Origin of the sequence: Loktanella agnita, assembly GCF_046640325.1 — a bacterium.
Lineage (GTDB): Bacteria > Pseudomonadota > Alphaproteobacteria > Rhodobacterales > Rhodobacteraceae > Yoonia > Yoonia agnita.
Map to the genome: position 1 here is coordinate 333,042 of NZ_JBJMBF010000001.1, position 46,729 is coordinate 379,770.

A 46,729-nucleotide genomic window follows, 5' to 3' on the forward strand; every position below is an offset into this window, starting at 1 on the left:
GGCCTCATCTGCCTGCTGCCCCACGGATATGAAGGGCAGGGGCCCGAACACTCCTCTGCCCGGCTGGAACGGTTCCTGACCATGTGCGGCGGCGACAACTGGATCGTGGCCAATTGCACGACACCGGCCAACTATTTCCACCTGTTGCGGCGGCAGTTGCACCGGACCTTCCGCAAACCGCTGATCCTGATGACGCCCAAATCGCTGCTGCGCCACAAGATGGCCGTGTCGAAAAAAGAGGAATTCACCAGCGGCTCGTCCTTCCACCGGGTCTTGTGGGATGATGCCGAACACGGCAATTCCGACACCAAACTGGCCCCGGATGACCAGATCAAACGTGTCGTCATGTGTTCAGGCAAGGTCTACTACGATCTGCTTGAAGAACGCGACAAGCGCGGCATCAATGATGTCTACATCCTGCGCTTCGAACAGTTCTACCCGTTCCCGGCGCAAGCGGCGGTCAACGAACTACAACGGTTCAGCAACGCCGATATGGTCTGGTGTCAGGAAGAGCCTAAAAATCAGGGCGCCTGGTCCTTTATGGAACCCAATCTTGAATGGGTCCTCACCCGGATCAAGGCCAAGCACACCCGCGCCATCTATGCCGGCCGCAGCGCCGCCGCCTCACCCGCGACCGGGCTGGCCAGCAAACATAAAGCAGAACAAGAGGCGCTCGTGAATGATGCGCTGACTATCGAAGGAACACAGCAATGAGCACCGAAGTCCGCGTCCCCACCCTCGGCGAATCCGTGACCGAGGCGACTGTCGCCACATGGTTCAAACAGCCCGGCGATGCGGTCGCCGTTGACGAAATGCTGTGCGAGCTTGAGACAGATAAAGTCACGGTCGAGGTTCCAAGCCCCATCGCAGGCACCCTATCCGAAATCGTGGCACCCGAGGGTGAAACCGTGGGCGTCGACGCGCTGCTGGCCCAAATCAGCGAGGGCAAAAGCGACGCCACCCCCGCCCCAGCCAAGGCTGAAACCGAAGCAAAGCCGGACGCCGACGTCACCCAGACAAATGCAGGCCCGGAAGATACCAAACCCCGCGATCCCGAAGATGCCCCTTCGGCCAAGAAACTGATGGCCGAAAACAACCTGTCCGATGTGCAGGGCAGCGGCAAGGATGGCCGGGTGATGAAAGAGGACGTGTTGAAAGCGCTCTCTGACACCTCCAGCGCTGCCGCCCCGGCCGCAGCCCCCCGCGCGCCGGTCGCCGCCGATCAGGCTGACCGCGAAGAGCGGGTCAAAATGACCCGCCTGCGCCAGACCATCGCCAAGCGTCTGAAAGAAAGCCAGAACACCGCCGCCATGCTGACCACCTACAATGAGGTCGACATGACAGAGGTCATGGCCCTGCGGAACGAATACAAAGATCTGTTCCTGAAGAAACACGGCGTGAAACTCGGCTTCATGTCCTTCTTCACCAAGGCCTGCGTGCACGCCCTGAACGAAGTGCCAGAGGTCAACGCCGAAATCGACGGCACCGATGTGGTCTACAAGAACTACGTCAACATGGGCATCGCCGCAGGCACGCCCACCGGCCTTGTGGTGCCGGTGATCAACGACGCCGACCAAATGTCATTTGCCGCCATCGAAAAAGCGATCGCTGAAAAAGGCGCGAAAGCCCGCGACGGCAAGCTGAGCATGGCCGAAATGCAGGGCGGTACCTTCACCATCTCTAACGGTGGGGTCTATGGCTCGCTCATGTCCTCGCCCATCCTGAACCCGCCGCAATCCGGCATCCTTGGCATGCACAAGATTCAGGACCGGCCGATGGCGATCAACGGCGAAGTCGTGATCCGCCCGATGATGTATCTGGCGCTCAGCTACGACCACCGGATCGTGGACGGCAAAGGTGCGGTGACATTCCTTGTACGCGTCAAAGAAGCGCTTGAGGACCCACGGCGGTTGTTGATGGATTTGTAACAGAGCATTTGGGTTTCTCAGCCGCCAAATAGTTGAGAAACCCATTTATCTTTAGCTTCCAAGCAAACGTCCACTAATTAGACTGAGTGTTCGGCCAAGATGGATCATGATGGTAACGAAATGCCTCGAATTGGGCTCAAGGAACTCATTGGTCAGGTTGTGTTACTTGTCATTTTTCTGAGCTTTCTTTTAACACCTTACATTTCATTCATTTCATCTACGGGAGGAGGATTTGGGTTTAAAACACAAGTCGCCACCGAAGTCGCCGCGATGATCATTGTTGGCGGGTTGACCACTTTACCGATACTCACGTTAATGTTTGCGTTGCATCTGAAAAAATTCCAACTCCTCAATACATATTTTGTAAGGGTCATATTCTTATTCATAGTATTGGCTCCTGTCATCTGGAATTCGTTGCTGAATTTGCCAATAAACCACATCTGGACGATAGCACTTGGCGGCAGCACCCTCTTAATCGTCTGCATCCACGAGACGCTCCAGCGGTTAATAACAACAAGATGATCCGCCTCCTCAAACCCCTCGCCCTCCTGCTCCTCCTCGGCTTCGGCACCGCTGCCTACACCCAAGTCATGCTGCGTGAGGGCTCTGGCACCCCGCCACCCATGGCGCCGGCGGACCAGCAAGCTGACGCAATCCATGTGGACAAAAGCGATAGGGTGCTGACACTGCTACGCGACGAAACCGCATTCAAACGCTACAGCATCGCCCTTGGCGGGGTCCCTGAAGGGCACAAAGCCCAAGAAGGTGACGAACGCACGCCCGAAGGCGCTTATGAAATCGACTGGTCAAACCAAAACTCCATCGCGCATCTCAGCCTGCATATCTCATACCCCAATGCAGCCGATACGGCGCAGGCCACAGCCCGTGGCGTGTCGCCCGGCGGGAACATCATGATCCACGGCACCCTGAACGGCTGGGGCTGGCTGGGCGGAATACAACACTATTGGGATTGGACAAATGGCTGCATCGCCGTCACCAATAAGGACATGCGCGAAATCTGGTCGCTGGTGCCGGTCGGCACGCCGATTACGATTGAAGGCTAGGCAGATGACCGCGCGCAACACCGTCCCGGACCTGATCCGGGACCTCGCACAGGACGCCGCAATATGATGACACCCGAACTCACCGTTCTCGCCCTCGCAGGCCTCCTGCAAGGCCTCCAGATTTGCCTGATGGCGGTGCCCGCCAATCTGGAACTGGGGCCGGGCAAGACCATGTCACCCCGCGATGCCAGCCGGATGGCACAACCGATTGCCGAACAGGTCAGCGACAAAACCGGGCGCCTGATCCGCGCCATGAACAACCATTTCGAGGCGCTGATCCTGTTCACGATCGCGGTTTTGGTCGTCACGCTGGGCGACAAAGGCACCGGGCTAACCGCTGGCTGCGCCTGGGCCTATCTGATCGCGCGTATCGCCTATGTCCCCGCCTATTATTTTGGCCTCGCCCCTTGGCGCTCGCTGATCTGGTTTGTGGGGTTTCTCTCGACCATGCTGATGTTATTGTCAGCCCTGATATGACAAGCACCCAACCTGATGGGGTCCGACACAATTCCGACGCCTATCCGACACCTGTTTTTGAATGGAGACCCGAATGTCCAGCTATGATGTAATCGTTATCGGTGCCGGCCCCGGCGGCTATGTCTGCGCCATCCGCTGTGCCCAATTGGGCATGAAAGTGGCCTGTGTCGAAGGGCGCGAAACCCTTGGCGGGACTTGTCTGAACGTGGGGTGTATCCCCTCCAAGGCGATGCTGCATGCGACCCATATGCTACATGAAGCTGAACATAATTTCACCGACATGGGGCTAAAGGGCAAAGCCCCTTCGGTCGACTGGAAACAGATGCTGGCCTATAAGGAAAAGACGGTTGGCCAGAACACAGGCGGGATCGAATTCCTTTTCAAAAAGAACAAGATAGACTGGATCAAAGGCTGGGCTTCTATCCCAGAGGCAGGCAAGGTCAAAGTCGGCGATGAGGTGCACGAAGCCAAGCATATCGTAATCGCTTCAGGCTCCGCGCCCGCCTCTCTGCCCGGTGTTGAAGTGGATGAAAAGACGGTTGTCACCTCCACCGGCGCGCTGGAACTGAACAAAGTGCCTAAGAAACTGGTGGTTATCGGCGCAGGCGTGATCGGGCTGGAACTTGGATCGGTCTATGCCCGCCTCGGGGCAGAGGTGCAGGTGGTCGAATTCCTTGACCACATCACCCCCGGCATCGACAGCGAAGTCGCGCGCCAGTTTCAAAAGATGTTAACCAAGCAAGGGCTAAAGTTCACCCTGGGCGCGGCTGTGCAGGGCGTCAGCGTCAAAGGCGGCAAAGCCACCGTCAGCTACAAGCTGCGCAAGGATGACAGCGAACACGAAATAACAGCAGATACCGTTCTGGTCGCCACCGGGCGCAAACCCTTCACCGAAGGTCTGGGTCTTGCCGATCTTGGCGTTGAACTATCAGAGCGTGGCCAAATCAAGACCGATGGGCGCTATGCCACCAATGTCTCAGGCGTTTACGCCATTGGCGACGCCATCGATGGCCCGATGCTGGCCCATAAGGCCGAAGACGAAGGCATGGCCGTCGCCGAAGGCATCGCCGGACAGCATCCGCATGTGAACTATGGCGTGATCCCCGGCGTCATCTACACCCACCCCGAGGTCAGCAGCGTCGGCGAGACTGAGGACACCCTGAAAAAGGCAGGCCGCGCCTATAAGGTCGGCAAGTTTCCCTTCATGGGCAACGCGCGGGCCAAGGCGAATTTCGCGGGCGACGGTTTCGTGAAAATCCTCGTGGACAAGGAAACAGATCGGGTTCTGGGCGCGCATATTATCGGCCCGATGGCAGGCGACTTGATCCACGAAATCTGCGTCGCAATGGAATTTGGTGCAGCGGCAGAGGATATCGCCCGCACATGTCACGCCCATCCGACCTATTCCGAAGCCGTCCGCGAGGCCGCATTGGCCTGCGGTGACGGTGCGATCCACGCATAATGCGTATCACCTGGCGCGTCCCACGCGGCGCGTCAGGTCTTGTTTTCGACCTTTAAAGCGTTATGCGAAAAACCTGAATCAGCTAACGCTGCCTGAAATCATAGATTTCAACGCGTTAGCAGGTACGTTATGTCTCAGGTATTTCGTCAAACGCTATAGGCACGAATTTGCGCTGCGTCATATGACATAGCGTAAAAGCCAATGGTCAAAACACAACCCGAAATTGTTCAGACCTAAATTGCCGCAGACATGGTCCCAATCGACCATAAGTGCGCCACAATCATACCGTTCTTTTATCCGGTACAGACTGTAACTATCCGAGAATAAGATGAAAAAACTTGCTTTTGCTACGCTTCTTTTCATTGCGTATGCAATGCCAGCACAGGCATTCACCAGCAATAGCGGCTATTTTCAAAAGCTGGAGTTCGTCAGCGAAACGCTGATTCCCGGCCCCGGCCTTAGCTCACTGTCCCTGTGCTATGTCACGCGGGACCTGTTGATTATGGGGCATACGCTGACAAGCGACATACAGGGTTATGCCCTGTCATCTGACGGTTGTAATCAGCAGCTTGAACGGCATTTTTCACCAGAACAGATCGTGACAGCGCAATCCGACCGGATGAACCTTATCGACCCTGCGATCCCTCCAGTCGCGCGCAACAGCTTGGAACGTAACATCCGCAACTACGGCCTATGGCTGGGTGTCGCGCTTGCGCTGCTTGCGGTGATCCTGCGCCGGATTAAATCGCTCATGGGACTCGACCCGCGCGGCCCCCTGCGACGCAAAGCGGCGCAACGCATCCTGACAACCATGTGCCACGTGGCCAAATGCGACGGTCTCGTTGACGCACGCGAAATGAAGCTGATCGCCCGAACGGCCCGGCGTCTGACTGGCCGCGTTTACCCAACATCGGATGTGATCCGGCTTGCCGACCATCTTGAAATTGAACTGACACCGCATGATTTTATCGGGTTTGGCAAGGGCCTGCGGGATCGCGAGAAAGACACGATGATGCAGGCGGTTCTGTTTATCGCAATTGCCGATGGCAAAATGCTAAAATCAGAATATAACTTTGCAACCGAACTGGCCCATGGGCTTGGTATGCCGGGCGAAGATTTCCGGCGCGTCTTGAACGTGGCACTCGCCGATCTGGACACGCATATAGCCGCTTAACCCTTGAGCATCCGCAACCCCTGCGTTGCATCCATCCGCACTGCCAGACGCAGCCCCGGTTCATCCCCCGCCTTGAGAGAGCTCAGGATCAGCTTGTGGTGGTGGGGCGGCTCCTTGCGGTTCAGCCGCCCATAAAGCGCCCGCATCGTGGGCCCAAGTTGCAGCCAAACGGTTTCGGTAATCGCCAGCATCGCCGGTGCCTGCGCGCGCAAGTATAGCGTGCGGTGAAATTCCAGATTTAGGCGGATGTAGCCAGTGGCGTCATGTCGGGCAATCATCTGGCGCACACCATGGTTGATCCCCTCCAGCCGCTCGATCAGCGCGAAATGCGCGCGTGGCAATGCCCGCGACGCCAGCTCCGGCTCCAACAACGCCCGCAACGTAGCCAACTCCTCAATCCGTTCATTGGATAGCGCCGGGGTGGACACCCGACCAGAGGATGACAACGACAGCGCGCCCTCTGCCACAAGACGGCGCACCGCTTCGCGCGCCGGGGTCATAGAGACATCGTATTCCTTGCCGATCCCGCGCAGGGTCAGCGCCTCACCCGGGGGGATCTCGCCATGCATGATGCGGGTGCGCAGCGCGCGATAGACACGTTCATGCGCGGCGGTCGTGGGGTCAATGGGGCGGGGCTGTATCAACATATGTCAGTTGTGATGAGGATTAAGCGGCGGGTCAATTCTCGAACGTGATCCGATGCAACTGATCCCCTTCTGCGCGCAGCCAGCGGCGATGCTGATCATAGTCCGGACAAAGCCGCCCCACCAGTGCCCAGAAGGCGGGGCCGTGGTTCATCTCGACCAGATGCGCGACCTCATGCGCGGCGACATAATCCAGTACCGCGGACGGGGCCATGATCAGACGCCAAGAATACATGAGCGCCCCGGCACTGGAACACGACCCCCAGCGCGAGCGGGTGTCGCGCAGTGAAATCCTTGTATAGGGGCGGTTCACCTGCGCGGCATAGCGGTCAGACGCATCCGTCAGCACATCCCGCGCCAGCGCCTTCAGCGCCGCTGTCACCTGCGGCCCAACTGGCCGGCCCGCGACCACATGCACGGCATCCTGCGTGATTCGCACATAGCGGCCCGTTGCAGGTATAATCGGCAGCAGCGCGCCCCGGACAGGCACCCCCTGCCCCATTACAACGGTCTGCACGGGCCGCATCTGGTCCAAATGGCCACGCAACCAGGATTCCTTGGCTTGCAGAAAAGCAATCCCCTCACCTTCGCGCGCGCGCTTGGGCAAGGTCAGCGTCACACGCCCGTCCAGCCGGGACACCCGCAACGACAAGCGCTTGGCCCGCGCAGACCGACGCAATGTCACATCAATCGGGGGGTTGCCTTCAAGCCTGTGGCGGCCCATATCCAACTTTCATCTTTTACCGACGCCAAAGCCTTTGACACCTCACGTCGCTTATGGCAGTTGGCAGCGATCACCCGCAAGGGACTGACCAAGATTTTGAAGGGATAGCCTATGCCTAAGGAAGAGTGGGGCACCAAGCGCCTTTGCCCCGAAACCGGCAAACGCTTTTACGACCTGAACGCCAAACCTATCATCAGCCCTTACACCGGTAAGGAAGTTGCTGTCGACACATCGAAGACACGCACAATGGTCGCGGATGCTGAAGACGCGCAGACCAAAAAGATGAAGGAAACGACCGACGAGGACGAATTGGTTCTCGACGACGATGATGACGACGATGTCGATCTTGGCGATGACGTTCTGGAAGATGACGACGATGATGATACGGTTTCGCTCGACGAGCTGGCCGATGTCAGCACCGATGACGACGATTAAAACTATTTGGCCGGGTGCGATTTTCACTTGATCTCGCCCGGTCCGCTGCATAGACAGCACCTCGCAACAGGTTGTTGCATAAGGGGCCTTAGCTCAGTTGGGAGAGCGCTTGCATGGCATGCAAGAGGTCAGGGGTTCGACTCCCCTAGGCTCCACCATCTTTCAAAACTGCCAAGTTTATCAGTAACTTGCTGATTTTGAAGGGTCTTTTCCGGGAAGTGTTACACTGAGACGCTTAGAAAAGATGCCTGGACACACCCGCCTGTACCGTCGCGGAGCCGCCTACTACCACCGCGCAGCCGTCCCCACCGACATCAAAGATTCGTATGGAAAGCGCGAAGAGACCTTCTCGCTAATAATCAAGGACAGGGACGAAGCGCTGCGCCGTGTGCGGATGGATCAGCTCTTTGAGGCACACCGAAAGCAACTGAGGACCGGCGACATTCGGGCACCAGAACCAGAGCTCTCAGAGCTCACCCCGGCTCAGATCGAGACTGTGAAACAGGCCTATCTGCACCACCTGCTCGACGAGGACGAAGAGGTTCGCGAAGATGGCTTCTACGACCCGGAACACACCTCTGAGCCTCAAGCAGAGCTGCCTCAACCCACTTGGGAGGAACGTCGGGATGACAACGCGTTCTTCAACAAGGCCGCTCGCTATGACCTTGCGCGAGGCAAGCGTGATCACATCATTCGCGACGAGGCTGAGGAGGTCCTGACTTGGGACGGACTTGAGCTGCGGTTGGCCCAGGGCTCACCAAGCTGGCACAAGGTTATCCGTGCGCTGCAAGAAGCGCAGGTTCAGGCCTACGAAGGCATCGCCAAGAGAGACGCCGGAGACGTCGTGCCAACGCCGCCCTACCCGGTTGACCTCTCTGACAATTCAGCCACCGCAACCAGACAAGATAGTATCAGCAGCCATGTCAGGCTGCAAAACGCGGTGGACGCATGGACTGCTGAGAAGTCCCGCGCGTGGACCGACAAGGCGAGGAACGACTACCTTGCGTGGATGACTGCCTTTGCTGAGATCGCAGGCAACAAGCCGCTCCATAGATATAACAAGGACGATGCCCGCGCCCTCAAAGCGGTTCTCCTTAAGCTTCCCCCCAACTGGCGGAAAAAGCCCGGCTTGAAGAATCTATCGATCCAAGAGGCCGCTGCGCTTGCAGACCGTTCAGGTATGGCACCCATGAGTACGACGAACCTCAACAAGGCACTGACGCGCGTCGGGGCATTCTGGAGCTGGGCAGAAGCGCATTATGATGAGGTCAAGCCGTCGTTGTTCAAGGGGCTCTCAGTTCGCGCCACAGTGTCGGCACGAGACCAGCGGTCCCCGTTCAGCGTCGCTCACCGTAGCCGAACGCCGCGTTCGCGAAGCTCAGCCGGATAGAGTGCTGATAGACACAATGCCGGAAGGGCAGGACCTGATTGTTCCGTCGTTGACCGGAGGCATACTTACTGCCAACCGAGCGAGCAGTGTTATTCGTGGCGTAAAGGAGCGGCATAATGCCAAAGCAGAGAAGGATGACACGCTCATCCCGATCCGCCACGAACTTCGTCCCTACGATTTGCGGGGGACTGCTGTGACACAGCTGCTTCGTGCCGGTTGCTCTCTCAACCAAATTGCCGTGACCATGGGGTGGGGATTGCAGCATGCTGCATATGTCATCGAGAACTATGCAGCTCTGGTGCCGGAAGTATCTGACGAGGTGCTGGAAAAGCTCACTGTTTTTCGCTCCGAGGCACACAAGTAGAGGACGCTCTCAATTTTTCCGGTCGCTACCTATGACACCGCCATGGCAGGGGAGCGAACGTATAGCGGAGATTCAGAAATGTCGTGAAGGGTCTGATTACTGCGGCAATCAGGCCGGCAGGAAGGGTGCGAAAAAATATCGCTGATGGTGGTGGGCGCCAAGAAGGACTGTGAGGATTACTCCTTGCGGTCCTTTTTGCCGAGATACTGATGGTTTCTCTGCTCGACACATCAGCTGCTAAACCCATGCCGCTGTAAACCAGTGTGTAAACCGGCCAAATTCATGCCCTACCTGAAGGGTGAAATTACTACGAAATGTCCAGTAAAATAAGGTGGAGGCGAGTACCGGAATCGAACCGGTGTACACGGATTTGCAATCCGCTGCGTCACCACTCCGCCAACTCGCCGCCGTCTGTGCGCATATACTACGCGAAACCGGTCCGCAAGATGTGCTGAACTGCGATCAACCGTTGCCGTGCTGCCGCTTCTGTGGCATGAAATACCAAAGATACTGAACGAAAGAGTTTAGCCCGTGACTGACTATGCATCTCGTCGCACAATGATGGTCGATACACAGGTTCGCCCATCTGACGTAACCAGTTTCCCCATCATCGACGCCATGCTTTCTGTTCCGCGCGAACTTTTCGTGCCTGCCAACCTGCGTGAAGCGGCCTATATTGGCGAAAACCTGAACCTCGGCGGCGGTCGCGTCATGCTAGAACCGCGCACCTTGGGTAAAATGCTCACCGCGTTGGATATCGCACCGACGCATGTGGCGCTCGATCTGGGCTGCGGACTGGGATATTCGACAGCGATCCTTGCGCATCTTTGCGAATTTGTCGTCGGGATCGAGGATGATGAGGCGCGCGCCGAAGAGGCACAAAGCCTTTTGTCCAACCAGGGGATCGACAACGCCGCCGTCATGGCGGGCGCATTGACAGAAGGGGCGGAGAAATCCGGTCCTTATGATATCATCATTATCGAAGGCGGCGTGGAAGAGGTTCCCGCGTCCCTGACCGCTCAGTTGAAAGAAGGCGGCCGCATTGCCTGTATCTTTGCCGAAGGCGCCCTTGGCGTCGTCCGCGTCGGGCATAAGCTGGACGACAACATCAATTGGCGGTTCGCGTTCAATGCAAGCGCAGCTGTTTTGCCGGGATTCGAAAGGAAATCGGCATTTGCACTTTAACAATAAGCGCCCCGTCTGAAGCGGGGGCACATAACAAGTGAGAGGCAGATAAAGATGGAACGGAAAGGATTGGGGGCGATTATGCTCTCGCTCGCGTTGGCCGTGGCCCCTGCGGTCAAAGCAGATACGATCGCAGCGGCGCTGACGGACGCTTATAATAATTCAGGTTTGCTGGATCAGAACCGGGCGTTGCTTCGGGCTGCTGATGAAGATCTCGCGCAGGCCGTTGCGACCACACGCCCGATCATCAATTGGTCGATGGGTGCCACCAGCACCCGGTCGCGCACAACAAGCGACGCCTCAACCCTGCATCGCGCGACAGCCGGCATTTCGGGTTCTCTGCCTCTGTACACAGGCGGGTCGAATAGACTGGCCATTGAAGCGCAGAAGGAAACGATCCTTGGCACCCGTCAATCGCTGCGTGCGGTCGAGCAAGACGTGCTTTTCCGCGCGGTCCAAGCCTATATGAATGTGCGCCGTGACACCGAATTCCTGTCCCTACGTCAAAACAATGTGCGGGTAATTACGCAGGAATTCCGCGCGGCACAGGACCGGTTTGATGTGGGCGAAGTAACCCGCACCGATGTATCACTGGCAGAGGCACGGCTTGCCGCGGCCCGCAGCCTGCTGGCTGCCGCACAGGGCAACCTAGCACAATCAGTCGAGGAGTTCCGCACTGCAGTTGGCCGCATGCCCTCTGGGCTGGCCCCGGTCTCCCCCGCGCCAGCATCGCGCAGCGAAGCTGAGGCAAAAGCATTTGCGGTCCGTAATCACCCTGTGATCCTTGAAACACAGCACGCCGTGGCAGCAGCCGAGCTGACAATCCGCCGGGCAGAGGCTGCGCTTGGTCCATCGTTGTCGCTTGAAGGTTCCATTTCAACGTCGAATAGCTGGGGTGACACCGGCCCGGTTGATCTGAGCAGGGATTTCGATGACAGGACCCGGTCACAACAGGCCCAAATTGGCATTTCTGCTGGCGGCCCGATCTATAATGGGGGTCGTCTGTCCAGCCAGATCCGCCAGTTGATGTCTAACCGGGATGCGACCCGCGCCGGTCTTCATGTCGCTGCGCTGGGTATCGAACAGCAGGTGGGCAATGCCTATGCATCCCTTGTCGTTGCCCGTGCATCGCGCGTTGCCTCAAATCAGCAAATCCGCGCAGCGCAGGTTGCCTTTGACGGGGTTCGGGAAGAGGCCACGCTTGGCGCCCGCACCACGCTTGACGTGCTGAACGCTGAACAGGAATTGCTGGACGCCCGCGCCAACAGCATTTCGGCGCAAGCGGATGAGGTCATCGCATCTTACGCGCTTTTGGCGGCTGTCGGGTTATTGACCGTTGATCACCTGAACTTGCCAGTCCAGCAATACGATCCGTCCTCTTACTATAACCTGGCCAAGAATGCGCCTGTCGTGCACTCTTCACAGGGTCAGGCACTTGATCGTGTTCTCCGCGCAATCGGGCACGAATAGTGACAGGTTGTTGTTCCCACTCGGTTAATCAGATAACCTGAACCGGGTGGGCGCGCAGTCGGAAATACAATTATGTCCAACTCGGCAAGAACAGACGAAATAGATGAAGTATTGTCGTCGGTGAGGAAGCTCGTGGCAAACAAAGGCACAGAATCTTCGAAGACAAAATTGGCCAGTGAAAAGTTAGTTTTAACCCCTGAACAACGGGTCGCTCCGCAAGAGTCAGAGCCTGCTGCGCAAGAAATTGCCGATACAGAGACGGATGCCGTCCTTGTGCTCGAACCGGCAAAGCGTGCGGAGCCTGAAGTATCCCCCGTCCCTGAGGGCGCGTTGGATACATCGGCGATAGCAGACGATGCCGCGCCGCTCGTGCTCGCGCCTGCGACGGAACCCGTGACAGAAGAACCTGCTGCGGAACCTCTTTTGATTGAGGGCGGTGAAGAGCCAATCGCGCTCAAAGCACCGGCAGAACCTGCCTTGATCGAGGCACATGCAGTGCCTGAACCAGATGAAACGCAGACAGAGGCTGACGTGATCGCGGTTGCGCCCGATAGCATAGAGGACAGCAATGTTGCAGAAGGTGCCGCAGAGATCCCGGATGCGGTGATACCCTTCACACAAGCGGCCAACACGCAGCCCCCGGCTGAGACCATCACAGAAAACGCCGGCGAAACCTTAGACCCTGTCACAACGGACACAGCAAGGCCGACTGAAAGCGTAAGCGCTGCGATAACCGGTGCTGCATTGTCATCGACAGCAAACGTCAATGCCAAGGCACAGGAAACAGTCACGCCCGAGGACGCGAAGCCCGCCAGCGCTGCTGTCGATCCGATCCCGGCAGAGGTGTTCTTGTCAGATGACCCGCTGCCTGAGGATGATGAGCAAGACGCACCTATTCTTGCGCTTGATACGCCTGCGGACCCGCTCGCAGGGATCGACGAAGAAGCGCTGCGCGATTTGGTGACAGAGATCATCCGGGACGAGCTGAACGGTGAAATAGGTGAACGCATTACCCGCAGTGTCCGCAAACTGGTAAGGCGAGAGCTGACGCGCATGCTCGCCGACACTGACGAGGACTGAGCGTAAGTTACGCTCAGATATCGCCCGCCAATCCGAGCAGCATCTCGATATCCAGATGCTGCTCGAGATGATCCGCAAGCTGATCCAGCGTGGCCAAAACACCTGCCGCATGGTCGTGATGCGCCACTGGTTTACCCAGACGTTCAAAGAACGCTTGGCGGAACGCATCTTCTGCAAATAGCCCATGCAGGTAGCACCCCAGAACCTGACCATTCGCCGTCGCGGCCCCCTCACCCCGCCCATCCAGCGACAACCAAGCGCGCCCCGTGTCAGGGCCTGCCGTATCGCCGATATGAATCTCATAACCGCTCACATCTGCGCCGGTGGGCAGGTAGACCGCCCGTGAAAGGGCCAGCCGTTTTTGCGGCTTCATCACCGTACACACATCCAGCACGCCCAACCCGTCAACGCGTGATGGCGCACCTTCAATGCCCTCGGCATCAATGATCTCTTTACCCAGCATCTGATAGCCACCGCAAATGCCCAGCACATGCCCGCCCCGACGTATATGTGCCGCCAGATCAACATCCCATCCTTGCGCCCGAAAATGCGCCAGATCGGCAATCGTCGACTTAGAGCCGGGAACAATGATCAGGTCCGCATCGCCCGGCAGCGGCTGCCCGTCCGCGATCAGATCAACACTGACTCCCGGCGTGGCGGCGAGGGGATCAAGATCATCGAAATTCGCGATCCGATTCAAACGGGGTACAGCGATCCGGATATCACCACCCCGGCTGGCACGGATATCCATCACGTCTTCGGCTGGCAATCGCCACGCATCGGCGAACCACGGCACGATCCCCAAAGCGGCCCAATCGGTCCGCTCTTTGATAATCTCCATTCCCTCTGCGAACAGCGTCGGATCGCCGCGAAACTTGTTGATGGCAAACCCCCGGATCAACGCCCGGTCGTCCGGTGGCAGCACCGCATGAGTCCCGACGAGTTGCGCAATCACGCCGCCCCGGTCAATATCACCGACCAGTATCACAGGCACCTGCGCAGCGGCGGCAAAGCCCATGTTGGCAATATCACCCGCGCGCAGGTTCACCTCCGCCGGGCTGCCCGCGCCTTCGACGATCAGCAGATCACGGCCCGCCCCTAGCCGGTTAAAGCTTTCCAGCACACGCGGCAGCAACGCAGCTTTCTGGCGGCCGTAATCCCGCGCCTTCAGGGTGGCAAAGCGCTGACCTTGGACAATGACCTGCGCGCCGGTTTCAGACTCTGGCTTGAGCAGAACAGGATTCATATCCACCAGCGGCTCTAATCCGCAGGCCATCGCCTGAAGTGCCTGCGCGCGGCCGATTTCGCCACCGTCTGCCGTCACTGCCGCATTGTTGGACATGTTCTGCGGCTTAAATGGTGCCACCGACAGGCCACGACGCACGCAAGCACGCGCTATCCCCGCAACCAGCATGGACTTGCCGACGTTCGAGCCTGCGCCCTGTATCATAATCGCCTTGGTCATCGCATCTGAGTGGCCCAGCCATCCGCATGACGCAAGGGGCGACGCAGGCGCAAAAAGAAAAAACGCGGCCCCAAGAGGGACCGCGCATTTCAGTTGACGATTTAATCCAGTTCAGGCGGCGCGCGCTTCCTGTTCGGCAGCGTGGCGACGTTCGCTTTCTTCGCGCGACAGCGCGACAGATGTACGTACACCCTTACCGACAAATTCCATCAGCCCTTCAACGACACGTTCGTTGGGGTCAATACCAGCGCAGGAAAGCACTTCACGTCCGTCGCGAGAGCGCGCCCACCGAGCAATCTGCTCGGGGCCGTTACCGTATTTCTTATCGTCAGCAATCGCATCATCCAATGCCGCAAGAACCACCGCCGCAAACAGTTTGCGAGCGCGGTTCCCTTGTTCATTGTTGAACGCTGTACCGTCGACGAAATCTCTCATCATGTTTCCTTTGTTTTTGCTCTTGCAGTTCCGCGTCCGCGCCAATATGCCCATTTCGCTCCGATTCGGGGACCCTCATTTGGAATGGCTGCCATGCACAGGGCGCATGGCTAAACCCGCAAAAACGGCATATTTCGCAAGCTTGTCACAGGCTCGTCACCCAGATATAGCGGGGACAACGATGCTTTCAACCTTTCGACACAATTCTGACACGAAGTGACCCATGCCCAAAATAAACGGTAATGAAATCCGCCCCGGCAACGTCCTTGAACATGATGGTGGCCTTTGGGCCGCAGTCAAGGTCGACCATGTGAAACCCGGCAAAGGCGGTGCCTTTGCGCAGGTGGAACTGAAAAACCTGCGCGACGGGCGCAAACTGAACGAACGCTTCCGCTCTGCCGACAAGGTGGAACGGGTGCGCCTTGACCAGAAAGATCAGCAGTTCTTGTTCGAAGCCGACGACATGTTGACCTTCATGGACAGTGAAACCTACGATCAAATCGCCCTGCCCGCCGACATCCTTGGTGAGCGTCGCCCCTTCCTTCAGGACGGTATGGTCGTGAAGATCGAGTATTACGGCGAAGAAGCGCTCAACGTTAGCCTGCCGCAAAAGGTCGTCTGCAATGTGGTCGAGACAGAGCCGGTCGTCAAAGGCCAGACTGCCGCGAATAGCTTCAAGCCTGCGATCCTCGACAACGGCGTGCGCATTATGATCCCGCCTTTCGTCGCACAGTACGAAGACATCGTGGTGAACACTGAAACGTTCGAATATTCTGAACGCGCCTAAGGCTACGACGCTGAAAAAACAGGGCGCTGGCATGGATCATGCTGGCGCCCTTTGCATGTCAGATCACTCGCAGATCGCGCTAAGCCGCCTTGCCCTCGAATGCGGCAGCCATCAGGGCGCGCGTATATTCCGTCTGAGGCGCGTCAAAGATCGCAGCCGCATCACCCGCCTCCACCACGTCGCCCTGCTTCATCACCATGACTTTGTGTGACAAGGCGCGCACGACCTTCAGGTCATGGCTGATGAACAGATAGGCCAACCCATAGCGCTGCTGCAAATCGCGCAACAGCTGAACGATCTGCACCTGCACTGTCATATCAAGCGCCGATGTCGGCTCGTCCAATATCACTAGCTTGGGGCGCAGGATCATCGCCCGTGCAATCGCGATCCGCTGGCGCTGCCCCCCGGAAAATTCATGCGGATAGCGGTCCATCATGGCAGGTTCCAGACCCACCTCATGCATGATCTCAGCCACCATCTCGCGCCGGTTACGGCCCGGCTCCACCCCATGCACGCCCAGCCCCTCTGCGATGATCTCGGCCACGGTCATACGCGGGCTCAGACTGCCATAAGGGTCCTGAAAGACGATCTGCATATCGCTGCGCAGCGGGCGCATCTGACGCGGGTTCAGATACTGAATATCGGTACCCTGAAACGCAATCCGCCCTTTCGATCCGATGAGGCGCATCACTGCCAATGCAAGCGTCGTTTTCCCTGATCCGCTTTCGCCGACCACACCAAGCGTCTCGCCCGCGCGGACGGTCAGGGTCGCATCATTCACCGCTTTCACATGACCAACAGTCCGCTTCAGCAGCCCGCGATGGATCGGAAACCAGATTTTCGCGTGATCCGTCTCTAGTACAACAGGCGCCCCCGCCGGCACCGGCGCAGGCAGACCCGTGGACTCCGCAGCCAGCAGCATCTGCGTATATGGATGTTGAGGATTGGCAAAAAGGTCTGCAGTCAGACCTTCCTCCACGATTTCGCCGTCCTTCATCACGCAGACACGATCCGCGATCTTGCGCACGATGGTCAGATCATGGGTGATGAACAGCATCGACATGCCTTCATCGCGTTTCAGATCGGCCAGCAAATCCAGGATCTGCGCCTGAATCGTGACATCCAGCGCGGTCGTCGGCTCATCCGCGATCAATAGATCAGGCCCATTCGCCAGCGCCATGGCGATCATCACCCGCTGCCGTTGACCACCAGACAGTTGATGCGGGTACGACGTCAGACGGGTTTCCGCATCGCGAATGCCCACACGGTTCATCAGTTCAATGATCCGGTCGCGCACTGCGGGTCCACGCAGTCCCTGATGTAGTTCGATACTTTCGGCCAATTGCTTTTCGAGCGTGTGCAGCGGGTTGAGCGAGGTCATAGGTTCTTGAAAGATAAAGCTGATGTCATTGCCGCGCACCCGGCGCAACGCCGGTTCATCTGCACCGACCATCTCTTCACCGTTATAGGTGATGGACCCGGCCATAACGGCGCTGTCACCTAACAGCTGCACGGTGGACAGGGCCGTCACAGACTTACCCGACCCGCTTTCGCCGACCAGCGCAACAGTCTCCCCCTTATGCACCTGAAATGACACGCCACGCACCGCATGGGTGGTCGAGCCATCCTGCCGAAAGGCAACCCGCAGGTCGCGCACATCCAAAACCGGGCCACTTACCATTACTTTGTCCCCGTCTTTTCCAGCGTCACATCGGCTGCGAATACTGTGTCGTCGGCCTGAACCTTGCCATCCGCCACGAAGGTCTTGCGTGGATCGAACGCGTCGCGGACGCCCTCAAAGATAAAGACCAGCAGAGATAACATAATGGCAAAAGTAAAGAACGCCGTGAAACCAAGCCACGGCGCCTGCAAGTTCTGCTTCGCTTGCAATGTCAGCTCGCCCAGCGACGGGGCCGATGATGGCAGACCAAAGCCCAAAAAGTCGAGCGACGCCAGCGTTGCAATCGCCCCTGTCACCAGAAACGGAAGCATCGTGACCGTGGCCACCATCGCGTTTGGCAACATATGACGGAACATGATGGTGCGGTCGCGCACACCCAGCGCCTTTGCCGCACGGACATATTCAAGGTTGCGCGCGCGCAGGAACTCGGCCCGGACCACACCCACAAGCGCAGGCCAGCCAAACAACACCGTCAGGAACACAAGCAGCCAGAAACTGCGCCCCAATATGGCAAAGACGATGATGATCACATAGAGCGATGGAATCCCCGTCCAAATCTCGATGAAGCGTTGAAAGATCAGATCGGTCCAACCGCCGAAATACCCCTGCACTGCGCCTGCGACAATGCCGATAAGCGAGGACGCGACTGTCACGATCAGCGCGAACATGACGGACAGGCGGAAGCCATAAATCACCCGCGCGACCACATCGCGTTTCGTGTCATCGGTGCCCAACCAATTATCCGCGCTCGGCGGCGATGGGGCCACACCACGCACGTCGACGATTGTATTATAGGAATATGGGATTACCGGCCAGATCACCCAGCCAGGCTCAAAGCCTTCAATATCCAGCGTCTCTCCTGCGTCAACAGCAGCGATCAACGCGTCCGGCTCATCGAAACATTCGATCAGCCCGCCGGTGACGATCAGGCATTCGACCTCAACATCCTTATACCCCGCCTCTGTCGGGAAATCCCCGCCGAAATCCTGTTCGGAATAGAAGCTGAACACCGGCATCCGCAGCTCATCGCGATAGCTGACAAGGATCGGTTTATCGTTGGCAATGAACTCCGCCATCAATGACAGCCCAAACAGCACACCAAAGATGATCAGCGACCACACCGCGCGGCGGTTGCGTTTGAAATTGCGCCAGCGGCGCTGGTTCAGGGGGGACAGCAGCTTCATCCGCGGGCCTCGAAATCAATCCGCGGGTCAATCAGCACATAGGTCAAATCCGTCAAAATACCGACCACCAACCCAATGAGAGAGAACGCAAAGAGCGTGCCAAAGACCACCGGATAGTCGCGCGCCACAGCCGCTTCGAACCCCAAACGGCCCAAACCATCCAGCGAAAACAGCGTTTCAATGATCAGCGAGCCGCCAAAGAACACACCAATGAACAGCGCCGGAAAACCCGAAATCACAATCAGCATCGCGTTACGAAAGACATGACCATAAAGCACCTTGCGTTCAGACAGGCCCTTGGCCTTGGCGGTGATGACATATTGCTTTTTGATCTCGTCGAGAAAGCTATTCTTGGTCAGCAAGGTCAGGGTCGCAAAGGCCGATATGGTCGAGGCCAGCACCGGCAAAGTAATATGCCAGAAATAATCCAGCACCTTGCCGATCAGCGACAGATCCTCGAAATTGCCCGATGTCAGCCCGCGCAGCGGGAAGATACGCCAGTAAGAGCCGCCCGCGAACAGCACGATCAACAAAATCGCGAACAAAAACCCGGGGATCGCATAGCCCACAATAATCGCGCCGGATGTCCATGTGTCAAAGGGCGATCCATCCCTGATAGCCTTTTTGATGCCTAGCGGGATCGAGACCAGATAGGCGATCAAAGTGGACCACAGGCCCAGCGTGATCGAGACCGGCATCTTTTCCATGACCAGATCAAACACGCTGATCGACCGGAAATAGCTCTCTCCGAAATCAAAGCGCATATAGTTCCACATCATATTCAGGAACCGCTCAAGCGGGGGCTTGTCGAACCCAAACTCGCGCTCAAGTTCTTCAATAAATGCAGGTGGCAAACCGCGCCCACCGATGTAGTCACTGTCGCTGTCTGATCCGATAGACGCATCACCGCCACCGCCGGAAATGCTTTCGAACACATCACCGCCACCTTCAAGCTGGGCCAGTATCTGTTCAATCGGCCCGCCGGGCACAAATTGGATCAAAGCAAAGTTCAAGATCATGATCCCCAGCAAGGTAGGGATCACAAGCAACAAACGTCTGAGGATATATGCGCCCATTATCGCGACTTAATTGAATGCGCCAGCAGCACGCAGCACATCCGCCTTTTCCTGATTAAACCACCAGTAATCCAGATGCCCCAAGCCAAACTCCGGAAGGTTTTCTGGATACTCATACATATCGTAATAGGCCAGCCAGTTCTTGCCAAGATACCAAATCGGAACGATAAAATACTCGTGGCGCATAATACGGTCAGCAGCTCTCACCAGCGTTGCCATTTCGTCATATGTTTCCGCCTTTGGGATCAACTCACCCAGTGTATCAATCGCTTCTGAACAATAGGCCGCCGGATTGAACACATCGTCCTTGTCTTCACAGCCAAAACGCTGCGAGAATCCGGTGCCTTCCTGTAACCCGCTGCCATACGCGCCAACAATCATGTCATAATTTTTGGCCTGCCGCCGCGCCTGATACTGCGAAGGATCTACGCGATTATAGGTAACATTCACCCCTAACCGGCGCAGGTTTTCGATATAAGGGGTTATGACCCGGTCAAAGGATTGTCGGGTTTCCAAAAACTCAAGATCGAAACTCTCCCCAGCGTCATTACGCAAGATACCATCATCATCGGGGAGCCACCCCGCCTCTGCCATCAAGCCCAGCGCACGGCGCAAATTACCACGATCAAGCGGGCGCTCCCCGGAGCTATGCGGCAACAACGCCTCTTCAGTGAAGATTTCGTCTGAAATTGTGCCGCGCAGCGATTCCAGCACCTCCAACTCGGCCCCTTCAGGCAGGCCGACCGCTTTCAAGCGTTCATTTTCCCAAAAGCTCTCGCGCTGCTGAAACAAGCCGAATTGCAAGTTTTCGTTCGTCCACGTAAAATTATACATCAGGCCAATCGCCAGTCGCACGCGACGGTCCGCAAACTTTTCACGATTCATGTTAAACGCAAATCCCGTCGCGAACGGTAACGTACCATCGTCCAGCTCTTCCTTGACCACCCAATCTTTATCCAGTGCCGGAAAGTCGTAAGATGTCGCCCAGTTGATCGAGCTGGTTTCGCGGCGAAATGTGAATTCACCCGCTTTGAAGGCTTCGAAGGCTGCGGACGTATCCGCAAAATACTCGATGCGTATCCGGTCAAAGTTGCCACGCCCCACGTTGATCGGCAGATCGCGGCCCCAGTAATCAGGGTTGCGCTCGTAGATAATCGAACGACCAACATCGACGTCACTTGTCACGTATTCAGCCGTACCCGGTGAAACCTCGAGGCTGGACTCATCCAGTCTCGCGCCGGTTCTTTCGAACCATGCTTTGGACAAGACTGGGAAGCCCCCAATTTGGCCGATACGCCCACGCAGAGGGTAATCATCCGAGAATGTTACCTTCACCGCATTGTCGCCAACAATCTCCATATCTTCGATCAAGACTTTCAGACTCGCGGCCAATGACGGTGTGCCCTGTTCGACGAATAGCTCGATCGTATAAATCACATCCTCGGCAGTCATTGGTGTACCGTCCGAAAAAACGACATCGTCGCGCATGTGGAAAATAACCCAAGATTTGTCCTCAGGATATTCCAGCGAGGTGCACAGCAAACAATAAGATGAACCGACCTCATCGGATGTCGCTGTCAGAATCGTCTCCCAGATAGAACTGGACAGCGCACCTGGCGTACCGGACAGCGTCGCATAGGGATTCATGCTATCGAACGTACCGGTGGTGGAAATCGAAATTTCGCCCCCTACCGGGGCATCGGGATTGATATAATCCAGATGTTGAAAGTCGCTTGGATATTTCAGCTCACCATATTCATTGAACCCGTGACTCTGAATAATCGTCCCATGGCTTTCCGCCTGTAACTGACCTGCCGCAATCACGGCCCCCACGCCAATCACCGCCCCCAGCAACCAATGCTTCAACACATGCTGTCGTCGGTCTGCTGCCTTGGCAATAGCACGGGCTTGGGGATGATGGCGCATCATACTCTCCGGTTGGGGCGTCACAATATTACTTACGGGCAAGGCTACGGGACAGTCTGGCAAAGATTCAAGGCGAGAATGCGTGATCAGCAAGTGATGACGCAGCGAAGCATAAAAAAAAAGCCGCCCGAAAACGGACGGCCCTCAATATTCACATGAAGTCAAAGATCAATCGTCAAGGCTATCAAGATAGGCGATCAAGTTCGCGCGATCTTCGATCTTGCGCATCCCGTTGTATCCCATCGCGGTGCCCGGTGCGTAACCTTTGGGGTTTTCCAGAAAATGGTTCAGGTTGTCGGGCGTCCAAACATCGGCGACCGCGACCAGCGCACCGGAATAGCCAAACCCGTCAACAGCGGCGACATCGCGCCCCACCACACCATAAAGCGTCGGGCCAGTGCCATTTACGCCCGGCTCAAGCGCGTGGCAGGACCGGCAGCTGCGCCACAGCCCCTCACCATCCGCTGCGCTGGCAGAGGCCAGCACCACAGCAAAGTCGACTTCCTCAACAGCTTCATCGCTGCCGGTTTCTTCCTCGGCCTCAATGACGTAGGCCATCGCATGGTCATCACCATGGCCACCGCCAGAGTGATAGATGGTTTCAGCCACCCATCCCCCCAGCAAATACACCAGAAGTGTCCCGCAAAGAGCACCAACAGTCTTGGTCATCGTCATTGTGTCGAACATGTCGCGTTCCATTCCGTTCACAGTTTTGCGGGTATCTACCCGCTTCCACTCCCCTGTTGCAAGGTATACTGGCGCGACGAAACGCCCAATTTTATCGGTTCGCGGGGGGAAGGGACGTCCATGTCACAAAAAATCGCCTTTCAGGGGGAACTTGGGGCCTATGGGCACGAGGCTTGCGCCACCGCCCGCCCCGATCACACGCCCCTGCCCTGCGCGACCTTCGACGATGCCATCGTCGCCGTGCGTGACGGCGCAGCGGAACTCGGCATGATCGCTGTGGAAAACTCCACCTACGGCAGGGTCGCCGATGTGCATTCTCTCTTGCCGAGCAGCAAGTTGCATATCGTCGATGAAACCTTCGTCCGTGTGCATATCAATCTTCTGGCACCACGCGGGGCGCAGCTGGATCAGATCACCCAGGCCTTCGGGCATCCGGTGATTCTGCCGCAATGCGCCGGTTTCCTGCGCGAACATGGAATCAAGGGGCACACCAGTTCCGACAACGCCCGCGCCGCGCGCGAGGTCGCCAGCAGCGGCGATCCGACCGTTGCCGCGCTCGCCTCGGAATTGGCAGCAGACATCTACGGACTTGATATCGTAGCGAAACACATCGAAGACCACGCCCGGAACACGACACGTTTTCTGATTATGGCGCGCGAGCCTGATTACAGTCGGCGCGGCGATGTAGGCATGATGACCAGCTTCGTCTTTCGGGTGCGCAACATTCCTGCGGCGCTTTACAAGGCTATGGGCGGCTTTGCGACCAACGGGATCAATATGACCAAGCTGGAAAGCTACATGGTGGACGGCCATTTTACCGCCACGCAGTTCTACGCCGAAATCGAAGGACACCCCGACGATCACAACGTGCAGCGTGCGATGGAAGAACTTTCCTATTTCACCGATCACCTGCACGTCATGGGGGTCTACCCGGCGGCGCGGCGGCGGCACGAAGAATAGCCCAACAGGACAGACGACGCTGAAACGTGATGATTCTCGCCCTGCGGCAGCGCCCTGTGCGCCCCGCATCCAAGGCCGATGATCGTTGACTAAGCGCCAGAGGATTTACGGTAACCGTCTTCGATATCTTCAGCAAACTCCAACACCCGTGCCTTAAAGCGTTTGGTCAGTTTGCCTTTCACCAGCTTCATCGACTGCAACAAAAGACGGGCCGCCAGCGACTTTGCGCGCAGATCAAACGCCACCGAAAGCCTTGTGCGGCCGGGCGCCAACGCGACCAATTCGACCTGTGCCGTCACAATCATCCCGTCTGAAACTGTTTCCACACGATAGCTATTGGGCGGATCAAAATCAGTCACAGTCGCCACCATCCGCCGGTCGCGACCACGGAACTGAAATGCAATGTCCCAGGCCGACCCAACCTGAAGCGCACCATCATCCTGCCGTTTGACATCGGCCCCGTGACGTAACGCACGACGCTCGAAATTCGCAATATCGCTAGCGGCCTCAAAGACATAGGCAATAGGCGCTTCGATATCTTCGCGCGTGCTGAACTTCATTGGATCGGTCTCCTATACCGCATGATCAACGACCACATGTTAATCAAGCCTGTCGGCCAGCCAGTTTTCCAGCAAAAACCGAGCAATCGCGCCTTTTCGGGCCGGAAGAATGCGCGGATGTTGCCCGGCAAACGCCTGCGCCAACTCCTCACGGCTGACCCACATCGCCTCTTCGATCTCTACTGGATCAATCGTCAGCTCCGTATCCAGCGCTTGCCCGGCGCAGCCAAACATAAGTGATGCAGGAAACGGCCAAGGCTGGCTTGCAAGATAACCCACCGGACCGACCCGCACGCCAACCTCTTCAAACACCTCGCGGCGCACGGCGGCCTCTAGCGTCTCACCCGGTTCCACAAAGCCGGCCAGCAAGGAATACATTCCCTCTGGCCAACCCGGTGAACGTCCCAGTAAAACAGAATTTCCATGGGTGATTAGCATGATAACAACCGGATCTGTCCGTGGAAAATGATGCCCGCCGCAGGCCGCACAATCCCTCTGCCAGCCCGCCATCGCCATCGCGCTTTCTGCACCGCAACGCGCACAGAATCGGTGTGACACATGCCACCCAAGCACAGCTTTGGCCGTGGCCGCCAGTTCTGCATCCATCGGGGTCAGCCGGGTCATGATCGCGCGCAGCTCTGCAAATACTGCGCCTTCGGGCATCGCCGGGTGCTGTTGTTCTGACGGGTCCAGAAATGTATCAAGATGGGCCGTATCCAGATCGGGCGGCATCCAGCCCGAAATATCCGCCGCAAAAACCGGCTTCCCCTGATCGCGGCCCAGAAAAACAAGACCGTTTTCCACATCAGCCATCGCCGGATGATCCAACGGCAGCCGGACCAGCGCGTCCGCCTGCACCAACGCCTTGCCGCGCCACAAGAATATGGTACGCGCCTCAGGTTGCGCCTGCACGGCCACGATATCGCGTCGCAACTCAGCGGCACGATCCAACCCCACACCACCAAAGGTCACCGTCTCTGCAATCTTCATCGTGGCGAAAATACACGTCGTCCGAAAGAGTTCAATTCATTCTGTAGGATACAGGTGGCGTTAGGCAAGTTGCGCCCTATAGTTGAATCATGACTATAAGACGACCTGATCCCCGCTCGATCAACACGTGCCGGGATCTCCCCACGGCGCGACTCCGCGTGTTGGAGACAACCGATCTGCATATGCAGCTTCTGGACTACAATTATTTTACCGATCAGCATGACAGACACAGCGGTCTGATCCAGCTCGCAGACATAATCGACGCGCGCCGGAATGAAGCTGGCGTCACAACCCTGTTGTTCGACAATGGCGACTTTTTGCAAGGCAACCCGCTGGCTGATTTCGTCGCGAATGGTGCGTTTTGCGAAAATACGCATCCCATGATCGCAGCCTTCAACACGCTCAACTACGACGCTGTCACGCTGGGCAATCATGAATTCAACTATGGGCTGGATTTCTTGCGCGCAACGCTTGCAGGTGCGGCGTTCCCAGTGATTTGTTCCAATTTGCAGCACAAATCGCAACCGCCGCTGGCAGAACCCTTTATTATCCTTTATCGCACGATAGCCTGCGATGACGGAACGACGCGCGACCTCCGCGTCGGCGTCTGCGGGTTTGTTCCCCCGCAAATCACCGACTGGGATCACCAGCTTTTACAAGACGACATCGCAACCGATGACATCGTCGCAGCCGCAACGCAGGTTGTGCCCCGTATCAAAGCCGCCGGGGCAGATATCATTGTCGCGCTGTGTCATGCGGGGATCAGCCCGACAGAGCATCACAGCCGGATGGAAAATGCGGCCGTGCCGCTTGCCGCCGTGCCTGGTATCGACGTCATCCTCACCGGGCACACCCACGAAAAATTTCCCGATGAAACGCAGCAGCACACGGCTGCGATTGATCCGGCCAAAGGAACATTACATGGCAAGCCCGCCATCATGGCCGGGTGTTACGGCAAGCATCTTGGCGTGATTGACCTGCAATTGGGGTGGAACACGGATCACTGGACAATCCTTGACCACGCCTGCCATTTGACACCCGCAGCGGACACAGGCGAAAACCCCAGTGCGCTGCGCCAACAACTCACCGAACAGGTCATGGGCGCACATCAGGCCACCCTGCGACACATCCGGCAACCTATTGCCCGCACCGCCGTTCCCATCCACAGCTACTTTGCCGCCGTCATGCCAGACATGGCGCAGCAGATGCTGGCTGAGGCACAACAGAATTTCATCGCAAGCGCGCTGAGCGACACAGCATGGCGCGACCTTCCGGTCTTGTCGGCAACAGCCCCATTCCGGGCGGGCGGGCCGACCGGGGCCGATCAATATATCAATATTGCCCCCGGGCTGCTGACACTGCGCGACGCCGCCGCGATCTACCCGTTTCCCAACACGCTCTGCGCTGCGCGCCGCACCGGGGCGCAGATCCGGCGCTGGCTGGAACGGGCCGCCTCGCATTTCATGCAGATCACGCCGGGGCTCAGCAAGCAGCCCCTGATTGACCCGCACCATGCGCCCTATAATCTCGATACGCTGCATGGGCTCAGCTACGATTTCGACCTGACAGTGCCTGCCATGTACGACGCCGGGGGGGCACTGCGCTGCCCCACACATAAGCGTTTGCGCAACCTGCGCTTTCAGGGACAGCCCGTGCAGGATGAAGATATCTTCGTCATCGCCACCAACAGTTACCGGGTCAATGGCGGCGGCAGTTTTCAATCGGTCGGACAGGGGGATCTGCTGTTCACCTCCCGCGAGATGACACGCGATATCTTGATCCGTCATCTGCAATCCCGCGCAGAGATCAGCGGCAGTCCCACCAAGAACTGGGATTTCACCCCTATTCCCGACACCAGCGCGCAGCTCTTATCCGCGCCGAATGCACGCCACCACATGTCAGACAGGATGGACCACATGGGGCCGGGGCCGGACGGCTTTGATTGCTTCAGCTATCATTTCTGATGACTTGCACCGCGACGTGACCCACCTTATATAAGAGGTGAGAGGTTGGCGCGGGCGAGCGCCTCGCCAACCTGGTCAGGTCCGGAAGGAAGCAGCCATAACGAGCCCCGCTTGGGTCGTTGTCAGCCTCTCACCACCGCGAAATCGCAGCGCGATTTTGCGGATCGGGACAAAGCGAAACGGCAAAGCCGTTTGGCGGAGTCCCTCTGATTTATGGTCAACAGCCCAGCAAAAGGAGGGTATTCATGATTGTCGCCAACATCCTCCCGGTCCGGGTGCGCTGAGCCTATTTCCGTATCCTTGTCCGGTCTTCGCTGATGCACGCGCATCGGCTATTCCTTCTCCTTTGACGAGGACACTTCATTGACAGACCTTACCCGCGACGCCCTTGGCTGGTCGCCCTTTTACATGTCGCAGCTTGATATTGAAGAGCTGGACACCCTCACCCCTGCCCGTGTCAACGCGGTCCACCGCGACCGGGTGAACGCGCTCAGCGAAATCGGCCCGCTTGAGCTGACCCTTGATCCCGGCATCACCACCGCAGCTGTTGCCGTCGGCGACTGGGTGCTTGCCGCGCCCACGCAACACCGGCTGACCCGCGTGCTTGATCGCAAAACAGAACTCAGCCGGGGCACCGAATATCACACCGGCGAAAAGCAACTGATCGCCGCCAATCTTGATACGCTTTTTATCACCAGTTCCTGTAACGCAGATTTCAACCCGGCCCGGCTGGAACGCTATCTGGCCATGGCGCATGACGCGCTGATCACCCCCGTGATCCTGCTGACAAAAGCCGATCAATGTGACGATCCGGACCATTATGGCGATCAGGCGCGCAAGCTGGGCCGCGATCTAGAGGTGCACACGCTGAACGCCAAAGCTGATGATATCGGGGCGATGATCGCGCCTTGGTGCGGCAAAGGGCAAACTGTGGCCCTTGCGGGCACGTCAGGCGTGGGCAAAACAACCATCGCCAATGCGCTGACCGGCGGCGCAGCAGCCACGCAAGATATCCGCGAAGATGACGCGCGCGGGCGGCACACCACCACGGGCCGCTCGCTGCACCGGATTGCAATGGGCGGTTGGCTGATCGACACCCCCGGCATGCGCGGGCTTGGCGTGGCCGAGGTCAGCTATGGGATCGACGCCACCTTTCCCGAAATCTCTGAATTGGCGGCCCAGTGCAAATTCCGTGATTGCCAGCATGAAAGCGAACCGGGCTGCGCCGTGCGCTCAGCTATTGATGCAGGTGACGTGGATCCAGAGCGGCTGAAACGCTTTCAAAAGCTCAAACGCGAAAACATCCACGCGACCGAAACAATCGCGCAGGCGCGTGATCGTTATAAGAAACTCGGTAAGATGTACAAAAACGCGCAGGCCAAGAAAAAGCGCTAGCGCAAAGGGTGCGCGCCTGCGCGCACCCTATCCAAAACATATGTTCGCTCTGATTTCCATCGCAGGATTCATCTGTAAATCAGGCGGTGCGCGTCATTTTACAAAATTGTGAACCATAACAAATCACCTGATCAACGGACGACATGAGCGGGGCTTGCATGACAGGTGCGCCCGTGCCGCCCATCCCACCATCTGTTTCGGTCGGAGCATTGCAGGCCGCAACGGCCAACAGCAGCAAGACCAGTATCATCCGTCGCATCATTCTTCATCTTCCTTATAAAAATAGCCACCGGCACGAAAACGCATCGCCCCGGTGTCGCTCGCCTGCAGCTCAGCCGCCCGCGCGTTGATCTGTTCCAATAGTTGCATCTGGGCCGCGCGATATTCAGCCTCAAGAACGGCAACCGCATCAGGGGACAAGTGGTTATAATGCACCGCCCGCTCAAAGAACGGGGCTGTGTCCTGAACCATATTCGCCACCGATGCCGACAGAAAATCACCGCCATTACGGGCGAGATAATCCATCTGCGCCCCGGTTCCCGGCAATGGCTGATAGGACCGGGCGCGCAGTTCAACCTTCTCAGCATCCGTCACCGCAACCGTGCCAGCATCCATCAGCTGCGCGAGCATCGTGGCCGGGTGCACGTCACGCCGTATGCTCTGGGTGAGCGCATCGAATGCGGAGCGATCAAGAGGCGCGCCGCCCTGCGCGACCCATTGCCCCACCAGCCGGGACAAGTGGTTCACGCGCGGGGCGGGTATATCTGATGCGCTGCGCAAACGGGAAATGTCGCGCCGCTGCAGTCCCGTCATCACGCTAATGCGGCTATCCGTTTTCTTGCCTGTGATCTGATCAATGGCCGCACTAACAAACTGCGCTTTCACGCGCTCGACAAGCTCTGGGAAAAGAACGCCCCGGGCCACACAAAGCCGGACGATCGGTGCCAGCAAACTGTCAAGAACAAATCGCATATGTGGATATTGCACATTTTGTGTTGACAAGACAAGTGGCTTCAAAATATGTGCAATTTACACATTAATTGAGGTGCCACATGTTCAGACTTTCTATATCTCTCATTTTCCTCGGGCTTTCAGCCTGCGCACCCAGCACCCAGACAAGCTCTGGCAATGACTACATCAGCGCGACCAGCGCCAGCTTTATTGACGATGACATTGCCAAAGCCGCTGCCATCGAACCCAACCTGCGCTTCCCCGCCCGGATCGTCAATGGCGGGCTCACCTTGCCCCCACCGGAAGAAACAGCACTTTTCACCGGGATTGCAGAGCGTAACAGCCAATATGGCGAATTCGTCGCTGTCAGCCCGCTGGTCATGGCGATGGTGACCGATGTGGATGCAGGGATCAATCGGGGGCGGACGTCAAACAGCGCGCGCGCAGTCATCCATCAAATTCGGCTGGCCGCGGCCCGGCAACATCTTGATTATGTCATCGTCTACGAGGTCGGCGCGCGTAGCCGCACCCGCAACACGCCTTTCGCGCTGGCCGATGTGACGCTGCTTGGCGGGATGCTGTTGCCCACACGAAATATCGACGTGGCCGGGATCGGCGCTGCCGCCTTTATTGATGTGCGCAACGGCTACCCCTATAGCACGACCCAAGTCAGCGCGGATTTGTCAGGCTTTGCCCGCAGTTTTCAGGTGGGTCGGCGTAGCAACGTATTGCAGGCCCGCGCCACGCTGAAGGTTGCCGAAGCCCTTGTGCCGGATATCGAAAAGATGCTGGCAGAACTCGCGGCCCGCGCCAGATAGGGTGGGTCGAGACCCACCTTACGCACGACATCTGCCGCGTGCCCATGCCATCTGTGCGTGCGTTTCTACCGCACAGGGACGCAGCGCGCGCAGCCGTGTCAGCGCCGCATCCGGGTCCTCGCCCGCCGCGACCATCAGGCCCAAACAGACCATCCCCGACCGCCCACATCCGCCATGGCAATGCACCAAAACACGCTGCCCCTGCGCCAGTAGGGATAAGGCATGGTTGCGCAAAGCAGGCCAGTCGAAATCATCATCAGGCACGCTGAAGTCGGTGATCGGACAATGACGCCACGCGATGTCATGCGCCTGTAACGCCACTCCCAGCCCGCCCGCATCTTTGCGATCCATCTCTGCCTGCGCGGTCAGTGTGACTACAAGCGCGGGCGCCCATTCAAGCAGCTGCGCCAGATCACCTGCATAATCACCCGACCGACCCGGTATCGGGGCGATGGCCAGCACACCGCCGCCCACCGCCAAAGAATGGATTGCCCAGTCAGACACCCCCATGGGTCACCACCTGCCCCGGATAGGTTGCGGCCCAATCGGCGAGAAACTCCGACACCTCTGGCGCGCCCGCCAGATCAATGGCGCGTTTGGGCAACGCCACGCCATGTTCCAACGCCAGACGCAGACAGGCGATATGATCGCGCTCCGCTCGCGCCGGGCAATTTTCCGATCCATGGATAATCGTGCTCAAAAGCGTTCCGCCATAGGTGTTTACGTGGCTCAGGTCCGGTCCGAGGTTCAGGAAATACCCCATTATGTCCGGCAGCCCTTCCCAGCCGGCAGCTTGTATCGGCGGCAGCCCTGCGGCATCGGGTGCATCCCAATGGAACCCGGTGGCGACCAACGCCTCAATATGCGCACGACGTCCCTGCAGCGCCAGTATCTCGCGCAGGATATGCTGAAATACCGGCGGCACTTTGGCCATATCAATAAACCGCCCCTTCACCACATGGTCCTGCGCGCAATCCGCCAATATCTGCTCGACCTCCGTCAACGCTGGCGGTGGCCCCTGCGCCGCCAGCCGGTCGCGCAGCAAATCATTGCCATAGACACAGGCCGCCGCATAAGCGCTGGTCCCACACCAGTGGTGCGCCGGATCGGCCCCGGCAGTAATCAGCAGATCAATCATCTCTGCCCCGGCCTGCCGCCGGGCGGCGTGGAACAGCGCGGGCGGGACCGACGCATCGCCCGCGCCCTCACTCGGGTCTGCCCCGGCCTCCAGCAACATACGCACCGCCGCGACATCATGAAAATCCATCGCCCGCAGCAGCGCATTGGTACCTTTTGGGTCCGCCCCATGATCCAAAAGCAGCTTGAGCCCGTCGCGATGGCCCAGCTCGGTCGCGTGATAAAGGCTCTCGCCGTCATTTGGGTCTGCCCCATGCGCCAGCAACCAGCGGCCAAGGGGCATGTTGCCCGCATGGCCGATGGCGCCATACAGGGCTGAAAGTCGCTGGTCGCTGCCTGGAAACGGCGCGAAGCCATCATTTACATCCGCCCCATGCGCCAGCAGCAGATCGGCAATCGCAAGCATATCCGCCTCTTTGTGTGGCCAGACCTGCAACATGCGCGAAAAAGCAAGATGCACCATCGGCGTGCGGTGGCCCGCCATGCGCGTCGCCGCCGCCGGATCAACCGACAAAACGCGCTGCACCGCACCCAAGTCGTACAGCGCCACCTGCAAGCCAAAAAGACCATCAGCCAGATCAGGCGTATCCCAGATCAACTGCTGGACCACCTGCACCTGCCCATGGGCCAGTGCCAGCTTCAGCCGTTGCTGCCGCGCCGCGCGGTCCATGCCTTGGGTTTCCACAGCCAGCTTCATTTGCGGCCAGCTGGTAAAGTTGTTTTCGCGGGCGATCACATGCAGAAAATCCGCACGCTTCAGCGGGCCGATCTCGCGGGGGCGGACACTATCAAGCCGGGCAATCGCCGCCCGGTCGCCGGTTTCATAGGTTTTTTGAAGGGTTTTCGCCTGCCTGCGCAGGGCATCAAGGGTATCCATCATCGGCTTCCTCATGGAAAAAGCCCACCGGTCCGCTCTCCGGGGCATATGAGAAAGACCAGAAATAGGTCCGTCAGGATCGTCATTGGGTGCATCACGCTTTCCGCGAACCTGGGTGCCGCCCAACACGACAAGTTCTACGTTAATGGGGGCGCGGTTTTCGCGCAAGACAGAACCATGAGGCTTGCACGACCATTAGCTGCGCCTTCCGCACGAAAAGATGTGATAGGCACTGCACAGACCGTAATCCCGCTTTGTACCGCCGGTCACCCACGCGCAGAGCATTGGCACTGGCCTCGTCAGGTCTCTGCGCTAAAACAATAGTATGACCGACAATAACGAACTCGCCGAAACACGTACCGACTGGGCCGAGGATCGGACGATCCTTGCCAATGAACGCACTTTTGCGGGCTGGATGCGGACGGGCATGGCTTGTGTGGCGATTGCCATCGGGCTCAAGGCTGTCTTCGGCGATTTTGACCCCACATGGGGGGCAAAGGCTGTGGCAACCATCTTTCTGGTCGCGGCAATCGGTATCTTCTGGTCTGCACGGCAACGGGCCTGCGCCACGCTTAGCCGATTGAACCAGCGCGATGCCGAGGCGCAGACCAGCAATAATTTCACTATCATGGTCATTACCCTGACCACCGCGACCATTGCCGTGGGCGGGATCCTCTGGTGGCTGTGATCGCGGTGGACCTTGCTCTGGCCGGGCCTTAGGTTAACCGCAACACGAATCCGACAAGGCCACCATGACCGATCACCCCCGTTACCAAGTCCTCGCCCGGAAATACCGGCCTGAAACCTTTGCCGATCTGGTCGGGCAGCATGCGATGGTGCGCACGCTGAAAAACGCCTTTGCCGCCGATCGGATCGCGCAGGCCTTCATGATGACCGGCATCCGGGGGACCGGTAAAACCACTACGGCGCGGATCATCGCCAAGGGGATGAACTGCATCGGGCCTGACGGCAATGGCGGCCCAACAACCGAACCCTGCGGCGTCTGCGAACATTGCAAGGCGATCATGGAAGGTCGCCATGTGGATGTGATGGAAATGGACGCCGCCTCAAACACCGGCGTCGCCAATATCCGCGAAATTATTGATTCTGTGCATTACCGAGCCGCCTCTGCCCGCTACAAAGTCTATATCATCGACGAGGTGCACATGCTGTCCACCGGGGCGTTCAACGCCCTGCTGAAGACGCTGGAAGAACCGCCCGCCCACGTCAAATTCATCTTTGCCACCACCGAAATCCGCAAGGTTCCGGTGACCGTGCTGTCACGGTGCCAACGCTTTGATCTGCGCCGGATCGAACCTGAGGCGCAGATTGGATTGCTTCGCAAAATCGCTAATGCCGAAGGCGCAGACATCACGGATGAGGCGCTGGCGCTGATCACCCGCGCCGCCGAAGGGTCCGCACGCGATGCGCAATCCCTGCTTGATCAGGCCATCAGCCATGGGGCCGGCGAAACCACCGCCGATCAGGTCCGGGCCATGCTGGGCTTGGCCGACCGGGGGCGTGTGCTTGACCTCTTCGATATGATTTTGCGGGGGCAGGCCGCCGCTGCACTGACCGAGCTTTCCGCACAATACGCCGACGGGGCTGATCCGATGGCTGTCCTGCGCGATCTGGCCGAAGTCTGCCATTGGGTCAGCGTCGTGAAAATCACGCCCGAGGCTGCCGAGGACCCCACGATCAGCCCCGATGAACGCACGCGCGGGCAGTCGATGGCGACTGAACTGCCCATGCGGGTGCTGTCACGCATGTGGCAGATGCTGCTGAAAGCACTGGAAGAGGTCGCTCAAGCCCCAAACGCAATGATGGCCGCCGAAATGGCGGTGATCCGGCTGACCCATGTGGCCGACCTGCCCAGCCCGGACGAACTGGTGCGCAAGCTACAAGACTCCACACCACCGCCCACCGCACCCGCCGCCCCGCGCAACGGCGCGCCCGGCGGCGGTGTCAGCGCCATCTCCAACACGCCAACGCCCACCCATTCCAGCCCCGGCGGACCGGTCGCATCCGGGGCACAAACAGCGCAAGCGCTCGCGCCCGGTGCGCTCCAGCATTACGCCCGGTTCGAAGATGTCGTCGAACTGATCCGCGCGCACCGCGATGTGAAACTGCTGGTCGAGGTGGAAACAGGGCTGCGGCTGGTCAGCTACCAACCCGGCCGGATTGAGGTAAACCCGACCGATGACGCCGCACCCGATCTTGTCGGGCGGCTTGGGGCACGGTTACAGGGCTGGACCGGCAATCGCTGGGCGATCAGCGTGGCCGCCGGCGGCGAACCCACCATCGCCGAGGTGCGCGATGCCAAGGAAAACGCGATCCGATCCGAAGCCGAACAGCACCCGCTGGTACAAGCGGTGATCGCCGCCTTCCCAAAAGCACGCATCACCGACATCCGGACAGAGGCCGACAAGGCGCAAGACGCGCTCGAAGACGCCCTGCCCGAGGTCGACGAGGAATGGGATCCTTTCGACGAAGACTGACAGCCGACTTGCGGCATATCGGTCAAAGCCCTATCTCTGGGCCAACTTCACATGGGAGAAGCAGACATGCTCAAAGGGTTAGGCGGTCTTGGCGATATGGCCAAGATGATGAAACAAGCACAAGAAGTGCAGGGCAAAATGGCCCAAATGCAGGAAGAGCTGGAAACCATCATGGTCACCGGCGAAAGCGGTGCCGGGCTGGTCAAGGCGACGGCAACAGCCAAGGGCGAACTCAAAGGGCTGGATATCGACCCGTCGATCTTTAACGGTGATGACAAGGAAGTGGTCGAAGACCTGATCCTTGCCGCGATCAAAGACGCGCAGGCAAAAGCCACCGAACGCGCACAGTCCGAGATGGCCAAGCTGACCGAAGGTCTGGGCCTGCCGCCGGGCATGAACCTGCCCTTCTGAACGTCCCAGTGAAAGCACGACGTGACCAACGGCACCGATGATCTCGACAACCTGATTGCACTAATGGCAAAACTGCCCGGGCTGGGGCCGCGCTCTGCCCGCAGGGCCGTGCTGCATCTGATCAAAAAGCGCAGCCTCGTGCTGATCCCGTTGGCCGAAGCGCTGCACAGAGTCGGGTCAACCGTGCGCGAATGCCTCAACTGCGGCAATATTTGCACCAGTGACATCTGCGATATCTGCGTCTCCGAAAAACGGGCAACCGGACAGATTGCCGTGGTCGAAGACGTGGCCGATCTCTGGGCGATGGAACGCAGCGGCGTGTTCAAGGGGCGGTATCATGTACTGGGCGGGACGCTTTCAGCGCTTGACGCTGTCGGCCCCGACGAATTGCGCATCCCCAAGCTGATCGACCGGATCACCAATGAACAGGTGACCGAAGTGATCCTCGCGCTGGGGGCCACCATCGACGGGCAAACCACGGCGCATTACATCGCGGACCAGCTCCCCGGCGTGACCGTCACGTCACTGGCGCAAGGCGTGCCTGTCGGCGGCGAGCTTGATTATCTGGATGACGGCACAATTACCGCCGCCCTGAACGCGCGCAAGGCGCTCTAAAGCGTTTCGGTTTTAACCTGAGACATCACAGATCACCAATTGCGTTTGAGCCGCAGGCGAAAGGCAGCGATTGGTGATTCAGGTATAAATCGAAATGCTCTAAATCGACAAACCAACCACGGCACAAACAAAAACCCCGGCGCAAGGGCCGGGGTTGATATCACGGATGATCTGAGACCGGATCAGGTCTCGTCACTGTCATCATCACTGCCAGCATCAGGCAGGTTAAAGAAGCTATCCGCATCGCTCATGTCGCGATTATCCTCGTCTTCATCCTCTTCCTCGCCACGCGGATCAGACAGGCTGAAGGTTTCCAGCCCTTCGATGGCAGTCGGCATTTTCGGCTCTGGGGCCATGCCAAGGCTCTGCTCGGTGCTGACCAGCTTGCGGCGCTCGTCGTCGGACATCACCGTGCCCTCCTTGGCGCGTTTGGCATTTGCCTTTTGCACCGCTGCGTCCAGTTCAGACTGTTTACACAGGCCAAGGGCGACCGGATCAATCGGGTCGATGTTATTGATATTCCAGTGGGTCCGCTCGCGGATCGCCTGAATGGTCGGCTTTGTCGTACCGACAAGCTTGGACACCTGCGCGTCAGACAGTTCCGGGTGGAACTTCACCAGCCACAGGATAGAGGCTGGACGATCCTGACGTTTGGACAGCGGCGTATAGCGGGGACCACGGCGCTTTTCTTCACCAGCCGAAGCGGGGTTATACAGCAGTTTCAGCTTGTGCTGCGGGTTCTTCTCAGCCTTGTCAATCTCGTCCTGCGTCAGCTGTTTATTGGCAACCGGGTCAAAACCCTTGACCCCTGCGGCCACATCGCCATCGGCAATCCCCTGCACCTCAAGCTCGTGAAAACCGCAAAAATCAGCGATCTGCTTGAAGGTCAGCGTAGTGTTGTCGCACAGCCAGACGGCGGTCGCCTTGGCCATAATCGGTTTATCGGACATCTGGTCTCTCCTGAATTCTCACAAGTCTTTCCCGTGCCCTGGCAGGGGCTGACCGCTTTGGGCCGGGTTCGCATTGTCGGGGAACTTAAAGCCTATATAGTAGCGCAAACAGTAATTTGGAAGATCAAAATGTATCGGTATCTCGTGCTTTTGTTATGCGCCGCCCTGCCCGCCCGGGCCGAAGATGTAGCAGGTGATTTCGACTACTATGTGCTGTCGCTGTCATGGTCCGCCAATTGGTGCGCCCGCGAAGGCGACGCACGGCAGTCCCCACAATGCACCGAGGATAAAGAATTCGGCTGGATTTTACACGGGCTCTGGCCGCAGTATGAAAGGGGCTACCCGGAATATTGCATCAACACAGCCCGCCCGCCCAGCCGGTCACAGACAAGCGCAATGGCTGATATCATGGGCACATCCGGGCTGGCTTGGCATCAATGGCGCAAACACGGGGTCTGCACCGGGCTGACACCAGATGATTATTACGCACTCTCGCGCGAGGCTTTCGCGCGCGTGACGCGACCACAGGTTTTCCGGGATCTGACCCGTAAAATCACCCTGCCCGCCGCCGTGATCGAAGAGGCATTTGTCGCTGATAACCAAGGGTTACAGCCCGATCAGGTTACAATCACCTGCCAGCAAAACTATATCCAAGAAGCGCGGATCTGCCTGACCCGCGACCTTGAATTCCGCACCTGCGGGGTTGATGTGATCAGGGACTGCGCGCTGACAGACGCCCAGTTCGATCCGATGCGCTAAAGCACCAGTCATCTAACGCTATAGATAGATACAGTCAGCCAGCGGCGACCGGCTCTTGTTCTGCCGGAATACGCGTCCCATCTTTCATGATGATCTCACCGCGCATATCCTGACAGCGCGGCGTCCCGTCGCGGTTCAGGCGCGGCGACATATAGCCTTCCAGCCCATCATCAATATACCAATGCTGACAGCCATCCGGATCCACCCAGATATTGGCGGCCCCGTCACGCAAAGGCCCGCCATCAAGCCCGCCATCAGTAGTGCGTTCCTTGGACAGCGAGGATTCGCAAGCCGTCACGCCGAACGCGACAACGACCAAACCAATCCGCGCCATCATTGGTGCAAAATTCATATCTCGGATATCCATCTTTAACTTTCTCAATCACAGTCATGCCTAGCAGCATTTAGCACAGCATAGATTGAGAAACCGTACAGGTCCATGTGCCAGAAAGGTCAGTCACACGACAAATCGCAACCGGTCGCTATCAGCGCTAAATACACGACCGCAAAAACGCCTGTCATTCCGTTCACGCCAACACCGCGCGCGTCAGCGGGCTATCGGCATCGGCCAGCCCTGCGATCACGTTGAAATGGTGCTGATCCGGAACGACTTTCAAATCACACGCCCATGCCGCTGACAGGGCGCGGGCCTGCGCCAAAAAAGCAGGCCGCTCATCTGCGCCAACCCAGACTGTCACCGGCAGTTTCGGCGCAGGCAGGTGGACCGGACTTTCCGTCTGTGCCTCTGCATCATCAATCTTCAAATCGACATTCATCGACGTCTGCACCAACGGGGCAAGATCGGCCACAGGCGAAATCGGCACAACACGCGCCAGCCGCGCCTGCCACTGCGCGCCAAAGCGCGGGGCGGTCATGCGGGCCACCAGTTGCCCACCGGCGGAATGTCCGGTCAGCCGGATCGGACCCGGCACGCGCTGCGCCACCACACCAATCGCCGCCGCGATCTGATCACCGATTCGACTGATCCGCACATCCGGGCACAGATCATAAGACGGGATCGCCACCGCCCAGCCCCGTGCCAAGGGACCTGCGGCCAAATGCGACCAATAGGATTTGTCAAAACGCAGCCAGTATCCGCCATGCACAAAGACAACAACGCCCCGTGCCAGACGCGGCGGATGAAACAGATCAAACCGTTCGCGCGGGCCTTCACCATAAGGCAAATCACATTCGCAAAGCGACGTGCCACGAAATTCCGCAGCCAGCCGCGCCCAAGTGTCGGGATAATCGGCCGCGCCCGAAATATAGGCGCCATTGGCATAGTCGTCGTCTAAGTTCATTGTCCCCCCTTTACGAAAGACTAGCTGATAGCTCAGATAGCACCAGAAAAAAACGGGAGGCGACAATGCGCGACGAAACCACAAATCTCAAATCCATGCTCCAGCGCCCCGACCTCCTGTGCGACGCGGCCTTTCTGGGCGGCGCATGGGAACAGGCCGACAGCGGCAAGACCTTCGACGTGACCAATCCCGCCCATGGCGACGTGATCGCCACACTCCCCGATCTGAGCCGGGCCGAGGTCGCGCGCGCTATCAACGCTGCGCAAAAAGCGCAAAAGCCCTGGGCCGCCAAAACAGGCAAGGAACGGGCGCAAATCCTGCGCAAATGGTACGATCTGATGATGGCACATCAGGAAGACCTCGCCATCATCATGACCGCCGAACAAGGTAAACCACTGGCCGAGTCGCGCGGCGAAATTGCCTATGGTGCCTCTTACGTGGAATGGTTCGGGGAAGAGGCCAAGCGCATCTATGGCGAAACGATTCCCGGCCACCAAGCGGACAAGCGCCTTTCCGTCATCAAGCAGCCCATCGGTGTGGCCGCCGGGATCACACCGTGGAATTTCCCCAACGCTATGATCGCCCGCAAAGTCGCCCCGGCGCTGGCCGTCGGCTGCGCCTTTGTCGTGCGCCCGTCCGAACTAACACCGCTTTCCGCGCTCGCCATGGCGAAACTGGCGGAAGAGGCAGGCGTGCCAGCAGGGCTCTTTTCTGTCATCACTTCGACAGCCGCATCAGATGTGGGCAAGGAATTCTGCGAAAATCCCACCGTGCGCAAACTGACCTTCACCGGCTCCACTCAGGTCGGGCGCATCCTGCTGAAACAGGCCGCCGATCAGGTCATGAAATGCAGCATGGAACTGGGCGGCAACGCACCTTTCATCGTCTTTGACGATGCCGATCTGGACGCTGCGGTCGACGGGGCTATCACCTGTAAATTCCGCAACAACGGGCAAACCTGCGTCTGCGCCAACCGGATTTACGTGCAGGCCGGGGTCTATGACGCCTTTGCGGAAAAACTGAAAGTCGCGGTCGAAAAACTGACCGTCGGCGATGGGCTTAACGAAGGCACAACTCTCGGCCCGCTGATCGCACCCGCCGCCGTGGACAAGGTACAGGACCATCTGAATGACGCGCTGCAAAAGGGCGGTCAAATCCTGACCGGGGGAAAACCCCACGCGCTGGGCGGGCAGTTCTTTGAACCCACCGTCGTGACCCACGCCACCCAAGACATGAAGGTCAGCACCGAAGAAACCTTTGGTCCCTTCGCGCCGCTTTTCAAATTCGCAGACGAAGACGACGTGATCGCCAAGGCCAATGACACGATCTTTGGTCTGGCCAGCTATATCTACGCCAAGGATATCAGCCGGGTAACCAAAGTCGCAGAGGCGCTGGAATACGGGATCGTCGGCGTGAACACCGGGATCATCTCAACCGAGGTCGCGCCCTTTGGCGGGGTCAAGCAATCCGGCCTTGGCCGCGAAGGCTCTTCCCACGGGGTCGAGGATTATCTGGAACTGAAATACATCTGCATGAGCATCTGATATGCAAATCCGAAGTGCGACCCCCGCCGACGTCCCGCAAATGAGCGCGTTCCTCATGCGGCCCACCGAACTGGGAAAACGCACCCGCCCCAGCGGCGAAACCTTCGTGCTGGACTATTACATCAACGGGCCGGACAAGATCAGATGCACACTGGCCGAGGAGGATGGCGTGGTTCTTGGCTTCCAATCCATTGCCCGGGCGCCCGAAGGGAACGAATTCGGAGTCACCCCCGGCTGGGGGATTATCGGCACCCACGTGAACCCCGACGCGGCACGGCGCGGGGTGGGCCGAGCGCTGTTTCCGATCTCGCTGAAGGCGGCGCAGGATGCCGGGCTGACGGATATCGACGCCAGCATCGGGGCCGATAACCCCGAAGGGCTGGCCTATTACGAAGCGATGGGGTTCCGCACTTACCGCACACCTGCGGGCAAAATCTGCAAACGCTATCAGCTCTATAGCGTTTGACGAAATACCTGAAACATCACGTATCACTTAACGCGTTGAAATCTTTAATTTCAGGCAGCGTTAAGTGATACAGGTTTTTCGCATAACGCTTTAACCGAACGGCGGGGCCGTGGCAGGCTCCTGCATAACATCAGCAGCCTGCCACATGCATCACAAGGGTCCGCTATGCGGCCACATTCACCACAATCTTGCCGACGGCATGACCATCCGCAAGCTTGTCATAAGCCGCTGCCACATCCGCCATCGCAAATTCACTGTCGATCACCGGCTTCAACGTTCCATCCTCCAGCAACCCGGCCAAGGTGGTCAGCTGGGTCCCATTCGGCTCCATAAAGAACCAGTCGAATTTCACACCATAGTCCTTGGCCTGATCCTTTTCATCCTGCCCTTTGATCGACACCAGATGGCCACCCTTCTTCAAAATCTTGAAGGATTTCTCCAGCGTCTCACCGCCCAACATGTCAAAGACCATATCGTAGTCTGATAGGAGCTGTGCAAAATCCTGACTATGATAATCAATAACCTCATCCGCTCCCAAAGACCGCACCAGCTCAGCATTGCGCGGGCTGACAGTCGTGGCCACATAGGCCCCCAAATGTTTGGCGATCTGAATGGCCAAGGTGCCAACACCACCGGACCCGGCATGGATCAGTACCTTTTGACCGGGCTGCACCCCAGCCTTATCTACCAGCGCCTGCCATGCGGTCAGCCCCGCCAGCGGGATCGATGCGGTTTCTGCATGGGTTAGGTTTGCAGGATTCAGCGCCAATTCAGCAGCCTTTACACGGGCCACCTCGGCCAGCGCACCGGCATCCTCTTGGTTCGGGCGGGCAAAAACCCGATCACCGACCTTAAAGCCCGTCACATCCTTGCCCACGGCACGCACCACACCGCTGACATCATAAGCCATCACATGGGGAAATTGCAGCGGGATCATCTCTTTCAGATGCCCAGCGCGCAGAATATTGTCGATTGGGTTCAGGCTGGCGGCATGCACGTCAACCAACACTGAATCATCAGCAAGCGCCGGGGCGTCCACCTCCGATATCTCGACAGGTGCTTCGTAATCCTTGATCACAGCGGCTTTCATGGGGGTCTCCTTTAAACACATTATCCAAAGCCAGTGGCATCGCACCACCGGCGGTCTGGACAGCAGGTAGGGTCGAATACCCGCGCTGACACCCTCACACGGTACCATAATCGCAACCTTGTGATGCGCCCGGATCGTGCCCATGTTTTTGGCCAATATCCGGATGGCTGCGGGCCGCGCATCAAAACACCACATCACATGCTAAAAAAATCATCCCAGTGGCCAAGGATTGACGAACGGCCCCCGTCTCACCAAACGTGATGCGCATGATGACAAGCGACGAAGACCTGGCAGAGGCGGCAGCCGGTGGCGACGGGGCGGCCTTTGCCAGCCTGCTCGACCGGCACTATGACCGGCTCTTTGCCTTTTGCTTTCGGCTGACCGGGGCGCGGGCAGAAGCAGAGGATCTGACCCAGGATATCTGCGCTGCCCTGCCCGCCAAGCTGGGCAGTTATCAACGCCGGGCCAAGGTAACGACATGGCTCTACCGCGTCGCCGTGAATGCCGCCCATGACAGGCGACGCAAACGCGCCACATATACCCGTGCCACCGAAGGCTGGGGGGATTGGGAAAGCAACCGCACCGCCGCCGCCCGTGACACAAACGAACAAATTGATTGGCTGACCGCCGCCATGAACCAGTTGAACCCCGATCTGCGCGACACGCTCGCGCTTGTGCTTGACGATATGACCCACGCGCAAACGGCAGAGGTGTTGGGCGTCTCCGAAGGCACGATCAGCTGGCGCATATCCGAAGCAAAGAAAGCCTTGCGGGCGCTCAAGGAAAAGGAGGCCGCAGAATGACAGACGATCTCGACGACCTCAAAGCGATGATGACCAGCGCAACACCCCGGCCCGATGCGGCACGGCGGGTAGAAAATCTGGCTCTGGCACAGAAAAATTTCAACGATCTCCAAGGATCGCGCGAACCGACGCGTCCCACTCCTGCAAACGGGCCAAACGGCCTCTGGACAGGAGTATGGACAATGCTGAAGAAACTGACCCCCAAGGCGGCCCTGACAACGACCACAGCCGTGATCGCCGTGGGCTTTCTGGCAATGACACCGCAGATGCAGGATTTGCTGCGCCCGCCATCGCACGATGATCTGCAAAAGATCAGCGGCAGCCCGGTGCCGACGCGCGAGGCAGAAGACGATTTCTCGACCCTGCTGCGCAACCCCCATGTGCCCGCACAGGATGCAACGCCGCCCGCTCCGCAAATCAAGACAGGTGAGCCCGCCGCCGCACCGGAAATCGTCACCCGGCCCGAAACCCGGAGCATGGTCGCCCCCGAGCCGGTAGCGCCGGTGGAAAAGGAGCAATTGTCCGATAATCTCGCGCCGAGCCTTAGCGAAGAGAGTTCGGCCCCCACCGACGCGCTACGCAACGCCCAACCGGTTCCGCCCCTGCCGCCTGCCTCCCCCACACCGACTGCCCCTGCCGCACGCGAGGGGACGGTGATGCACGTCGCACCAAGCACACCCGACGCCTCTGCACAGTCTGGCGACTCCGAGGCCGCCCAAATCGCGCCCGACCAGCAGAGCAACGATCAGAGCTTTCGCTTGGACGCTGACAACAACGTCGAAATGAGCGAAAGCCTCTCCATTGGGCGGACCGCAAATTCAAATTCTGAAGCGGGTTGGGTTTCGTCGCAGGACGACATGGAAGACGCCCAAAGCCTCTCGCTAGACGGACTTGGGGCACCTTTGGACTTGTCCAATGGCGACTTATTCTCTGGAGACAGACGTTTTAACGCTGAATCCAATTGGTTAAGCGCTGGCGACATAGAAGCTGACGGTTTCTCGCAGCAGGCCCCGAGCGTCCGGCGCGCAGAGATCGCGGGTGATAGGGAAGAGGTACTCCGCGGAGAGCCGACTGTTTCCGCCGTTGAACAGCCGCTGCGCGCAGTGGCGCCGGAAGCGAACCCCGCCCCGACACCCAATACCGAAGCCTACCCCATCTCCGTGCCCAGAGATCTGAAAATCACGGCAGAGGAACCCGTCTCCACCTTCTCCATCGACGTGGATACGACCTCTTACGGGGTTGTCCGGTCCTCATTGACGCGCGGCCAACTGCCGCCGCGCCATGCCATCCGGATCGAGGAAATGATCAATTATTTCCCCTATGACTACCCCGCCCCAAACGCGGGCGAGGCACCGTTCCGGCCCACCATCAGCACGTTCCAGACGCCCTGGAACCCCGACACGCAGCTGGTCAATATCGCCCTGCAAGGTCAGATGCCTGCGGTAGAGGATCGCCCGCCGCTCAACCTGACCTTCCTGATCGACACGTCCGGCTCGATGAACCAGCCTGAGAAACTGCCGCTGCTGATCCAGAGTTTCCGGCTGATGCTGGGGGAACTGCGCCCGCAGGATCAGGTCGCCATCGTCACCTATGCGGGCAGCGCCGGGCTCGCGCTGGCACCCACACCGGCGGGCGAACGCGACACAATGCTGAACGCGCTCAATAACCTGCGTGCCGGTGGCGGCACCAATGGGCAGGGCGGGCTGCAACAGGCCTATGCCGTGGCCGCGGACATGGCCGAGGAGGGCGAGGTCAGCCGGATCATCCTCGCCACCGATGGTGATTTCAACATCGGGATCAGCAACCCCGACGCGCTCAAGGATTTCATCGGGGACCAGCGGGACAGCGGCACCTACCTCAGCGTGCTCGGCTTCGGACGGGGTAATCTGGACGATGCGACCATGCAGGCACTGGCGCAAAACGGAAACGGCACGGCGGCCTATATCGACACGCTTTCCGAGGCGCAGAAAGTGCTGGTCGACCAGCTCTCCGGCGCGCTCTTCCCCATCGCGGGGGATGTGAAAGTACAGGTCGAATTCAACCCGGCGCAAGTGGCCGAATACCGGCTGATCGGCTATGAAACGCAGGCCCTGAACCGGGAAGATTTCAACAATGACAAGGTCGACGCGGGTGAGCTGGGGGCCGGGCATGCGGTCACTGCACTTTACGAAATCACGCCGGTGGGCAGCCCCGCGCAACTGACCGACCCGCTGCGCTACCAGCCCAGCACGGTCGCCGAGAGCAGCCCTGAAATCGGCTATGTCAAGCTGCGCTACAAAGCACCGGGCGAAAGCAGCAGCCAGCTGATCGAAACATCCATCAGCCGGGACGACGTACCGGGCACAGAGGCAAATTTCGCCGCCGCCATCGCAGGCTTCGGGCAGCTTTTACGGAACGACAGCGATCTGGGCGACTGGGGCTATGACAGCGCCATCGCGCTGGCCAACGACAACCGAGGCGAAGACCCATTCGGCTACCGAAGCGAAGCCGTACAACTGATGCGACTGGCGCAAAACCTGTCACGGTAACGACAAAGCACAACGCAGTCCCGGGCAAACCCCGGGACCTCCGGCGACAAAAACGGCCCAAATGTATGTACCGGCTGCTGTTCGCAAATGACTTCTGGCATGTTTTCGGAAGTCGCTCATATGTATCTGGCCTGTTGATCGACACGCGGGTCGTGGCCTTGTTGGGGTTACACACGCGCCGTGATCTCATTAGCAGACAGGTCGAGTATGACCTGACCTGCTCCCCTTTGAGTCCGCTAATTAAGGTTAGCTCTGTTCAGGTTTTGGTTTTTCTTTGACCGATTAGCATATTCCGTTGGTGTCAGGCCAGCGAGGCTTGTGTGGGGTCTGTGGTTGTTGAAGTCGGCGCGCCAGGCGGCGATCAGATCGCGGGTGTGACGCATATTGTCGAACAGATGTTCATTCAGGCATTCATCTCTCATCCGGCCATTGAAGCTTTCGACGAAGCCATTCTGCATCGGTTTGCCCGGCGCGATGTAGTGCCAATCGACTTTTCGGCCTTCTTGCCACTTCAGGATCGCATTCGAAGTCAGTTCAGTCCCATTGTCGCTGACCACCATATGTGGATCCATGCACCTCAGCGATCCGGTCCAGCTCGCGGCCCACACGAGCGCCTGAGAGCGATGTATCAACTACAGCAGCAAGACATTCGCGGCTGAAGTCATCAATCACGTTGAGAATGCGGAACCTGCGGCCACACGACAGGCTGTCAGATACGAAGTCCAATGACCACCGTTGGTTTGGTCCCTGCGGGCTTGCCCCTTTCGGCAGATTGCGTTGCAATCGCCTGTCGGGCAGTGATCGGTGTTCGGGTACCCACTGTACGCTTGCGACCGCCACGTTTACGGACTGTTAACCCTTCTTCGCGGTAGATCCGATACAGCTTCTTCCAATTGACCTGCCGGCCCTCCCGTTTGAGCAGGATGTGCAACCGACGATAACCAAACCGCCGTCGCTCTGACGATAGTTCTTTCAGCCGCCCACGCAACTCGCTGTCTTCATGACGTTTCGGCGCACGCCGATAAACACGTGGATCGATCCCGGCTAAAGCACAGGCCCGCTTCTGATTATATCGTTTCTCTGTCATGGCCCAGTTCACAACATAGGGTTGCGGTCATGCGTCCATTGTCCTCGGACCAATGGCGGACAGCCGCCGTGCAGGGTGCGGTCTGGGGCTAGCACCAATATTCGAGAAACCGCTCCGCGACTCTCGACAACAGTTTTTAGCAGACCGGATTTACCAACACCGCTAGGCCCCGAAATCTCAACCACGCCGTCCTGCGTCTCTGCCGCCTGTGCTCTGCTACCCAACCTTCTGCCACTGAGGGCCAGAGTTTTTCGTCGTTTTGCTCTGCTACCCAACCTTCTGCCACTGAGGGCCAGAGTTTTTCGTCGTTTTGCTCTGCTACCCAACCTTCTGCCACTGAGGGCCAGAGTTTTTCGTCGTTTTGCTCTGCTACCCAACCTTCTGCCA

46 protein-coding genes, 2 tRNA genes, 1 other RNA gene and 1 pseudogene (1 of these 50 running past the window's edge) are annotated in these 46,729 nt (G+C 58.4%); 28 read left to right on the forward strand and 22 right to left on the reverse strand.

The genetic code is table 11. From position 1 onward, the window contains the following. A protein-coding gene (locus tag ACJ5NV_RS01780; protein ID WP_411641866.1) for a 2-oxoglutarate dehydrogenase E1 component crosses the window boundary here: on the forward strand, positions 1-714 show its final stretch. The gene continues 2,247 nt to the left of window position 1, outside the view; the window shows 714 of its 2,961 coding nt (coding positions 2,248-2,961); the start codon falls outside the window, past its left edge; its stop codon occupies positions 712-714. Beyond that, a complete protein-coding gene (gene odhB, locus ACJ5NV_RS01785; protein WP_411641868.1) occupies positions 711-1,928 on the forward strand; it encodes a 2-oxoglutarate dehydrogenase complex dihydrolipoyllysine-residue succinyltransferase in 1,218 nt (405 codons plus the stop codon). The genes ACJ5NV_RS01780 and odhB overlap by 4 nt, the downstream gene beginning before the upstream one ends. Positions 1,929-2,125: 197 nt before the next feature. Here the strand turns inward: odhB and ACJ5NV_RS01790 are convergent, their stop codons facing one another. Beyond that, positions 2,126-2,515 (reverse strand): hypothetical protein, encoded by a 390-nt coding sequence (locus ACJ5NV_RS01790; protein ID WP_411641870.1) that lies wholly within the window; start codon positions 2,513-2,515, stop codon positions 2,126-2,128. Between the two features lie 36 nt (positions 2,516-2,551). Between ACJ5NV_RS01790 and ACJ5NV_RS01795 the strand changes: the two genes are divergently transcribed. The 4 genes from ACJ5NV_RS01795 to ACJ5NV_RS01810 all read left to right on the forward strand — a co-directional run bounded on the left by ACJ5NV_RS01795 (position 2,552) and on the right by ACJ5NV_RS01810 (position 6,105). Beyond that, a complete protein-coding gene (locus tag ACJ5NV_RS01795; RefSeq protein WP_411641871.1) occupies positions 2,552-2,992 on the forward strand; it encodes a L,D-transpeptidase family protein in 441 nt (146 codons plus the stop codon). A 66-nt stretch (positions 2,993-3,058) separates the two neighbouring features. Beyond that, positions 3,059-3,469 (forward strand): MAPEG family protein, encoded by a 411-nt coding sequence (locus tag ACJ5NV_RS01800; RefSeq protein WP_411641945.1) that lies wholly within the window; start codon positions 3,059-3,061, stop codon positions 3,467-3,469. Between the two features lie 73 nt (positions 3,470-3,542). Next, the gene (gene lpdA / locus ACJ5NV_RS01805) at positions 3,543-4,931 is read left to right on the forward strand and encodes a dihydrolipoyl dehydrogenase (protein WP_411641873.1); all 1,389 of its coding nucleotides are present in this window, start codon (positions 3,543-3,545) and stop codon (positions 4,929-4,931) included. A gap of 328 nt (positions 4,932-5,259) precedes the next feature. Beyond that, the gene (locus ACJ5NV_RS01810) at positions 5,260-6,105 is read left to right on the forward strand and encodes a TerB family tellurite resistance protein (RefSeq protein WP_411641875.1); all 846 of its coding nucleotides are present in this window, start codon (positions 5,260-5,262) and stop codon (positions 6,103-6,105) included. On the opposite strand, the gene ACJ5NV_RS01815 is transcribed toward ACJ5NV_RS01810, so the two are convergent. Both ACJ5NV_RS01815 and ACJ5NV_RS01820 read right to left on the reverse strand, forming a co-directional pair. Beyond that, positions 6,102-6,752, reverse strand: a complete 651-nt coding sequence (locus tag ACJ5NV_RS01815; RefSeq protein WP_411641877.1) for a GntR family transcriptional regulator — start codon at positions 6,750-6,752, stop codon at positions 6,102-6,104. The genes ACJ5NV_RS01810 and ACJ5NV_RS01815 overlap by 4 nt on opposite strands. 31 nt (positions 6,753-6,783) lie before the next feature. Continuing rightward, positions 6,784-7,473, reverse strand: a complete 690-nt coding sequence (locus tag ACJ5NV_RS01820; RefSeq protein WP_411641879.1) for a M48 family metallopeptidase — start codon at positions 7,471-7,473, stop codon at positions 6,784-6,786. Between the two features lie 111 nt (positions 7,474-7,584). Between ACJ5NV_RS01820 and ACJ5NV_RS01825 the strand changes: the two genes are divergently transcribed. From ACJ5NV_RS01825 to ACJ5NV_RS01840, 4 genes are all read left to right on the forward strand, one after another. Continuing rightward, positions 7,585-7,908: a TIGR02300 family protein gene (locus tag ACJ5NV_RS01825; protein ID WP_411641880.1), complete on the forward strand. Its 324-nt coding sequence runs from the start codon at positions 7,585-7,587 to the stop codon at positions 7,906-7,908. 82 nt (positions 7,909-7,990) lie between these two features. After that, a tRNA-Ala gene (locus tag ACJ5NV_RS01830) sits at positions 7,991-8,066 on the forward strand. Positions 8,067-8,152: 86 nt separating this feature from the next. Then, on the forward strand, positions 8,153-9,298 hold the full coding sequence (locus ACJ5NV_RS01835; protein WP_411641882.1) for a DUF6538 domain-containing protein: 1,146 nt from the start codon (positions 8,153-8,155) through the stop codon (positions 9,296-9,298). A gap of 1 nt (position 9,299) precedes the next feature. Continuing rightward, a complete protein-coding gene (locus ACJ5NV_RS01840; RefSeq protein ID WP_411641883.1) occupies positions 9,300-9,662 on the forward strand; it encodes a hypothetical protein in 363 nt (120 codons plus the stop codon). A 332-nt stretch (positions 9,663-9,994) separates the two neighbouring features. On the opposite strand, the gene ACJ5NV_RS01845 is transcribed toward ACJ5NV_RS01840, so the two are convergent. Next, positions 9,995-10,068: transfer RNA gene (locus ACJ5NV_RS01845), tRNA-Cys, on the reverse strand. Between the two features lie 125 nt (positions 10,069-10,193). Between ACJ5NV_RS01845 and ACJ5NV_RS01850 the strand changes: the two genes are divergently transcribed. From ACJ5NV_RS01850 to ACJ5NV_RS01860, 3 genes are all read left to right on the forward strand, one after another. Next, positions 10,194-10,847, forward strand: coding sequence for a protein-L-isoaspartate O-methyltransferase family protein (locus tag ACJ5NV_RS01850; RefSeq protein WP_411641885.1), 654 nt, complete (start codon positions 10,194-10,196; stop codon positions 10,845-10,847). 54 nt (positions 10,848-10,901) lie between these two features. Next, the gene (locus ACJ5NV_RS01855) at positions 10,902-12,317 is read left to right on the forward strand and encodes a TolC family outer membrane protein (RefSeq protein WP_411641887.1); all 1,416 of its coding nucleotides are present in this window, start codon (positions 10,902-10,904) and stop codon (positions 12,315-12,317) included. Positions 12,318-12,485: 168 nt separating this feature from the next. Continuing rightward, positions 12,486-13,397: a hypothetical protein gene (locus ACJ5NV_RS01860; protein WP_411641889.1), complete on the forward strand. Its 912-nt coding sequence runs from the start codon at positions 12,486-12,488 to the stop codon at positions 13,395-13,397. A 13-nt stretch (positions 13,398-13,410) separates the two neighbouring features. Here ACJ5NV_RS01860 and ACJ5NV_RS01865 read toward each other — a convergent pair whose 3' ends face one another. Together ACJ5NV_RS01865 and ACJ5NV_RS01870 are read right to left on the reverse strand one after the other, a co-directional pair. Then, positions 13,411-14,862, reverse strand: a complete 1,452-nt coding sequence (locus ACJ5NV_RS01865) for a cobyric acid synthase (protein ID WP_411641891.1) — start codon at positions 14,860-14,862, stop codon at positions 13,411-13,413. A gap of 111 nt (positions 14,863-14,973) precedes the next feature. Then, positions 14,974-15,297 carry a DUF6280 family protein gene (locus tag ACJ5NV_RS01870; protein WP_411641946.1) on the reverse strand — a complete coding sequence of 108 codons (324 nt, stop codon included), beginning with the start codon at positions 15,295-15,297 and terminating at the stop codon, positions 14,974-14,976. Positions 15,298-15,520: 223 nt separating this feature from the next. Between ACJ5NV_RS01870 and efp the strand changes: the two genes are divergently transcribed. After that, on the forward strand, positions 15,521-16,084 hold the full coding sequence (efp, locus tag ACJ5NV_RS01875) for an elongation factor P (RefSeq protein ID WP_411641892.1): 564 nt from the start codon (positions 15,521-15,523) through the stop codon (positions 16,082-16,084). 79 nt (positions 16,085-16,163) lie between these two features. Here the strand turns inward: efp and ACJ5NV_RS01880 are convergent, their stop codons facing one another. The 5 genes from ACJ5NV_RS01880 to ACJ5NV_RS01900 all read right to left on the reverse strand — a co-directional run bounded on the left by ACJ5NV_RS01880 (position 16,164) and on the right by ACJ5NV_RS01900 (position 22,638). Continuing rightward, the gene (locus tag ACJ5NV_RS01880; protein WP_411641893.1) at positions 16,164-17,765 is read right to left on the reverse strand and encodes an ABC transporter ATP-binding protein; all 1,602 of its coding nucleotides are present in this window, start codon (positions 17,763-17,765) and stop codon (positions 16,164-16,166) included. Further along, the gene (locus tag ACJ5NV_RS01885) at positions 17,765-18,949 is read right to left on the reverse strand and encodes an ABC transporter permease (protein WP_411641895.1); all 1,185 of its coding nucleotides are present in this window, start codon (positions 18,947-18,949) and stop codon (positions 17,765-17,767) included. The genes ACJ5NV_RS01880 and ACJ5NV_RS01885 overlap by 1 nt, the downstream gene beginning before the upstream one ends. Further along, a complete protein-coding gene (locus ACJ5NV_RS01890; protein WP_411641896.1) occupies positions 18,946-20,025 on the reverse strand; it encodes a microcin C ABC transporter permease YejB in 1,080 nt (359 codons plus the stop codon). The genes ACJ5NV_RS01885 and ACJ5NV_RS01890 overlap by 4 nt, the downstream gene beginning before the upstream one ends. A 9-nt stretch (positions 20,026-20,034) precedes the next feature. Next, positions 20,035-22,044 carry an extracellular solute-binding protein gene (locus ACJ5NV_RS01895; RefSeq protein WP_411641898.1) on the reverse strand — a complete coding sequence of 670 codons (2,010 nt, stop codon included), beginning with the start codon at positions 22,042-22,044 and terminating at the stop codon, positions 20,035-20,037. 75 nt (positions 22,045-22,119) lie between these two features. Continuing rightward, positions 22,120-22,638, reverse strand: coding sequence for a c-type cytochrome (locus tag ACJ5NV_RS01900; RefSeq protein ID WP_411641900.1), 519 nt, complete (start codon positions 22,636-22,638; stop codon positions 22,120-22,122). Between the two features lie 120 nt (positions 22,639-22,758). On the opposite strand from ACJ5NV_RS01900, the gene ACJ5NV_RS01905 reads away from it, so the two are divergent. Next, the gene (locus tag ACJ5NV_RS01905) at positions 22,759-23,598 is read left to right on the forward strand and encodes a prephenate dehydratase (RefSeq protein WP_411641902.1); all 840 of its coding nucleotides are present in this window, start codon (positions 22,759-22,761) and stop codon (positions 23,596-23,598) included. An 89-nt stretch (positions 23,599-23,687) separates the two neighbouring features. On the opposite strand, the gene ACJ5NV_RS01910 is transcribed toward ACJ5NV_RS01905, so the two are convergent. Beyond that, positions 23,688-24,158, reverse strand: a complete 471-nt coding sequence (locus ACJ5NV_RS01910; protein WP_411641904.1) for an SRPBCC family protein — start codon at positions 24,156-24,158, stop codon at positions 23,688-23,690. A gap of 39 nt (positions 24,159-24,197) precedes the next feature. Beyond that, a complete protein-coding gene (nudC, locus tag ACJ5NV_RS01915) occupies positions 24,198-25,148 on the reverse strand; it encodes an NAD(+) diphosphatase (RefSeq protein ID WP_411641906.1) in 951 nt (316 codons plus the stop codon). An 89-nt stretch (positions 25,149-25,237) separates the two neighbouring features. Between nudC and ACJ5NV_RS01920 the strand changes: the two genes are divergently transcribed. The 3 genes from ACJ5NV_RS01920 to rsgA all read left to right on the forward strand — a co-directional run bounded on the left by ACJ5NV_RS01920 (position 25,238) and on the right by rsgA (position 28,507). Continuing rightward, positions 25,238-27,112: a bifunctional 2',3'-cyclic-nucleotide 2'-phosphodiesterase/3'-nucleotidase gene (locus ACJ5NV_RS01920; protein WP_411641908.1), complete on the forward strand. Its 1,875-nt coding sequence runs from the start codon at positions 25,238-25,240 to the stop codon at positions 27,110-27,112. 38 nt (positions 27,113-27,150) lie between these two features. Continuing rightward, positions 27,151-27,248: signal recognition particle sRNA small type (gene ffs / locus ACJ5NV_RS01925), an RNA gene on the forward strand. A gap of 227 nt (positions 27,249-27,475) precedes the next feature. Next, complete coding sequence (gene rsgA, locus ACJ5NV_RS01930; RefSeq protein ID WP_411641910.1) at positions 27,476-28,507, forward strand: ribosome small subunit-dependent GTPase A; 1,032 nt, start codon at positions 27,476-27,478, stop codon at positions 28,505-28,507. A 79-nt stretch (positions 28,508-28,586) separates the two neighbouring features. Here the strand turns inward: rsgA and ACJ5NV_RS01935 are convergent, their stop codons facing one another. Further along, positions 28,587-28,769, reverse strand: a complete 183-nt coding sequence (locus tag ACJ5NV_RS01935) for a hypothetical protein (protein WP_411641912.1) — start codon at positions 28,767-28,769, stop codon at positions 28,587-28,589. Continuing rightward, positions 28,766-29,479 carry a DUF6502 family protein gene (locus ACJ5NV_RS01940; protein WP_411641914.1) on the reverse strand — a complete coding sequence of 238 codons (714 nt, stop codon included), beginning with the start codon at positions 29,477-29,479 and terminating at the stop codon, positions 28,766-28,768. Before ACJ5NV_RS01940 ends, ACJ5NV_RS01935 begins: the two co-directional genes overlap by 4 nt. Positions 29,480-29,559: 80 nt before the next feature. Here ACJ5NV_RS01940 and ACJ5NV_RS01945 point away from each other — a divergent pair, with 80 nt between their 5' ends. Beyond that, positions 29,560-30,276 (forward strand): hypothetical protein, encoded by a 717-nt coding sequence (locus ACJ5NV_RS01945; protein ID WP_411641915.1) that lies wholly within the window; start codon positions 29,560-29,562, stop codon positions 30,274-30,276. Positions 30,277-30,294: 18 nt separating this feature from the next. On the opposite strand, the gene ACJ5NV_RS01950 is transcribed toward ACJ5NV_RS01945, so the two are convergent. Together ACJ5NV_RS01950 and ACJ5NV_RS01955 are read right to left on the reverse strand one after the other, a co-directional pair. Continuing rightward, positions 30,295-30,786 carry a phosphatase domain-containing putative toxin gene (locus ACJ5NV_RS01950; protein WP_411641917.1) on the reverse strand — a complete coding sequence of 164 codons (492 nt, stop codon included), beginning with the start codon at positions 30,784-30,786 and terminating at the stop codon, positions 30,295-30,297. Next, entirely contained in the window at positions 30,773-32,293 is a 1,521-nt protein-coding gene (locus ACJ5NV_RS01955) for an ankyrin repeat domain-containing protein (RefSeq protein WP_411641919.1), read from the reverse strand. The genes ACJ5NV_RS01950 and ACJ5NV_RS01955 overlap by 14 nt, the downstream gene beginning before the upstream one ends. 322 nt (positions 32,294-32,615) lie before the next feature. On the opposite strand from ACJ5NV_RS01955, the gene ACJ5NV_RS01960 reads away from it, so the two are divergent. The 4 genes from ACJ5NV_RS01960 to recR all read left to right on the forward strand — a co-directional run bounded on the left by ACJ5NV_RS01960 (position 32,616) and on the right by recR (position 35,814). Further along, positions 32,616-32,978, forward strand: coding sequence for a YidH family protein (locus tag ACJ5NV_RS01960; RefSeq protein ID WP_411641921.1), 363 nt, complete (start codon positions 32,616-32,618; stop codon positions 32,976-32,978). Between the two features lie 64 nt (positions 32,979-33,042). Then, positions 33,043-34,788, forward strand: a complete 1,746-nt coding sequence (locus tag ACJ5NV_RS01965) for a DNA polymerase III subunit gamma/tau (RefSeq protein ID WP_411641923.1) — start codon at positions 33,043-33,045, stop codon at positions 34,786-34,788. Positions 34,789-34,854: 66 nt separating this feature from the next. Continuing rightward, positions 34,855-35,199, forward strand: a complete 345-nt coding sequence (locus tag ACJ5NV_RS01970) for a YbaB/EbfC family nucleoid-associated protein (RefSeq protein WP_411641947.1) — start codon at positions 34,855-34,857, stop codon at positions 35,197-35,199. Positions 35,200-35,220: 21 nt separating this feature from the next. Further along, on the forward strand, positions 35,221-35,814 hold the full coding sequence (recR, locus tag ACJ5NV_RS01975; protein ID WP_411641925.1) for a recombination mediator RecR: 594 nt from the start codon (positions 35,221-35,223) through the stop codon (positions 35,812-35,814). A gap of 182 nt (positions 35,815-35,996) precedes the next feature. On the opposite strand, the gene ACJ5NV_RS01980 is transcribed toward recR, so the two are convergent. Next, positions 35,997-36,764, reverse strand: coding sequence for a DUF1013 domain-containing protein (locus ACJ5NV_RS01980; protein WP_411641926.1), 768 nt, complete (start codon positions 36,762-36,764; stop codon positions 35,997-35,999). A gap of 129 nt (positions 36,765-36,893) precedes the next feature. On the opposite strand from ACJ5NV_RS01980, the gene ACJ5NV_RS01985 reads away from it, so the two are divergent. After that, complete coding sequence (locus ACJ5NV_RS01985) at positions 36,894-37,523, forward strand: ribonuclease T2 family protein (protein WP_411641928.1); 630 nt, start codon at positions 36,894-36,896, stop codon at positions 37,521-37,523. 34 nt (positions 37,524-37,557) lie between these two features. Here ACJ5NV_RS01985 and ACJ5NV_RS01990 read toward each other — a convergent pair whose 3' ends face one another. Then, positions 37,558-37,875: a hypothetical protein gene (locus ACJ5NV_RS01990; RefSeq protein ID WP_411641929.1), complete on the reverse strand. Its 318-nt coding sequence runs from the start codon at positions 37,873-37,875 to the stop codon at positions 37,558-37,560. A gap of 175 nt (positions 37,876-38,050) precedes the next feature. Then, positions 38,051-38,824 (reverse strand): alpha/beta hydrolase, encoded by a 774-nt coding sequence (locus ACJ5NV_RS01995; protein WP_411641930.1) that lies wholly within the window; start codon positions 38,822-38,824, stop codon positions 38,051-38,053. Positions 38,825-38,889: 65 nt separating this feature from the next. Here ACJ5NV_RS01995 and ACJ5NV_RS02000 point away from each other — a divergent pair, with 65 nt between their 5' ends. Next, positions 38,890-40,368: an NAD-dependent succinate-semialdehyde dehydrogenase gene (locus ACJ5NV_RS02000; protein WP_411641931.1), complete on the forward strand. Its 1,479-nt coding sequence runs from the start codon at positions 38,890-38,892 to the stop codon at positions 40,366-40,368. A 1-nt stretch (position 40,369) separates the two neighbouring features. Next, positions 40,370-40,834: a GNAT family N-acetyltransferase gene (locus ACJ5NV_RS02005; RefSeq protein WP_411641932.1), complete on the forward strand. Its 465-nt coding sequence runs from the start codon at positions 40,370-40,372 to the stop codon at positions 40,832-40,834. A gap of 163 nt (positions 40,835-40,997) precedes the next feature. Here the strand turns inward: ACJ5NV_RS02005 and ACJ5NV_RS02010 are convergent, their stop codons facing one another. After that, positions 40,998-41,924, reverse strand: a complete 927-nt coding sequence (locus tag ACJ5NV_RS02010; protein WP_411641933.1) for an NADP-dependent oxidoreductase — start codon at positions 41,922-41,924, stop codon at positions 40,998-41,000. A 266-nt stretch (positions 41,925-42,190) separates the two neighbouring features. On the opposite strand from ACJ5NV_RS02010, the gene ACJ5NV_RS02015 reads away from it, so the two are divergent. After that, entirely contained in the window at positions 42,191-42,727 is a 537-nt protein-coding gene (locus ACJ5NV_RS02015; RefSeq protein ID WP_411641934.1) for an RNA polymerase sigma factor, read from the forward strand. Then, positions 42,724-45,255, forward strand: coding sequence for a vWA domain-containing protein (locus tag ACJ5NV_RS02020; protein WP_411641935.1), 2,532 nt, complete (start codon positions 42,724-42,726; stop codon positions 45,253-45,255). The genes ACJ5NV_RS02015 and ACJ5NV_RS02020 overlap by 4 nt, the downstream gene beginning before the upstream one ends. A 236-nt stretch (positions 45,256-45,491) precedes the next feature. Here the strand turns inward: ACJ5NV_RS02020 and ACJ5NV_RS02025 are convergent. Continuing rightward, positions 45,492-46,354, reverse strand: a pseudogene (locus ACJ5NV_RS02025) (IS3 family transposase); the annotation flags it as partial. Between the last annotated feature and the right edge of the window lie 375 nt (positions 46,355-46,729).

What these genes read in the sequence shown, in the direction of transcription:
- ACJ5NV_RS01820 (WP_411641879.1), bottom strand. Translation starts at nt 7,473, where the DNA reads ATGGGCCGCCACAGGCTTGAAGGCAACCCCCCGATTGATGTGACATTG.
- ACJ5NV_RS01900 (WP_411641900.1), bottom strand. Translation starts at nt 22,638, where the DNA reads ATGTTCGACACAATGACGATGACCAAGACTGTTGGTGCTCTTTGCGGG.
- ACJ5NV_RS01965 (WP_411641923.1), top strand. Translation starts at nt 33,043, where the DNA reads ATGACCGATCACCCCCGTTACCAAGTCCTCGCCCGGAAATACCGGCCT.
- ACJ5NV_RS01935 (WP_411641912.1), bottom strand. Translation starts at nt 28,769, where the DNA reads ATGATGCGACGGATGATACTGGTCTTGCTGCTGTTGGCCGTTGCGGCC.
- ACJ5NV_RS01970 (WP_411641947.1), top strand. Translation starts at nt 34,855, where the DNA reads ATGCTCAAAGGGTTAGGCGGTCTTGGCGATATGGCCAAGATGATGAAA.
- ACJ5NV_RS02000 (WP_411641931.1), top strand. Translation starts at nt 38,890, where the DNA reads ATGCGCGACGAAACCACAAATCTCAAATCCATGCTCCAGCGCCCCGAC.
- ACJ5NV_RS01995 (WP_411641930.1), bottom strand. Translation starts at nt 38,824, where the DNA reads ATGAACTTAGACGACGACTATGCCAATGGCGCCTATATTTCGGGCGCG.
- ACJ5NV_RS01885 (WP_411641895.1), bottom strand. Translation starts at nt 18,949, where the DNA reads ATGAAGCTGCTGTCCCCCCTGAACCAGCGCCGCTGGCGCAATTTCAAA.
- ACJ5NV_RS01945 (WP_411641915.1), top strand. Translation starts at nt 29,560, where the DNA reads ATGTTCAGACTTTCTATATCTCTCATTTTCCTCGGGCTTTCAGCCTGC.
- ACJ5NV_RS01810 (WP_411641875.1), top strand. Translation starts at nt 5,260, where the DNA reads ATGAAAAAACTTGCTTTTGCTACGCTTCTTTTCATTGCGTATGCAATG.
- ACJ5NV_RS02020 (WP_411641935.1), top strand. Translation starts at nt 42,724, where the DNA reads ATGACAGACGATCTCGACGACCTCAAAGCGATGATGACCAGCGCAACA.
- ACJ5NV_RS01855 (WP_411641887.1), top strand. Translation starts at nt 10,902, where the DNA reads ATGGAACGGAAAGGATTGGGGGCGATTATGCTCTCGCTCGCGTTGGCC.
- ACJ5NV_RS01835 (WP_411641882.1), top strand. Translation starts at nt 8,153, where the DNA reads ATGCCTGGACACACCCGCCTGTACCGTCGCGGAGCCGCCTACTACCAC.
- ACJ5NV_RS01880 (WP_411641893.1), bottom strand. Translation starts at nt 17,765, where the DNA reads ATGGTAAGTGGCCCGGTTTTGGATGTGCGCGACCTGCGGGTTGCCTTT.
- ACJ5NV_RS01980 (WP_411641926.1), bottom strand. Translation starts at nt 36,764, where the DNA reads ATGTCCGATAAACCGATTATGGCCAAGGCGACCGCCGTCTGGCTGTGC.
- ACJ5NV_RS01950 (WP_411641917.1), bottom strand. Translation starts at nt 30,786, where the DNA reads ATGGGGGTGTCTGACTGGGCAATCCATTCTTTGGCGGTGGGCGGCGGT.
- ACJ5NV_RS01920 (WP_411641908.1), top strand. Translation starts at nt 25,238, where the DNA reads ATGACTATAAGACGACCTGATCCCCGCTCGATCAACACGTGCCGGGAT.
- ACJ5NV_RS01795 (WP_411641871.1), top strand. Translation starts at nt 2,552, where the DNA reads ATGGCGCCGGCGGACCAGCAAGCTGACGCAATCCATGTGGACAAAAGC.
- ACJ5NV_RS02010 (WP_411641933.1), bottom strand. Translation starts at nt 41,924, where the DNA reads ATGAAAGCCGCTGTGATCAAGGATTACGAAGCACCTGTCGAGATATCG.
- ACJ5NV_RS01985 (WP_411641928.1), top strand. Translation starts at nt 36,894, where the DNA reads ATGTATCGGTATCTCGTGCTTTTGTTATGCGCCGCCCTGCCCGCCCGG.
- ACJ5NV_RS01905 (WP_411641902.1), top strand. Translation starts at nt 22,759, where the DNA reads ATGTCACAAAAAATCGCCTTTCAGGGGGAACTTGGGGCCTATGGGCAC.
- ACJ5NV_RS01890 (WP_411641896.1), bottom strand. Translation starts at nt 20,025, where the DNA reads ATGGGCGCATATATCCTCAGACGTTTGTTGCTTGTGATCCCTACCTTG.
- ACJ5NV_RS01940 (WP_411641914.1), bottom strand. Translation starts at nt 29,479, where the DNA reads ATGCGATTTGTTCTTGACAGTTTGCTGGCACCGATCGTCCGGCTTTGT.
- ACJ5NV_RS01960 (WP_411641921.1), top strand. Translation starts at nt 32,616, where the DNA reads ATGACCGACAATAACGAACTCGCCGAAACACGTACCGACTGGGCCGAG.
- ACJ5NV_RS02005 (WP_411641932.1), top strand. Translation starts at nt 40,370, where the DNA reads ATGCAAATCCGAAGTGCGACCCCCGCCGACGTCCCGCAAATGAGCGCG.
- ACJ5NV_RS01865 (WP_411641891.1), bottom strand. Translation starts at nt 14,862, where the DNA reads ATGACCAAGGCGATTATGATACAGGGCGCAGGCTCGAACGTCGGCAAG.
- ACJ5NV_RS01800 (WP_411641945.1), top strand. Translation starts at nt 3,059, where the DNA reads ATGACACCCGAACTCACCGTTCTCGCCCTCGCAGGCCTCCTGCAAGGC.
- efp (WP_411641892.1), top strand. Translation starts at nt 15,521, where the DNA reads ATGCCCAAAATAAACGGTAATGAAATCCGCCCCGGCAACGTCCTTGAA.
- ACJ5NV_RS01910 (WP_411641904.1), bottom strand. Translation starts at nt 24,158, where the DNA reads ATGAAGTTCAGCACGCGCGAAGATATCGAAGCGCCTATTGCCTATGTC.
- ACJ5NV_RS01870 (WP_411641946.1), bottom strand. Translation starts at nt 15,297, where the DNA reads ATGAGAGATTTCGTCGACGGTACAGCGTTCAACAATGAACAAGGGAAC.
- lpdA (WP_411641873.1), top strand. Translation starts at nt 3,543, where the DNA reads ATGTCCAGCTATGATGTAATCGTTATCGGTGCCGGCCCCGGCGGCTAT.
- ACJ5NV_RS01990 (WP_411641929.1), bottom strand. Translation starts at nt 37,875, where the DNA reads ATGAATTTTGCACCAATGATGGCGCGGATTGGTTTGGTCGTTGTCGCG.
- nudC (WP_411641906.1), bottom strand. Translation starts at nt 25,148, where the DNA reads ATGAAGATTGCAGAGACGGTGACCTTTGGTGGTGTGGGGTTGGATCGT.
- ACJ5NV_RS01955 (WP_411641919.1), bottom strand. Translation starts at nt 32,293, where the DNA reads ATGATGGATACCCTTGATGCCCTGCGCAGGCAGGCGAAAACCCTTCAA.
- odhB (WP_411641868.1), top strand. Translation starts at nt 711, where the DNA reads ATGAGCACCGAAGTCCGCGTCCCCACCCTCGGCGAATCCGTGACCGAG.
- ACJ5NV_RS01825 (WP_411641880.1), top strand. Translation starts at nt 7,585, where the DNA reads ATGCCTAAGGAAGAGTGGGGCACCAAGCGCCTTTGCCCCGAAACCGGC.
- ACJ5NV_RS01815 (WP_411641877.1), bottom strand. Translation starts at nt 6,752, where the DNA reads ATGTTGATACAGCCCCGCCCCATTGACCCCACGACCGCCGCGCATGAA.
- ACJ5NV_RS02015 (WP_411641934.1), top strand. Translation starts at nt 42,191, where the DNA reads ATGATGACAAGCGACGAAGACCTGGCAGAGGCGGCAGCCGGTGGCGAC.